This window comes from Xanthomonas sp. BRIP62411, from assembly GCF_003993525.1.
In the GTDB taxonomy this organism is placed as follows: domain Bacteria; phylum Pseudomonadota; class Gammaproteobacteria; order Xanthomonadales; family Xanthomonadaceae; genus Xanthomonas; species Xanthomonas euroxanthea.
On sequence record NZ_QEZI01000011.1, the window covers coordinates 1 to 57,671 of the forward strand.

Annotated in this window: 37 protein-coding genes (1 of these 37 running past the window's edge); 18 read left to right on the forward strand and 19 right to left on the reverse strand. The window is 65.6% G+C overall.

Annotated elements, in window-relative coordinates:
- Positions 1-77: 77 nt before the first annotated feature.
- The 7 genes from dapB to recJ all read left to right on the forward strand — a co-directional run bounded on the left by dapB (position 78) and on the right by recJ (position 9,037).
- Positions 78-794 carry a 4-hydroxy-tetrahydrodipicolinate reductase gene (gene dapB, locus EO139_RS08145; protein WP_126943070.1) on the forward strand — a complete coding sequence of 239 codons (717 nt, stop codon included), beginning with the start codon at positions 78-80 and terminating at the stop codon, positions 792-794.
- Positions 795-1,033: 239 nt separating this feature from the next.
- Complete coding sequence (carA, locus tag EO139_RS08150; protein WP_104585273.1) at positions 1,034-2,167, forward strand: glutamine-hydrolyzing carbamoyl-phosphate synthase small subunit; 1,134 nt, start codon at positions 1,034-1,036, stop codon at positions 2,165-2,167.
- Between the two features lie 11 nt (positions 2,168-2,178).
- Positions 2,179-2,520 carry a hypothetical protein gene (locus EO139_RS08155; RefSeq protein ID WP_232087973.1) on the forward strand — a complete coding sequence of 114 codons (342 nt, stop codon included), beginning with the start codon at positions 2,179-2,181 and terminating at the stop codon, positions 2,518-2,520.
- 114 nt (positions 2,521-2,634) lie between these two features.
- Positions 2,635-5,877, forward strand: coding sequence for a carbamoyl-phosphate synthase large subunit (gene carB, locus EO139_RS08160; RefSeq protein WP_126943067.1), 3,243 nt, complete (start codon positions 2,635-2,637; stop codon positions 5,875-5,877).
- Between the two features lie 8 nt (positions 5,878-5,885).
- Positions 5,886-6,350: a transcription elongation factor GreA gene (greA, locus tag EO139_RS08165; RefSeq protein WP_016903166.1), complete on the forward strand. Its 465-nt coding sequence runs from the start codon at positions 5,886-5,888 to the stop codon at positions 6,348-6,350.
- A gap of 30 nt (positions 6,351-6,380) precedes the next feature.
- On the forward strand, positions 6,381-7,301 hold the full coding sequence (locus EO139_RS08170) for a phosphoglycerate mutase (protein WP_126970176.1): 921 nt from the start codon (positions 6,381-6,383) through the stop codon (positions 7,299-7,301).
- Positions 7,298-9,037, forward strand: coding sequence for a single-stranded-DNA-specific exonuclease RecJ (gene recJ / locus EO139_RS08175; protein ID WP_126970178.1), 1,740 nt, complete (start codon positions 7,298-7,300; stop codon positions 9,035-9,037). The genes EO139_RS08170 and recJ overlap by 4 nt, the downstream gene beginning before the upstream one ends.
- Before the next feature lie 815 nt (positions 9,038-9,852).
- Here recJ and EO139_RS08180 read toward each other — a convergent pair.
- Both EO139_RS08180 and EO139_RS08185 read right to left on the reverse strand, forming a co-directional pair.
- Complete coding sequence (locus tag EO139_RS08180; protein WP_126943058.1) at positions 9,853-10,890, reverse strand: DUF1176 domain-containing protein; 1,038 nt, start codon at positions 10,888-10,890, stop codon at positions 9,853-9,855.
- Between the two features lie 100 nt (positions 10,891-10,990).
- Positions 10,991-12,205, reverse strand: coding sequence for an acyltransferase family protein (locus EO139_RS08185; RefSeq protein ID WP_126970180.1), 1,215 nt, complete (start codon positions 12,203-12,205; stop codon positions 10,991-10,993).
- A gap of 152 nt (positions 12,206-12,357) precedes the next feature.
- Between EO139_RS08185 and EO139_RS08190 the strand changes: the two genes are divergently transcribed.
- From EO139_RS08190 to EO139_RS08210, 5 genes are all read left to right on the forward strand, one after another.
- Positions 12,358-13,278 carry a LytTR family DNA-binding domain-containing protein gene (locus EO139_RS08190; protein ID WP_104585245.1) on the forward strand — a complete coding sequence of 307 codons (921 nt, stop codon included), beginning with the start codon at positions 12,358-12,360 and terminating at the stop codon, positions 13,276-13,278.
- A gap of 234 nt (positions 13,279-13,512) precedes the next feature.
- Positions 13,513-14,638 (forward strand): peptide chain release factor 2 gene (gene prfB / locus EO139_RS08195; RefSeq protein ID WP_104648650.1). Its coding sequence is split into 2 segments (ribosomal slippage): positions 13,513-13,587 and positions 13,589-14,638, totalling 1,125 coding nucleotides; the frame shifts between segments, so codons are not numbered across the junction.
- A 185-nt stretch (positions 14,639-14,823) separates the two neighbouring features.
- Positions 14,824-16,341, forward strand: a complete 1,518-nt coding sequence (lysS, locus tag EO139_RS08200; protein ID WP_126970182.1) for a lysine--tRNA ligase — start codon at positions 14,824-14,826, stop codon at positions 16,339-16,341.
- A 140-nt stretch (positions 16,342-16,481) separates the two neighbouring features.
- Positions 16,482-17,618 carry a two-component system response regulator gene (locus EO139_RS08205; protein WP_026064477.1) on the forward strand — a complete coding sequence of 379 codons (1,137 nt, stop codon included), beginning with the start codon at positions 16,482-16,484 and terminating at the stop codon, positions 17,616-17,618.
- Positions 17,619-17,622: 4 nt separating this feature from the next.
- On the forward strand, positions 17,623-19,800 hold the full coding sequence (locus EO139_RS08210) for an ATP-binding protein (protein ID WP_126942711.1): 2,178 nt from the start codon (positions 17,623-17,625) through the stop codon (positions 19,798-19,800).
- Positions 19,801-19,853: 53 nt separating this feature from the next.
- Here EO139_RS08210 and EO139_RS08215 read toward each other — a convergent pair whose 3' ends face one another.
- Positions 19,854-20,723 (reverse strand): crotonase/enoyl-CoA hydratase family protein, encoded by an 870-nt coding sequence (locus EO139_RS08215; RefSeq protein ID WP_016903176.1) that lies wholly within the window; start codon positions 20,721-20,723, stop codon positions 19,854-19,856.
- A 474-nt stretch (positions 20,724-21,197) separates the two neighbouring features.
- Complete coding sequence (locus EO139_RS08220) at positions 21,198-22,880, reverse strand: long-chain fatty acid--CoA ligase (protein ID WP_126970184.1); 1,683 nt, start codon at positions 22,878-22,880, stop codon at positions 21,198-21,200.
- 97 nt (positions 22,881-22,977) lie between these two features.
- Here EO139_RS08220 and EO139_RS08225 point away from each other — a divergent pair, with 97 nt between their 5' ends.
- Positions 22,978-23,427 carry a nuclear transport factor 2 family protein gene (locus tag EO139_RS08225; RefSeq protein ID WP_126970186.1) on the forward strand — a complete coding sequence of 150 codons (450 nt, stop codon included), beginning with the start codon at positions 22,978-22,980 and terminating at the stop codon, positions 23,425-23,427.
- Between the two features lie 207 nt (positions 23,428-23,634).
- Here the strand turns inward: EO139_RS08225 and acnA are convergent, their stop codons facing one another.
- The gene (gene acnA, locus EO139_RS08230; RefSeq protein ID WP_126970188.1) at positions 23,635-26,403 is read right to left on the reverse strand and encodes an aconitate hydratase AcnA; all 2,769 of its coding nucleotides are present in this window, start codon (positions 26,401-26,403) and stop codon (positions 23,635-23,637) included.
- A gap of 151 nt (positions 26,404-26,554) precedes the next feature.
- Between acnA and EO139_RS08235 the strand changes: the two genes are divergently transcribed.
- The 4 genes from EO139_RS08235 to EO139_RS08250 all read left to right on the forward strand — a co-directional run bounded on the left by EO139_RS08235 (position 26,555) and on the right by EO139_RS08250 (position 30,926).
- On the forward strand, positions 26,555-26,803 hold the full coding sequence (locus EO139_RS08235) for an AbrB/MazE/SpoVT family DNA-binding domain-containing protein (protein ID WP_016903180.1): 249 nt from the start codon (positions 26,555-26,557) through the stop codon (positions 26,801-26,803).
- Positions 26,800-27,210 carry a type II toxin-antitoxin system VapC family toxin gene (locus tag EO139_RS08240; RefSeq protein ID WP_016903181.1) on the forward strand — a complete coding sequence of 137 codons (411 nt, stop codon included), beginning with the start codon at positions 26,800-26,802 and terminating at the stop codon, positions 27,208-27,210. The genes EO139_RS08235 and EO139_RS08240 overlap by 4 nt, the downstream gene beginning before the upstream one ends.
- Positions 27,211-27,258: 48 nt before the next feature.
- Positions 27,259-29,850 (forward strand): bifunctional aconitate hydratase 2/2-methylisocitrate dehydratase, encoded by a 2,592-nt coding sequence (acnB, locus tag EO139_RS08245; RefSeq protein WP_126970190.1) that lies wholly within the window; start codon positions 27,259-27,261, stop codon positions 29,848-29,850.
- Positions 29,851-30,047: 197 nt separating this feature from the next.
- Positions 30,048-30,926: an alpha/beta fold hydrolase gene (locus tag EO139_RS08250; RefSeq protein ID WP_241235934.1), complete on the forward strand. Its 879-nt coding sequence runs from the start codon at positions 30,048-30,050 to the stop codon at positions 30,924-30,926.
- Positions 30,927-31,254: 328 nt separating this feature from the next.
- On the opposite strand, the gene EO139_RS08260 is transcribed toward EO139_RS08250, so the two are convergent.
- The 13 genes from EO139_RS08260 to EO139_RS08335 form a co-directional block, all read right to left on the reverse strand.
- On the reverse strand, positions 31,255-33,480 hold the full coding sequence (locus tag EO139_RS08260) for an EAL domain-containing protein (RefSeq protein WP_241235935.1): 2,226 nt from the start codon (positions 33,478-33,480) through the stop codon (positions 31,255-31,257).
- A gap of 108 nt (positions 33,481-33,588) precedes the next feature.
- Positions 33,589-34,665, reverse strand: coding sequence for a chemotaxis response regulator protein-glutamate methylesterase (locus tag EO139_RS08265; protein ID WP_047125438.1), 1,077 nt, complete (start codon positions 34,663-34,665; stop codon positions 33,589-33,591).
- Positions 34,662-35,258, reverse strand: a complete 597-nt coding sequence (gene cheD / locus EO139_RS08270; RefSeq protein WP_024937701.1) for a chemoreceptor glutamine deamidase CheD — start codon at positions 35,256-35,258, stop codon at positions 34,662-34,664. Before cheD ends, EO139_RS08265 begins: the two co-directional genes overlap by 4 nt.
- Positions 35,255-36,124, reverse strand: a complete 870-nt coding sequence (locus EO139_RS08275) for a CheR family methyltransferase (protein ID WP_126970194.1) — start codon at positions 36,122-36,124, stop codon at positions 35,255-35,257. Before EO139_RS08275 ends, cheD begins: the two co-directional genes overlap by 4 nt.
- 205 nt (positions 36,125-36,329) lie before the next feature.
- Positions 36,330-38,702, reverse strand: coding sequence for a methyl-accepting chemotaxis protein (locus tag EO139_RS08280; RefSeq protein ID WP_164739787.1), 2,373 nt, complete (start codon positions 38,700-38,702; stop codon positions 36,330-36,332).
- Between the two features lie 85 nt (positions 38,703-38,787).
- Positions 38,788-39,171, reverse strand: a complete 384-nt coding sequence (locus tag EO139_RS08285) for a hypothetical protein (RefSeq protein WP_005993867.1) — start codon at positions 39,169-39,171, stop codon at positions 38,788-38,790.
- 171 nt (positions 39,172-39,342) lie between these two features.
- Positions 39,343-39,828, reverse strand: a complete 486-nt coding sequence (locus tag EO139_RS08290) for a chemotaxis protein CheW (RefSeq protein ID WP_016904902.1) — start codon at positions 39,826-39,828, stop codon at positions 39,343-39,345.
- Positions 39,829-39,958: 130 nt separating this feature from the next.
- A complete protein-coding gene (locus EO139_RS08295) occupies positions 39,959-40,741 on the reverse strand; it encodes a flagellar brake protein (protein WP_164739788.1) in 783 nt (260 codons plus the stop codon).
- Positions 40,742-42,253: 1,512 nt separating this feature from the next.
- Positions 42,254-44,926, reverse strand: coding sequence for a Cache 3/Cache 2 fusion domain-containing protein (locus tag EO139_RS08315; protein ID WP_126970206.1), 2,673 nt, complete (start codon positions 44,924-44,926; stop codon positions 42,254-42,256).
- Positions 44,927-45,259: 333 nt separating this feature from the next.
- Positions 45,260-47,524, reverse strand: coding sequence for a methyl-accepting chemotaxis protein (locus EO139_RS08320; protein ID WP_047125433.1), 2,265 nt, complete (start codon positions 47,522-47,524; stop codon positions 45,260-45,262).
- 508 nt (positions 47,525-48,032) lie between these two features.
- A complete protein-coding gene (locus EO139_RS08325) occupies positions 48,033-50,291 on the reverse strand; it encodes a methyl-accepting chemotaxis protein (RefSeq protein WP_126970208.1) in 2,259 nt (752 codons plus the stop codon).
- Between the two features lie 715 nt (positions 50,292-51,006).
- Positions 51,007-53,481: a methyl-accepting chemotaxis protein gene (locus EO139_RS08330; protein ID WP_126970210.1), complete on the reverse strand. Its 2,475-nt coding sequence runs from the start codon at positions 53,479-53,481 to the stop codon at positions 51,007-51,009.
- Between the two features lie 107 nt (positions 53,482-53,588).
- The gene (locus EO139_RS08335; protein WP_126970212.1) at positions 53,589-55,841 is read right to left on the reverse strand and encodes a methyl-accepting chemotaxis protein; all 2,253 of its coding nucleotides are present in this window, start codon (positions 55,839-55,841) and stop codon (positions 53,589-53,591) included.
- Here EO139_RS08335 and EO139_RS08340 point away from each other — a divergent pair.
- Entirely contained in the window at positions 55,840-56,025 is a 186-nt protein-coding gene (locus EO139_RS08340; protein ID WP_126942735.1) for a hypothetical protein, read from the forward strand. The two genes, EO139_RS08335 and EO139_RS08340, sit on opposite strands and share 2 nt — an antisense overlap.
- Before the next feature lie 211 nt (positions 56,026-56,236).
- Here the strand turns inward: EO139_RS08340 and EO139_RS08345 are convergent, their stop codons facing one another.
- Positions 56,237-57,671 carry the 3' portion of a methyl-accepting chemotaxis protein gene (locus EO139_RS08345; RefSeq protein ID WP_126970214.1) on the reverse strand. Its footprint extends 824 nt past the window's final position, so the window shows 1,435 of its 2,259 coding nt (coding positions 825-2,259); its start codon lies off the right edge, out of view — the gene reads right to left on this strand; it ends in the stop codon at positions 56,237-56,239.

Here is a 57,671-nt window from a genome sequence, read left to right on the forward strand (position 1 = left end):
ATCCCAGCTTTTACGATTCCCGATTCCCGATTCCCAGCTATCTTGTACAACCCCATCGCCCAGCTAGGCCTGCCGCCATGACACCGTCTCCTGTGAAAGTTCTGATCCACGGCGCCTCCGGGCGGATGGGCAAGGCATTGCTGCGTCTGGCGGCCGAAGACGAGGCCTTGCACGTCGTCGGTGCGGTGGTGGGGCGCTCGCCTTCGCAGCGCGTGGTGGACGGCGTGCCGTATTTCGCCGCCAGCGAGCTCGGCGGTGCGCCGAGCTTCGACGTGGCGATCGACTTCAGCCTGCCGCAGGGCTTCGCGCCGATCCTGGCGTTGTGCGTGCAGCGCGGCAAACCGCTGGTGTCCGGCACCACCGGTCTGGATGAGGCGCAGCGCGCCGCCTTGCTGGAGGCCGCGCAGCAGATTCCACTGGTGTGGGCGTCCAACTTCAGCCTGGGCGTTGCGGTGCTCACCGAACTGGTGGAGCGTGCCGCCGGCAGCCTGCCGGGCTGGGATTGCGACATCGTCGAAGCCCACCACGTGCACAAGCAGGATGCACCCTCCGGGACCGCGCTGACGCTGGGGGAGGCGGCCACCGGCAGTGGCGCGCAGCCGCGCTTTGCCAGCCTGCGCGCCGGCGACATCGTCGGCGAGCACACGGTGCAGTTCACCGGGCTGGGCGAGCGCGTGGAACTGGTGCACCGCGCCACCAACCGCGACATCTTCGCGCGTGGTGCCCTGCATGCGGCCAAGCGGCTGCTCGGCAAGCCGCCCGGCAGCTATCGCGTGCGCGATCTGGTGCTGTAAGCGGTGCGTCGCCGCGCATGAATGGCAAATGATCGCAGTGGCGCATTCATCCCGCCATTGCGATGCCGGCACGGCAGCCGGTGTTCTTCAGGCTGGCATGCCGGGGCACTTGCCTTTACAATTCTCGCTTGCCCGAACCAGCGTCGGACCGGTCCCCAGCACCGCGTCCGCGCTTTGCTGCAACCGGAATTTGGCCGGAAGCGCATCGGAGTCCCAGGCAGCCAGAGCGAGACCCCCACGTGACCCAACCCGCAATCCTTGTCCTCGAAGACGGCACCGTGTTCGAGGGCGAATCCGTAGGCGCCAACGGGCTTTCCGTCGGCGAAGTGGTGTTCAACACCGCCATGACCGGTTACCAGGAAGTCCTGACCGATCCCTCCTACGCCCGCCAGATGGTCACGCTGACCTATCCGCATATCGGCAATACCGGCTTTACCGATCAGGATGACGAGGCCAGCAAGATCTGGGCCGCCGGCCTGATCGTGCGCGACGTGCCGCGTCGCCCCAGCAGCTGGCGCAGCGAAGTCGCACTGCCGGAGTGGCTGCAGGCCCGCGGTGTGGTGGCCATTTCCGGCATCGATACCCGCAAGCTGACCCGCCTGCTGCGGCAGAAGGGCGCCCAGAACGGCGCGCTGATGGCCGGCGAGATCGATGTCGACAAGGCGCTGGAAGCCGCGCGCAGCTTCCCCGGCCTGAAGGGCATGGACCTGGCCAAGGTGGTTTCCACCGAGACCAGCTACGGCTGGCAGGAAGGCTCGCTGGATCTGAACTCCGACACGTTCGTGCGCACCGAGCTGAAGCACAAGGTCGTGGCCTATGACTACGGCGTCAAGCTCAACATCCTGCGCATGCTGGCCGACCGTGGTTGCGACGTCACCGTGGTGCCGGCACGCACGCCGGTGGCCGAGGTGCTGGCGATGCAGCCCGATGGCGTGTTCCTGTCCAATGGCCCGGGCGACCCGGAGCCCTGCGATTACGCGATCGCCGCGATCAAGGAACTGGTCGCGCAGAAGGTGCCGACCTTCGGCATCTGCCTGGGCCATCAGCTGCTGGCGCTGGCCGCCGGCGCCAGCACGGTCAAGATGACCACCGGCCATCACGGCGCCAACCATCCGGTGCAGGATCTGGACGGCGGGCGGGTGATGATCACCTCGCAGAACCATGGCTTTGCGGTGGATGAAAGCACGCTGCCGGCCAATGTGCGGGTGACCCATCGTTCGCTGTTCGATGGCACCAACCAGGGCATCGCGCTGACCGACGCGCCGGCGTTCTCGTTCCAGGGCCACCCGGAAGCCTCGCCGGGGCCGCGCGATGTGGGGCCGCTGTTCGACCGGTTTGTGGAGCTGATGGCCAAGGATGCCAAGCGCGCATGAGCGCTCGGTTGATGGGTGTGCTGATCCTGCTGGTGGGCGCCGCCGTGGCCTATTGGGGCGTCTGGATGCCGCTGCAGCAGGCGCAGGCGGGCGTGGCGTCGATCACGCTGCCCGGAGGCATCAAACTGGCCTTGCTGGTGCCGATGTGTGTCGTCTTCGGCATCGGCTATGTGGTTGGAGGAGGATCCTTTCACCAGCGCATGCAGAACACCGACCCGGACAAGGTGCGTCGCTGGGGCAAGACCTCCGGGACCGGCTGGCTGTTGCTCCTGGTCAGCTTCGCCGCCGCGTTCGCGCTGCATCAGTGGATGCAGAACACCCTGCGCGCCCTGGGCTATGGATACGCCGGATGACCCCGGCTTTCGGCTCCGTGGAGTCGATGCAACATCATGCCGCGTCGCGATGCGATCGCCGCGGCCACTCTTCCGCACCTGCGGCTCGCCGCATGTTCCTAATCGAGTAAAGAAATGCCAAAGCGCACCGACCTAAAAACCATCCTGATCATCGGCGCCGGCCCGATCGTCATCGGCCAGGCCTGCGAGTTCGATTACTCCGGCGCGCAGGCGTGCAAGGCGCTGCGCGACGAGGGGTATCGCGTGGTGCTGGTCAACAGCAATCCGGCCACGATCATGACCGACCCGGACATGGCCGATGCGGTGTACATCGAGCCGATCAACTGGCAGACGGTCGAGAAGATCATCGCCAAGGAAAAGCCTGATGCCCTGCTGCCGACCATGGGCGGGCAGACCGCGCTGAATTGCGCGCTGGATCTGGCCGACCACGGCGTGCTGGAGAAGTACAACGTCGAGCTGATCGGCGCCAAGCGCGAAGCCATCCGCATGGCCGAAGACCGCGAGCTGTTCCGCGTGGCGATGGGCGAGATCGGCCTGGATTGCCCCCGGGCCGAAGTGGCGCATACGCTGGAAGAGGCGCTGGATATCCAGACCCGCGTCGGCTACCCGACCATCATCCGCCCCAGCTTCACCCTGGGTGGCAGCGGCGGCGGCATCGCCTACAACCGCGAAGAGCTGATCGAGATCGTCGGCCGTGGCCTGGAACTGTCGCCGACCACCGAAGTGCTGGTGGAAGAGTCGGTGCTGGGCTGGAAGGAGTTCGAGATGGAAGTGGTCCGCGACACCGCGGACAACTGCATCATCGTCTGCGCGATCGAGAACCTCGACCCGATGGGCGTGCATACCGGCGACTCGATCACCGTGGCACCGGCGCAGACGCTCACCGACAAGGAATACCAGCGCCTGCGCGATGCCTCGATCGCGGTGCTGCGCAAGATCGGTGTGGATACCGGCGGTTCCAACGTGCAGTTCGGCATCAGCCCGACCACCGGCCGCGTGGTGGTGATCGAGATGAATCCGCGCGTGTCGCGTTCCTCGGCGCTGGCGTCCAAGGCCACCGGCTTTCCGATCGCCAAGGTCGCCGCCAAGCTGGCGGTGGGCTATACGCTGGACGAATTGAAGAACGAGATCACCGGTGGCCTGACCCCGGCCTCGTTCGAGCCATCGATCGACTACGTGGTCACCAAGATCCCGCGCTTTGCGTTCGAGAAATTCCCGCAGGCCGATGCGCGCCTGACCACCCAGATGAAGTCGGTGGGCGAGGTGATGGCGATGGGCCGCACCTTCCAGGAATCGCTGCAGAAGGCGCTGCGTGGGCTGGAAACCGGCAAGATCGGGCTGGATCCGACCGGGCTGGACCTGAGCAGCGAAGACGATATCGCCGCGCTCAAGCGCGAGCTCAAGGCGCCGGGTCCGGAGCGCCTGTTCTATGTCGCCGATGCCTTCCGCGCCGGCATGAGCGTGGCCGATGTCTACGCGCTGTCGTTCATCGACCCCTGGTTCCTGGATCAGATCGAGGAACTGATCAGCCACGAGCAGCAGCTGGCCGATGACGGCATGCAGGCACTGGATGCGGCGCGTCTGCGCACGCTCAAGCGCGCCGGTTTCTCCGATGCGCGCCTGGCCGAGCTGACCGGCACCAACGAAGAATCGGTGCGCACGCTGCGTCGCGCGCTCAAGGTCCGCCCGGTCTACAAGCGCGTGGATTCGTGCGCTGCCGAATTCGCCACCAGCACCGCGTACCTGTATTCGACCTACGAGGACGAGTGCGAGGCGCTGCCGACCGATCGCGACAAGATCATGATCCTCGGCGGTGGCCCCAACCGCATCGGCCAGGGCATCGAGTTCGATTACTGCTGCGTGCACGCGGCGCTGGCGCTGCGCGATGACGGCTTTGAAACCATCATGGTCAACTGCAACCCGGAGACCGTGTCCACCGACTATGACACCTCCGACCGTCTGTACTTCGAGCCGCTGACGCTGGAAGACGTGCTGGAAATCGTCGAGCTGGAAAAACCCAAGGGCGTGATCGTGCAGTACGGCGGCCAGACCCCGCTGAAGCTGGCGCGCGCGCTGGAAGCCAATGGCGTGCCGGTGATCGGCACCTCGCCCGATTCGATCGACCTGGCCGAAGACCGCGAGCGTTTCCAGCAACTGGTCGACAAGCTGGGCCTGAAGCAGCCGCCCAACCGCATTGCCCGTAATGCCGAGGAAGCCCTGGTGCTGGCACGCGAGATCGGCTACCCGCTGGTGGTGCGCCCGAGCTACGTGCTCGGCGGCCGCGCGATGGAAATCGTCTACGGCGAATCCGATCTGGCGCGCTATGTACGCGATGCGGTCAAGGTCTCCAACGATTCGCCGGTGCTGCTGGACCGCTTCCTCGACAACGCGGTGGAAGTGGACGTGGACATCATCGCCGACAAGGACGGCAACGTGCTGATCGGCGGCTTGATGGAACACATCGAGGAAGCCGGGGTGCATTCGGGCGATTCGTCCTGCTCGCTGCCGCCGTATTCGCTCTCGCCCAAGACCCAGGCCGAGCTGCGTCGCCAGGTGGTGATGCTGGCCGAAGGCCTGAACGTGGTCGGCCTGATGAACACCCAGTTCGCGGTGCAGGTCGATGAGGCCGGCGACGACGTGGTGTTCCTGCTGGAAGTGAACCCGCGTGCCTCGCGCACCGTGCCGTTCGTGTCCAAGGCGATCGGCATGCCGCTGGCCAAGATCGCCGCGCGCTGCATGGCCGGCAAGACGCTGGCCGAGCAGGGCGCCACCAAGGAAATCGTGCCGGGCTATTACTCGGTGAAGGAGGCGATCTTCCCGTTCGCCAAGTTCCAGGGCGTGGACCCGATCCTCGGGCCGGAGATGCGCTCCACCGGCGAGGTGATGGGTGTGGGCCGCAGCTTCAGCGCCGCGTTTGCGCGCGCGCAGGAGGCTGGCGGCATCAAGGCACCGCCGGTGGGCAAGGCGTTCGTGTCGGTGCGCGACCCGGACAAGCAGCGCGTGCTGCCGGTGGCGCAGGCCCTGGTGGAGCGCGGCTATACGCTGGTCGCCACGCGCGGTACCGGCGCCTGGCTGCAGCAGAACGGGCTGAACTGCGAGATCGTCAACAAGGTCGCCGAAGGGCGCCCGCATATCGTCGATTCGATCAAGAACGGCGAGATCGTGTATATCGTCAACACCACCGAAGGCCGCGCCGCCATCTCCGATTCGTTCTCGATCCGGCGTGAAGCGTTGCAGCATCGCGTGACCTATTCGACCACCGTTGCCGGCGCCAAGGCGCTGGTGCATTCGCTGGAATTCCGCGGCACCGGCCCTGTCTGGTCGCTGCAGGAACTGCACAAGGAACTGGAAGCATGAGAGCACCCATGACGGCAAAGGGCGCGCAGCGCCTGCGCGAAGAGCTGGACCAGCTGAAGTCGGTCAAGCGTCCGGCGGTGATCAATGCGATCGCCGAAGCACGTGCGCACGGCGATCTGAAGGAAAATGCCGAATATCACGCCGCACGCGAGCAGCAGAGCTTCATCGAAGGCCGCATCAAGCAGCTGGAAGGCGAGCTCTCGCATGCCGAGATCATCGACATCACCAAGCTGTCGGCCGGCAACAAGATCGTGTTCGGCGCCACGGTGACGCTGGCCGACACCGAGACCGACGAAGAGAAGCGCTACCAGATCGTTGGTGATCTGGAAGCGGACATCAAGCTGGGCATGATCGCGATCTCCTCGCCGTTGGCACGCGCGTTGATCGGCAAGCTGGAAGGCGATTCGGTCACCATCGATGCCCCGGCCGGCCAGCGCGAGTACGAAGTGGTCAGCGTTGCCTATCTGGACTGACGGGCCGGGATCGAGCGACGCCACCGACCGATGACCACCGCAACGCTGCTGCTGCCGGAAAGACGCCGCCTGCCCGGTGCGTTGGGCGACACGCCGGTGGCGCGTGCGCTGGCGCGCGCCGACCAGCAAAGCGTCGAGCCCGGCGAGGTGGCGCAGCTGCAGCGCCACTTCACGCTGACGCCTGCGCAGTGGCCGGTGGCCGCATTGACCCGCCAGCTCGATGCCGGCGATGCGGCCGGTGCGACCTGGGTGCGTGCCGATCCGGCCTACGTGGTACCGGACATGCAGGGCGCCCGCTTGATGGGCTACGGCGAGGCGCTCGGCCCTACCGCCGAGGACCTGGCGGTGTTGTTGCCGATCCTCAAACCGATGTTCGGCGATGCCGGCTTCCTGCTGGATGCGCCCACGCCTGCGCGCTGGTATCTGCGGCTGTCGCCGGATGCCAGGCTGCCCGACTTCGCGCCGCCGGATCTGGCGATCGGCGATGACCTGTTCGAGCATCTGCCGGCTGGCGAGATCGGCCGACGCTGGCGTGCCTTGCTGACCGAAGCGCAGGTACTGCTGCATCAGCATCCCTGGAACGAGGGCCGCGTGGCCAGCGGCAAGCCGGCGATCAATTCGCTGTGGTTCTGGGGCGGCGGCGTGCTGCCGCAGGCGGTGAGCTCGCCGCACCGTCAGGTGCGCAGCCGCGAATCGCTGCTGCGTGCGCTGGCGCTGGCGGCTGGCGCCGATGCGCAGGGCGAACAACGCGTGGACGCATTGGTGGACCTGCGGCACCTGCGCTCGCTGCAGCAGTTCAGCGACGACGCGGTGGCGCCGTTGCTGGCGGCAATGGCGCGTGGCGAACTGGATCGGCTGGTGCTGGATTTCCAGGATGGCGACACCGTGTCGCTGACGCATGCGCAACGCTGGCGTTTCTGGCGCAAGCCGCGGGCACAGCTGGCGCAATGACCTCCACCCCGCGGATCGTCCGGCGCCCACCCGGGCAGGCCGGCAGTTGGCCCGATGCCATGTTGCCGCTGCTGCGCCGCATCTATGCTGCGCGCGGCGTGACCGATACGCAGGGCGCGCAGCCGCGTCTGGGGCAGTTGCTGTCGCCGCAGTTGCTGCACAACAGCGACGTCGCGGCCGAGCTGCTGGCCGATGCGATCGCACAGCAGCGTCGCATCCTGGTGGTGGGCGATTTCGACTGCGATGGCGCCACCGCCTGTGCGGTCGGCGTGCGTGGCTTGCGCATGCTCGGCGCGCTGGATGTCCACCACGCCGTGCCCAATCGCATGGTGCATGGCTATGGTCTGTCGCCTGCGCTGGTGGACGAGTTGGCTGCATTGCAGCCGGATCTGCTGGTCACCGTCGATCACGGCATCGCCTGCCACGCCGGCGTGGCCGCGGCCAAGGCGCGTGGCTGGACGGTGCTGGTCACCGATCATCACCTGCCTGGCGAGGTGTTGCCGCCGGCCGATGCGATCGTCGATCCGAACCTGGCCAACGACCGCTTCCCGAGCAAATCCCTGGCCGGGGTCGGGGTGATCTTCTACGTACTGATGGCCTTGCGCGGCGTGCTGCGCGCGCGCGGCGCCTTTGCCGAACGCGCCGAGCCGGATCTGTCGGTATTGCTGGACCTGGTGGCGGTCGGCACGGTCGCCGATCTGGTGCCACTGGACACCAACAACCGTGCGCTGGTGTCGGCCGGCCTGCGCCGCCTGCGCGAGGGCAAGGGGTGCATCGGCCTGCGCGCCCTGATCGAGGCCAGCGGCCGCGACGTGGCGCGCCTGAGCGCCAGCGATATCGGCTTTGCATTGGGGCCACGTCTCAACGCCGCCGGCCGGCTGGAAGACATGGCGCTGGGCATCGAACTGCTGCTCAGCGAAGACTGGAGCCGGGCGCGCGAGATCGCCGGCACCCTGGAGGAGATCAACGCCGAGCGTCGCGCGGTGCAGCAGTTGATGACCGACGATGCCGAGCAGGCGGTCACCAAGGTGGTGCTGGATGCCGATGGCGAATTGCCGATCGCCGCGTGCCTGTTCGACGCCGACTGGCACCCCGGTGTCATCGGCCTGGTCGCCTCCAAGCTCAAGGACCGGCTGCATCGCCCGGTGATTGCATTGGCGCCGGCCGAGCCGGGCAGCAGCCAGCTGCGTGGCTCGGCGCGTTCGATTCCCGGCCTGCATATCCGCGATGTGCTGGCTGCGGTGGACGCGCGCCACCCAGGCCTGATCCAGAAGTTCGGCGGGCATGCGATGGCGGCCGGATTGAGCCTGGAGCAGGCCGCGCTGGCGACCTTCGAGCAGGCATTCCAGCGCCAGGTGCAGACGATGGTGGACGCCTCGTTGCTGCATGCCGAATTGCACAGCGACGGCGAACTGGCCGCGCACGAGCTCGATCACCTGCATGCCGAGGCACTGCGCGTGGCCGGGCCGTGGGGGCAGGGCTTTCCCGAGCCGCTGTTCGATGGCCGGTTCGAAGTGCTGCAATGGCGCCTGCTCAAGGAGCGCCATCTCAAGCTCACGCTGCGCTGTGCCGGCCGCGTCGAACCGCTCAACGCCATCCACTTCAATGGCTGGCGCGGCAGCGAGCCGGCACGCATGGTGCGGCTGGCGTACCGCCTGGTCAGCGACGACTATCGCGGCGGCACCGCGGTGCAGTTGATCGTCGAACATTGCGAGCCGGCGACAGTCACTGGCTGAGCTGCGGGCTCAGCGTTCTCTCTATCTCTTGTAGGCTGCAGCTGGCGTCATCTGGATGATCCAGGCCGCGTTGGTCGAGGGCGCGTGGTGTCCTCGCCGCTCGCCGGATGCGCCGTGAATCCGTCCGTGGAGGGAGCTGAGCGTCGGGGTCTCAGGCGCGCGGCTGCCAGTCGCTGGCTTCGGTAAGGGGCGGCAGCGCGGCCGGGGATCGGCTCCTGGGTTCGGTCAGACATCCTGTCTGACTCGCCGCCGCGGGACATCCTGAGTGCCGCTCTCCGCCAATCCCCGGCCACGCTGCCGCCTCGGCATGTCGTTTCCGCGACCTGGTCAAGGCAGGCCGCTTCACCATCTTGTTTTCAAGCTTCGCGATGACGACGCTGCAGGTGTTTTCTTGAAGGCCCTGTGTTGTTCGGCGTGTGCCGGGAAGCCGATCGGACGCGCCGTGATCCAAGCCACACGCGTCGTGCTCCGCCTGCAACACATACACCGACTATCTGGAGAGGTCCTTGCCCGCCCACCGTCGCGGGACCTTGAGCGGCATGGATGCCGCGCCGGAGCCTACATGGAAGAGCCTGCAGGGACGTACTTGCGGCGTGTCCTGCGATGGTGGGCGGGGCAAGGGCCCTGCAGCCAGGCAGCAGCTCAGCCGCTCTGCACGTGCTCTGCACTGAGCTTCGCACCACAGGCGGCATTTATGCGGGAGTACATGCTCTAAGAGCCGCATGCCTGACGGCTGGTTTGCAGTTCGAAGCGTCCTGCAAGACCGTGCAAGCGCACACTGACGCTCGCACTCGCTCGCACTGTCCTCGCCTCGATCAGGGCGCCTTCTTGACCTCGGTCACCAAGGTCGGCAATTCCCACGCGCCGCCAGCGGCGACCAATCTGCACAGGCCGGAGGTGGATTCGGAGGTCGGCACAAAACGGCGGCCGTCCCAGGTCCAGCTGGCCTCGCTGTAGCAATCGCCCAGGCCGCGGCCCTTCTGCGATTCAAGGATGGTGGAACCGTCGATATCGCTGGCGTGCGTGGTCACCAAGGTCGGCGCGAACGGCGCGCGTGCATTGATCACCCAGAAACCGGTGCCGACGTTGTAGGCGCCCATCCAGCAGTCGGTCGACACCAGCAGTTTGTCGCTGCTGAGCCGGGTGATCGACAGCGGCTCGGCCGTATCGTCGGCCTGCAGTCCCTTGCATTCCTCATCGGCCGGCAAGCTGGCACGCAGTGCTTGATAGAGCGCAGGCAGCGTGCCCAGGCGGGCATCGGCCGCTTGCGGGGCTGCGAGTTTGACCGCGCGCACCTGTGGTGCCGGCACGGCCGGCAGCACCGTGGCCTCGTCGCGATCGCCCTTGCGCACCAGTGCGCCGCGCGTGCCTAGCCGGCCCTGGAACTCGTCCATCTTCAGCAACACCGCCGCCGCCCCGCGATCGGACAGCTGCCAGCGGCGGCCATCGTTGCCCACTGCCACGATCTTGCTGCTGCGGGTCAGTGCGGCCAGCAGTGCGGTCACCTGCGCGCTGGTCAGCGGCGCGGTGCCGCTGTCGCGATTCAATGCCAGCTTGCCCAGGTCGCGCTGGTCGATGCGCAAGCTGAGCGAGGCCGGCATCTTGACCTCGTCGTACTGGCCCAGCATCAACTCGGCGGTGACCGCTTGTCCGGCACCGGCCTTGCGCGTCAGCAGCACCGACACCGGCGTGCTGCCGTCGTCATCCGGCTGATAGCCGGCAGCGCGGCAGGTGCGGGTGTTGTCGCAGGCGATGGTCCAGTCCTGGTGGTCGAAGGCGATGCCGACCGGCGCATCGGCAAGGGCGGCGACAGGCGCGAGCAACAAGGTGGCGGCAAGCAGGGTAGGGCGCATGGTGTCTTCGAAAGAGCGTGTCCGGCGCGCATCTTGCGTTGCTGCCGACGGGCAGTCCAGTGCGTGGCAGGCGAAACAGCGCCACCCCTGCGCCTGGTGTTCATGAGGTCATCGGCATGACGTCGGCCTTCCTCGCCGAACGCGGCGTGCGTGCGCGCAATCCGAACAAGGGACGCAACCAGCGCACCCGGCGGATCGCAAACTCGTGCAACGCCAAGCAGCCGATCACGGTGGCGGCGATCACCAGCGTCGGCTCCAGCCAGGCATTCAGATGCAGGGGCATCAGACAGTACAGCGTCACGATGATCAGGCTCTGGTGCAGGATGTACCACGGGAACACCGCCTCCGTGCAGTACGGCAGCCAGCGGAACGGGCGGTTCAATCGGTGCCTGGCCCAGCCAAGAATCGTCAGCAGCGCCAGCCAGGTGTAGGCGGCACGTGCGCTGTGCTCGATCACCGCCCACGGCAGCGTGGCCAGCGCTGCACCCGGTTGCGTAGTCTGCCCATGGATGCTGGCATAGCGGATGGCCAGTTCGGTGCCGATTGCCGTAAGCGCGGTGCCTAGCGTGAGCCAGCGCAGCTGCACGGCCCACTGCCAGAAGCGCTCGCTGCGCGCCAGCAGGTATCCCAGGACGAACAACGGGAACGACTCGGCGTGCACGAACCAGTCGCCAAACAGCGCGTGGGTGGGCGGATGGCGCGGCATCACCCACAGCACGCAAAACGCCTCCCACAGGATCGGCAACAGCAGCAGTGCCGGCACCGCCAGCGCAGCGGGCAGGCCCGGTAACGCACTCAGCCGCAGCGGGCGTGTCAGCGACACCAGCGCCATCAATGCGACGGTATAGGGCAGCAGATAGGCCAGATACCACAGGTGGTTCCAGGTGATGCCATGCTGCCAGCCATCGAAACTGCCGGCCGGCCACGGCCGCACCTGCCAGTAGCGCAACAGGAAGTTGCCCAAGCCCGGGCTGACCTTGCCGTTGCTCACGCCCTGGCAATAGGCCTGCACCGCGACCACCACGAACATGCCGAACAACAACGGTGGCAGCAATCGCCCGCAGCGCCGCAAGGCAAAGCGCCAGGGCGTGGCCTGCGGCCGCGACAGCCCGATGGCGATGCCGGAGATCATGAACAGCAAGGGCATCCGCCAGCGGTTGAGCACGATCATCGGCCATTGCAGCCACTGCGCGGTGTGCACGCTCTTGAGGTGGAACTCCCAGTCGGCCACGTAGGCCATGCCCGCGTGGTACAGGATCAGCAGTGCGAAGGCGAAGACGCGCAAGGCGTCGATATCGTGGCGGCGCTCGGTCATGGTCGTGTCGGTAGGAGACGTGCCCGCATCCTCGGCAACGCCGGCCCCAGGCAGCTGCGCCAAGGGTGGCAATGTCGTCCCAGAGTGACCAGTTGCGGTCCTGCAGGGACGAACCGGGGGCGGCAAGCGGGCGGTTTGCATAGAATGCGCGGATGAATTCACCTGTGTCCGGGGCGATCGAACGCGAGACCGACAGCGCTGCCAATGCGGGCAGGCGCTGGGTAGCGTTGATCTGGCTGCTGGTTTTCTATGGCAGCGCGCTGGGCAACACCGCCAGCACATGGCTGGCGGCACGGCGCGACGGTCAGCCGCTGCTGCTGTGGCAGGTGCTGACCTGGGAGTTGAGCAGCGCGACCGTCTCACTGCTGCTCTTGCCGCCGCTGATCTGGCTCTGCACGCGTTGGCCATTGCATGCCGATGTCTGGCGGCGGCGCGTTCCTGTCTATATTGCGGCTGCACTTGCCTGGTGGCTGCTGCACGTGAGCGGCATGGTGCTGCTGCGCAAGCTGGTCTATCTGGCGGTCGGTGCGCACTACGATTTCGGCGCCTTGCGGTTGCAGTGGATGTACGAACTGTCCAAGGATCTGCGCACCTTTGCTCTGCTGGTGGCGCTACGCCACACGCTGGCATGGTATGGCCGGCGTCGGCAGGGCGAGGCGCATCTGCTGGCCGCGCCGGACGAAGGCCCGCCGGTCGAGCCACTGGACCGTCCGGAACGCTTTCTGGTGCGCAAGCTGGGGCGCGACTTCCTGGTCGCCACCGCCGACATCGAGTGGATCCAGGCGTCGGGCAACTACGTCAACCTGCATGTACGCGGCCACGATTACCCGCTGCGCAGCACGATGGCCGCGATCGAGGCCAGGCTCGACCCGGCCGTGTTCGTGCGTATCCATCGCAGCTATCTGGTGAAGCTGGCACGCGTGCAGGCGATCGAGCCGCTGGAATCCGGCGACGCCCGCGTACACCTGGCCGACGCCGCCGTGCTGCCGTGCAGCCGCCGTTACCTGGCTGCATTACGGGCGTTGGCGGGGCAGGCGCCCACACCGCAGCGTGTCGAGGCCGCGCCGGGCTGACCGTTCCAGGCGGTCAGCCTTGCGACCGGAGCGAGCGCCAGCCTCGTAGTGGCAGATGAGCCCAGAGGCTCGTCATCTGGACCGCCTGCTGGCTGCCTTGCTCCGGTCTGAGCTTGCAGTGGTCGCCATGACGTCCATGGCCGGCACGAACCTGCGGCCCGTCACGATCGCCACCGCGTTCCGCCGCCGCCGCCCGCTTGCTAAACTACCGGGCTTGTTTGCCGGAAATCCGTCATGATCGAAACCAATCCGATCCGCCAGCGCATCACCGATCTCAACGATCGCGTGCTCTCGCTCAGGGGGTATCTTTGACTACGACGTCAAGAAAGAACGTCTAGAAGAAGTCAGCCGGGAGCTCGAGAGCCCCGACGTGTGGAACGACGCCGAGCGCGCGCAGGCCCTGGGGCGCGAGCGCTCGATGCTGGAAAAGACCGTGATCGGCATCGCCGATGTGCTGGCCGGCCTGGCCGATGCCGCCGATCTGCTGGAACTGGCCGAGAGCGAGCAGGACGAAGACACCGCGGTGGCGGTGATCGCCGATCTGGACAAGTACCAGACCCATGTCGAAAAGCTGGAATTCCAGCGCATGTTCTCCGGGCAGATGGACGGGGCCAATGCCTTCGTCGACATCCAGGCCGGCGCCGGCGGCACCGAGGCGCAGGACTGGGCCGAAATCCTGCTGCGCATGTACCTGCGCTGGGCCGAGTCGCGCGGCTGGAAGACCGAGCTGATGGAAGTGTCCGGCGGCGAAGTGGCGGGCATCAAGTCCGCCACGATCCGCATCGAGGGCGAGTACGCCTATGGCTGGCTGAAGACCGAGATCGGCGTGCATCGGCTGGTGCGCAAGTCGCCGTTCGATTCGGACAACCGCCGGCATACCAGCTTCACCTCGGTGTTCGTGTCGCCGGAAGTGGACGACAACATCGAGATCGACATCAATCCGGCCGATCTGCGTACCGACGTGTACCGCTCCTCCGGTGCCGGTGGCCAGCACGTCAACAAGACCGAATCGGCAGTGCGTATCACGCACATCCCGACCAACACCGTGGTCGCCTGCCAGACCGGCCGCAGCCAGCACCAGAACCGCGACAACGCGATGAAGATGCTGGCCGCCAAGCTGTACGAGCTGGAAGTGCAGAAGCGCAACGTCGAACGCGACGCGCTGGAAGCCACGAAGTCCGACATCGGCTGGGGCAGCCAGATCCGCAACTACGTGCTCGACCAGAGCCGCATCAAGGATCTGCGTACCGGCATCGAACGTAGCGATACGCAGAAAGTGCTGGACGGCGATCTGGACGAATTCGTCGAGGCCAGCCTCAAGGCCGGCCTGGCGGCAGGCTCAAAACGCCTGGATGCCTGATCGCGCGGCGAGGCCGCCGCGCCCGCTGCCACATCGGCGGCGCGGTTGCAATGCGGCACATCGCCACGCAGTCCCGTTGCGCCGCGCAGTTGTCACCGAGACACCGTAAAACGCAGGAACCGGCCCGCCCGGTTCCGCATTCTCCACCGGGCATGCGCCCGACCTATCGCAGACCGATTCCCGCCATGACCGAGCAGACCCCCGCGCCGCAGATCCCCGCCGACGAGAACAGCCTCATCGCCGAGCGTCGCGCGAAACTGGGCGCGTTGCGCGGCCAGGGCATCGCCTATCCCAACGATTTCGTGCGCGAGCACTTCGCCGGCGACCTGCAGGCCGAATTCGCCGACGCCGACACCTGGACTTCCGAAGCGCTGGAAGCAACCGGGCGCACGGTCCGGATGGCCGGCCGCCTGATGGCCAAGCGGGTGATGGGCAAGGCCAGCTTTGCGCAGATCCAGGACGAGTCCGGGCGCGTGCAGCTGTTCCTGCAGGGCAATGTGCTCGGCGATGCCTACACCGCGTTCAAGGGCTGGGATGTCGGCGACATCGTGGCGGTGGAGGGCGGGCTGACCCGCACCAAGACCGGCGAGCTGTCGGTCAAGGCCAGCGCGCTGCGCCTGCTGACCAAGTCGCTGCGTCCGTTGCCGGACAAGTGGCATGGCCTGTCGGACGTGGAGCAGCGCTATCGCCAGCGCTACGTCGACCTGATCGTCACCCCGGAGGCGCGCGAGGTCTTCATCAAGCGCTCCAGGATCATCCGCGCGATCCGCGCCTGGCTGGACGCGCGCCGCTTCCTGGAAGTGGAAACGCCGATGATGCATTACATCCCCGGTGGCGCCACCGCCAAGCCGTTCACCACCCACCACAACGCGCTGGACCTGGACCTGTACCTGCGCGTGGCGCCGGAGCTGTACCTCAAGCGGCTGGTGGTCGGTGGCCTGGAGCGCGTTTACGAGATCAACCGCAACTTCCGCAACGAGGGCGTGTCGACCCGGCACAACCCCGAGTTCACCATGCTCGAGCTCTACGAGGCCTATGCCACGTACCACCAGATCATGGACCTGACCGAACAGGTGATCCGCGACACCGCGCAGTCGGTGCTGGGCACCACCCAGGTGAACTGGGACGGCGCCGCCATCGATCTGGCGCCGGCTTTCCGGCGCTGGCGCATGGATGAGGCCGTTCGTCACCACAATCCTCAGATCAGCGCGGCCGATTGCACCGATCGCGACGCGCTGCTGGGCCATTGCGCGCGGTTGAAGATCAAGGTCAAGCCGTCCTACGGCTGGGGCAAGTTGCTGCTGGAAATCTTCGAGGCCACCGTGGAACACACGCTGGTGCAGCCGACCTTCATCACCGACCACCCGGTCGAGGTGTCGCCGCTGGCGCGCTCCAGCGACACCGAGCCGGGGTATACCGACCGCTTCGAGCTGTTCATCAACGGCAAGGAGCTGGCCAACGGCTTCTCCGAGCTCAATGACCCGGAAGACCAGGCCGCGCGCTTCCAGGCGCAGGTGCAGGCCAAGGACGGTGGCGACGACGAAGCGATGCATTACGACGCCGACTACATCCGTGCGTTGGAGTACGGCATGGCGCCGACCGGCGGCCTGGGTATCGGCATCGATCGCCTGGTGATGCTGCTGACCGGCAGCACCTCGATCCGCGATGTGCTGCTGTTCCCATATATGCGCCCGGAAGCCTGATCTTTTTTGTGCCGTCGGCGTGCCGACGGCACAGATACTGCATATGCTAGAGCGGAGCCCCGAATGGCGTATCGTCGGGGGAGTCGGCCCGGCGGCCGGCGTCATCGCTTTTCCGTTCTCAGGAAAGAGGAGCAACGGCTATGCAGGATGTTTTGGGTAATCTTGCCGGCGTGTCGTCGGCGGATACATCGGGAAGCTGGTCGGAAAAGGCGGATCTGGGATTGAACATCGTCATTGTCGATGACCAGATGTCTGCGCGGACGATGCTGCGCCACGTCATCGAGGACATCGCACCGGAATTGAAGGTCTACGATTTCGGTGATCCGCTCGACGCGTTGGCGTGGTGCGAGGCCGGACGGGTGGATCTGTTGCTGCTCGACTATCGCATGCCGGGCATGGATGGCCTGGAGTTCGCCCGGCGTCTGCGCCGGCTGCCCAGCCATCGCGATATCCCGATCATCCTGATCACCATCGTCGGCGACGAGCCGATCCGCCAGGCCGCGCTGGAGGCGGGCGTGATCGACTTCCTGGTCAAGCCGATCCGTCCGCGCGAACTGCGCGCACGCTGCGCCAATTTGCTGCAGCTGCGTCAGCAGAGCGAAAGCGTCAAGCAACGCGCGCTGTCGCTGGAGCAGCGTCTGCTGGCCAGCATGAACGAGGTCGAAGAGCGCGAACGCGAGACGTTGTCGCGGCTGGCGCGCGCCATCGAGTACCGCGACTCGGGCACCAGCGCCTTCCTGGAGCGCATGTCGCACGTGGCCGGCCTGATCGCCGAGCAGCTCGGGTTGTCCGAGGAAGAAGTGCGCATCATCGAGATGGCCGCGCCGCTGCACGACATGGGCAAGATCGCCATTCCCGACGCGGTGTTGCTCAAGCCGGGCAAGCTCACCGACGACGAGATGAGCATCATGAAGCGGCATCCGCGCATCGGCTACGAGCTGCTCAGCGGCAGCCAGAACCGTTTCATCCAGGTCGGCGCCTTGATCGCGTTGCGTCACCACGAGCGTTACGACGGCACCGGTTACCCGGATGGGCTGGTTGGCGAAGCGATCCCGCTGGAAGCGCGCATCGTGGCGGTGGCCGACGTCTTCGACGCGCTGCTGTCGCCGCGCCCGTACAAGGAGGCATGGACCATGGACGCCGCGCTGGCCTATCTGTATGCACAACGCGGTCGCCTGTTCGACCCGCGCTGCGTGGATGCGCTGCTGCGCGGTCGCGCGCAGCTGGACCAGATATGCGGCGAATTCTCGACCGCATCGGCACGACCCGGGGTGTGAGGCAATGAATCCGTTCGGAAGGATCCGGCAGCGGTTGATGCATCGACCCGACAGCGAACATGGTCAGGCGATCGTCCGCATCGTGCTGATCAGCCTGATCCTGGCGTATGTCCTGCTGCCGGGTGTCCGGCACAGCCTGCCGCCGCACCAGCACACCGGCGTTCTGGTCATTGTGCTGACGGGCCTGAGTCTCGGACTTGCGTTGTTCGGGTGGCTGCTCTGGCGGCCCGGGCGCTCGGATGCGCGTCGCATCCTGGGCATGTTGGCTGATTACGGCTTGATGGCGGCCGGCATGATCCAGATGGGCGAGCCGCTAGCCTGGGTCTATGTCGTGGTGATGTGGGTCACCGTCGGCAACGGCCTGCGCTACGGCAACCGCTATCTGTACCTTGCGGTGGGAATGGCGGTGGTGAGCTTTTCCACGACGCTGTGGATGACCGACTACTGGCAACGCAACCAGCGGCTCGGTATCGGGCTTGCCGTTGGTCTGGCCGCCGTTCCGTTGTATTTCTCCAGTCTTCTGCGGCAGTTGACCCGCGCCACCGCCGAGGCGCGCCGTGCCAGTGAGGCCAAGAGCCGCTTCCTGGCCAACATGAGTCACGAGTTTCGGACACCGCTCAATGGCCTGTCCGGCATGACCGAGGTATTGGCAACGACGCGTCTGGATAGCGAGCAGCGCGAATGCCTGAAGACCATTCAGGCATCGACACGCAGCCTGCTGGCGCTGGTAGAGGAGGTGCTGGACATCTCGGCCATCGAAGCCGGCAAGCTGCGGATCAACACGTCCGACTTTGCATTGCAGGACATCCTGCAGGCAATCGGTCTGATCCTGGAGCCACAGGCCAGGGCCAAGGGGCTGCATTACCAGACAGCCGTGGCTGCAGACGTGCCTTCGCGTGTGCACGGGGACGCGGGACATCTGCGGCAAATCCTGCTCAACCTGGTCGGCAACGCGGTCAAGTTCACCGACCACGGCAGTGTCCAGTTGAAGGTGGCGGCCACCGAGGCCAGCGGCCGTGGCGGTTTGCTGCTCCGTTTTGAGGTGCTCGATACCGGCATCGGTGTGCCGGTCGATATGCGTCCGCGTTTGTTCGAGGCGTTCGAACAGGCAGATACCGGACTGGCGCGCCGGTTCGAAGGCAGCGGCCTGGGAACCACGATCGCCAGGGGGCTGGTCCAGTCGATGGGGGGCGCGATCGGGTTCGAGGAAAATCCCGCGGGCGGCAGCTTGTTCTGGTTTGAACTGCCGTTTGGCCTGGCGGCCGCCAAGCCCGTAGCGACGCCATCGCCTGTGCTGCATGAGGCGGAGTCCACGATACCGGGCAACGTGATTGCGTTTGCCGATCCGTTTCTACGTCACCGTGCCCGCGTGCGCAGCATGCATATCCTGGTGGCGGACGATCATCTGGCAAATCGCCTGGTTCTGCAGCGGTTGCTGCAGAAAGCAGGCCATCGTGTGACCTGCGTTGACGGCGGCGAGGCCGTACTGGACGCATTGGCCGAGGCAGACTTCGACGCGGCCATCGTCGACTTGCACATGCCCGGTGTCAGCGGTCTGGACATGTTGAAGCAGCTCAGGGTGATGCAGGCGGGCGGTATGCCGGGCACCCCGGTCGTGGTGTTGAGCGCCGATGTCACGCCCGAGTCGATTCGCAGCTGCGAGCAGGCGGGCGCCTATGCCTTCCTGGCCAAGCCGGTGGCGGCGATCAAGTTGCTGGATACGCTGGCCGACATCGCCGTCAACCAGAAACTGCGTCAGGCCGATCCTGCCACCGCTACCCGCAGCCCGGCGCCGAGTGGCGCCGTCCTCGACCCTGCCGTGCTCGACGAGCTGGCGGAACTGGGGATGGGGAATGAGTTCGAACGCGAGTTCATTCAACAATGTCTCAGCGATGCTGCGGCTTGCGTTGTCCAGCTCGGCAAGGCGGCGGCGGACCAGGACTGGGCACGTCTGCGCGAGCATGCTCATGCGGTCAAGGGCGTTTCCAGCAATCTCGGGCTGGTGGCGCTGGCCGAACAGGGAGGTGAGTTGATGCGCCTGCCCGAAGCGCAGCTGCGCGCAGAATGGAGCCAGAGGCTGGAGCAGCTGAAGACGGGGTTGACACTCGGGCGCGAGGCGCTTGCTCAACGCGCACAGAACAAGTCCGACGGCGGAGTCAGCGGGAATGGCGACCGCGGCTAAGTGAAGCCCGGCGATAGGCCGGGCCTGATTCCCCCAGTACTGGATCCACCAAATCAGGCGGCACTTGCGCCAGCGCGGCGATTCTGTGCCTTGACCAAACGGTCCATCGTGCGCAGTGATTTCTCGCTCAGTGCCAGGGCAGTGTCGACCCAGACCTCGGTAATGCGCAGCAATTCGTCGTAAGGCACCGCCTGCGCGAGGTTGCGTGCGGCGTTCATTGCCAGATAGGCATGGGAGATGCGCTTTTGCTGGCGAATCAGCGTTTCGGTGGCAACGACTCCCTGGCCCTTCGGTACGAGTACGTCCACGATTCCCATCGCATGCATTTCCTCGCTGCTGTAGATGCGTCCGTCGAGAATGATTTTTTCTGCCAGTTGGGGCGACACGCGACGGCACAGGAACGAATACGCGCCCATGCCCGGAAACAGACCGAACAAGACCTCGGGCAGTCCCATCCCGATGCCTTCTTCGGCCACGATGGTGTGGCAGGCCAGGGCCATCTCCAATCCACCTCCCAATGCATCGCCTTGCAGCAGCGCAATGCTGCGCACGTCCCCGCCAAAGCCGACATGCAGGTGATGGACGCCTTCCACGCAGCGGGTGGCATAGCGCATCAACTGCTCGCGGTTTTGGTCGCGGATCAGGCGTGCAAACAGGTCCAGATCGCCGCCGAGATTGAAGGCGGTGGAGTCGGATGCAAGCACGAAGTGGCGTAGTTCACCACTGCGACGCTCGTGCGGGGCGCGGGTGATGGATCCCATGACATCCCATATGTCGTCCAGCAATTCGGGACTGCAGCAGGGACGGATGCCAAAACGCGCATTGGCATGCATGAACAACCAGTGGGTGCCATCAGCGGCCGACGCATCGACCCGAATGGTGGAGTGGGGGCGGCCGATCGAAATCTTTTCAACGGTATTCATGGGCGTGATCCTGGAAAAGCCCGCGATGGGAGAGTGGACGCCGGCGGGCGCGCGCGATCCACTCCGAATCGATGCTACACCGGCACTATCTCCATGAACGCTGAGGGCTTCCTTTCTACCCGGTGAGCCCTGTGTGCTGAATCTTTCAGCGAATGTCTGCAAACAAATGCAGTTTATTGTGGATTACCCAGTGCTGAAATTATCTGTCTGGTCATTGGCCTGTGGTTTCCTGCAGGACTCCCCTGGCCGGTGTTATCAACCGCAAAGTGCGTGCCTGCATTTGCGGGTGTCAAAAATGCGGATATAACCAGGTGCAAACCGGCCATCATTCCGGCATGCCCGTGGTCGCATACCACTCGTCTGAGACGCGTGAACCGTCCGAAGCGTGCAAAAGCAGACGCCCGCAAGGCCTGGAGGCAGTGCGGGCGTGGGATGGCAGCCGGGTGGCCGTCGATCTGCGGTGGCGCCGGGGAATTATCCCTTGGGCGCATCCCGCAGCTCGCGGCGCAGGATCTTGCCGACATTGGTTTTCGGCAGTTCCTTGCGGAACTCGATCACGCGCGGCTGCTTGTAGCCGGTCAGGTTGGCGCGGCAGTGCGCCTTGACCGCATCGGCGGTCAGCGCAGGGTCCTTCTTCACGATGACGGCCTTGACGATCTCGCCGGACTTCTCGTCCGGTACGCCGACAGCGGCCACTTCCAGCACCCCGGGCATTTCGGCGATCACGTCCTCGATCTCGTTCGGGTAGACGTTGAAGCCGGACACCAGAATCATGTCCTTCTTGCGGTCGACGATGTAGACGAAACCCTGCTCGTCCATCCGTGCGATATCGCCGGTGTGCAGCCAGCCGTCGGCATCCATGACCTTGGCGGTTTCTTCCGGCTTCTTCCAGTAGCCCTTCATCACCTGCGGGCCCTTGATGCACAGCTCGCCGATCTCGCCCAGCGGCAGCATCGCGCCGGCGTCGTCCTTGATGCAGGCATCGGTGGACGGAATCGGCAGGCCGATCGAACCGTTGTAGTCCTTCAGGTCCATCGGGTTGATGCAGGCGGCAGGCGAGGTTTCGGTCAGGCCGTAGGCCTCGACCAGGGTCAGGCCGGTGACTTTTTTCCAGCGTTCGGCGACCGACCGTTGCACCGCCATGCCGCCGCCAAGGGTCATCTTCAACGTGGAGAAATCCACCTGGTCGAAGCCGGGCGTATTGAGCAGGCCGTTGAACAGCGTATTGACGCCGGTGAAGGCGGTGAAGCGGGTCTTCTTCAATTCCTTGACGAAGCCGGGCATGTCGCGCGGATTGCTGATCAGGTGATTGCAGCCGCCGATCTTCATGAAGACCAGGCCGTTGGCCGTCAATGCAAAGATGTGGTACAGCGGCAGCGCGGTGATCACCACCTCGGCGCCTTCTTCCAGCTTGCCGGTGCCGGCAAGCCACTGGTGGGCCTGCTGCATGTTGGCCACCAGATTGCGGTGGGTGAGCATCGCGCCCTTGGCCACGCCGGTGGTGCCGCCGGTGTACTGCAGGAAGGCGATGTCATCGGGCTCGATCTGCAGCGTCGGCACGCTGTGCTTGCGGCCCAGCGCCAGTGCGTCGCGAAACCGGATCGCGCCCTTGATGCGGTAATCGGGCACCAGCTTCTTGACGTACTTGACGACGAAGTTGACCAGCGCCGCTTTCGGGAAGCCGAGCATGTCGCCCAGGCCGGTGGTGATCACCTGCTTGACCGGGGTGTCGGCGATGACCTGCTGCACGGTGGTGCCGAAGTTGTCGATCACCACCAGCACGCTGGCGCCGGCGTCGATCAGCTGATGCTTCAGCTCGCGCGGGGTGTAGAGCGGATTGACGTTGACCACGGTCAGGCCGGCACGCAGGATGCCGAAGGTGGCCACCGGATACTGCAGGCAGTTGGGCATCATCAGGGCGACGCGGTCGCCTTTCTTCAACTGCAGTTCGCCAAGCAGATAGGCGGCGAACTGCTCGACCAGCTGATCAGCTTCGCGATAGGTGATGGTCTTGCCGAAGCTGTGATACGCGGGGCGGTCGGCAAACCGCTTGACCGAGGTGGCGAACACCTCGGCCACGGTACGGAACTGCTCCAGATCGATCTCGGCGGCAACGCCGGCCGGATAACTTTGCAACCAAGGACGTGCCTGATTCATCTGCCCCCCTCCAGGGTGTTCGCTACGTGACGCGGTGTGTTCCACGGCGCTACAACAGCTGGCAGCATACCGTCATGGATGGAAAAGGCGAAGCGTGATGCAGGGCAGCATTCAAGCGCGGTGGCGGGTCGGGTTGGTTGCGATTTGTATCGTGGGCCTGGTCGGTTGCACGCGTGCCGCACCGGAACAACGGCTACGCGCAACGCTGGAGACGATGCACCAGGCGATCGAAGCGCGCGACATCGGCGAGGCGATGGCGCCGGTGGCCGAGGATTTTGTCGGCGACCAAGGACTGGACGCAGCCGGCCTGCGGCGATTGATGCAGCTGCAGATGCTGGGCAATCGCCGCATCGGCGTGACCCTGGGGCCGATGGATGTGCAACTGCACGATGACACCGCACGCGTGCGTTTCACCGCGCTGCTGACCGGCGGCAGCGGGCGCTGGCTGCCCGAACAGGCACAGACCTACCAGGTGACCACCGGCTGGCGCTTGCAGGACGGCGACTGGCAGCTGTACCACGCGCAGTGGGAGCCGACCGGGCACTGATGCCGCGATCTGGAGCGCGCATCGCCAGGTGGGCGCGGTGGGTGTCGGGTGGCAAGGTATTTCCCCGCTGCGCTGCGTTTGCGTGCAGCGCCCGTCCGCCTCCGATGACTGCTCACCTGTCCCGCAATACGAGGTTCCAGTTGCCCAAAACACCACTCCCGCCGGGTGGCGGGAGTGGGGTCATGCTTACAGGGCAGCGCGCTGCGCTCAGGCCGCCTTGCGGGCAGCCAGTTGACGCAGCACGTACTGCAGCAGGCCACCGTGCTTGAAGTACTCCACTTCCTTGGGCGTCAGCAGCAGCACCTTGACCTGGAACTGCTTGACGCTGCCGTCGGACTTCTTCGCATCCACCGTGGCACGACGGCTGGCGCCGTCCTGCAGGCCGGTGATGTCCAGCACCTCCGAACCATCCAGGCCCAGGGTCTGGGCGTTTTCGTTCTCCAGGAACTGCAGCGGCAGCACGCCCATGCCGACCAGGTTGGAGCGATGGATGCGCTCGAAGCTCTCGGCGATCACTGCCTTGACGCCGAGCAGGTTGGTGCCCTTGGCCGCCCAGTCGCGTGAGGAACCGGTGCCGTATTCCTTGCCGGCCAGTACCACCAGCGGCACGCCGTCGGCCTTGTACTTCACTGCCGCATCGTAGATGGCCAGTTTTTCGGGCGCCGCGCCGTCCTTGCCGTAGTACAGCGTGTTGCCGCCTTCTTCGCCGCCGAACATCAGGTTCTTGATGCGGATGTTGGCGAAGGTGCCACGCACCATCACGTCGTCGTTGCCGCGGCGGCTGCCGTAGCTGTTGAAGTCGGCCGGCTGCACGCCGCGCTCCTGCAGGAAGCGGCCCGCCGGCGAATCCTTCTTGATGTTGCCGGCCGGCGAGATGTGGTCGGTGGTGATCGAGTCGCCGAACAGGCCCATGACGCGTGCACCGTGCACGTCCTCGACATGGCCGACCTGCATGGTCATGCCGTCGAAGTAGGGCGGGTTCTTGATGTAGGTCGAGGCCGCGTCCCATTCGTACAGCGCACCATCCGGGGAAGCGATGGTGTTCCAGCGGCTGTCGCCCTTGAACACGTCGGCATAGTTCTGCTTGAACATCTCCGGGCCGACAGTGGCGGCGATGGTGTCGCCGATTTCCTTGTTGCTCGGCCAGATGTCGCGCAGATACACCGGCTGCCCGTCGCTGCCGGTGCCCAGCGGGTCGGTGGTGAGGTTGATGTCGGTGGTGCCGGCGATCGCATACGCCACCACCAGCGGCGGCGAGGCGAGGTAGTTCATCTTCACTTCGGGATGCACGCGGCCTTCGAAGTTGCGGTTGCCCGACAACACCGAAGACACCACCAGATCGTCCTTGGCAATCGCCGCAGACACATCGTCCGGCAGCGGGCCGGAGTTGCCGATGCAGGTGGTGCAGCCGTAGCCGACCACGTAGAACCCGAGCTTTTCCAGATCGGCGAGCACGCCGGCCTTGCTCAGGTAATCGGTGACCACGCGCGAGCCCGGCCCGAGCGAGGTCTTCACCCACGGCTGCGCCTTCAGCCCCTTGGCCGCCGCGTTACGCGCGAGCAGGCCGGCACCCAGCATCACTGCCGGATTGGAGGTGTTGGTGCAGGAGGTGATTGCGGCGATCACCACCGAGCCGTCGCGCAGCTGCCAGCCGGCGCCGCTGTCGGTGGAACTCTCGGCTTGCGCGGCCTTGGCGCCGACCGCAGTGCCGCCACCACCCTCGTTCTTCAGGCGGTCTTCCTGCTTGACGTCGGTCAGGCGCTTGCTGCGCGCGTCCACGAACGGCTTGAGGCTCTCGCGGAAGTTGGACTGCATGTCTTCCAGCAGTACGCGGTCCTGCGGGCGCTTGGGGCCGGCCAGCGACGGCTTGACCTCGCCCATGTCCAGCTCCAGCGTGGCGCTGTACTGGGCCGGCGGGGTGTTGGCGTCGTGCCACAGGCCCTGCGCCTTGGCATAGGCTTCGACCAGGGCGATCTGCTCCTCGCTGCGGCCGGACAGGCGCAGATAGGTCAGCGATTCTTCGTCGACCGGGAAGATGCCGCAGGTGGCGCCGTATTCCGGTGCCATGTTGCCGATGGTGGCGCGGTCGGCCAGCGGCAGGTGCTGCAGGCCGTCGCCGTAGAACTCGACGAACTTGCCGACCACGCCGGCCTTGCGCAGCATCTGGGTGACGGTGAGCACCAGGTCAGTGGCGGTGGCGCCTTCGGGCAGCTTGCCGCTGAGCTTGAAGCCGACCACCTGCGGAATCAGCATGGACGAGGGCTGGCCCAGCATCGCGGCCTCGGCCTCGATACCGCCCACGCCCCAGCCCAGCACGCCGATGCCGTTGATCATGGTGGTGTGGCTGTCGGTGCCGAACACGGTGTCCGGGTAGGCGATCTGTGTTCCGTCCTTGTCCGCGCTCATCACCACGCGTGCCAGGTTTTCCAGGTTCACCTGGTGGACGATGCCGGTATTGGGCGGCACCACCTTAAAGTTCTCGAATGCCTTCTGGCCCCAGCGCAGGAAGCCGTAGCGCTCCTGGTTGCGCTGGAATTCGATCTTGCCGTTGAGGTCGAGCGCGTCAGCCGAGCCGAACACATCCACCTGCACCGAATGGTCGATGACCAGCTCGGAGGGAATCTGCGGGTTGATCTGGTCGGCCTTGCCGCCGAGCTTGACCACGGCATCGCGCATCGCGGCCAGGTCGACCACGCACGGCACGCCGGTGAAGTCCTGCAGCACCACGCGGGCCGGCATGAAGGCGATTTCGATATCGGGCTCTGCCTTGGGGTCCCACTTGGCGACCGCTTCGATGTGGTCCTTGCCGACGGTGACGCCGCCGTCCTCGTGCCGGAGCAGGTTCTCCAGCAGGATCTTCATCGAATAGGGCAGGTGGCCGATCTCGAAGCGCTCGCCCAGCTTGGGCAGGCTGTAGTACTCGTAGCGCTGGCCGTGGACCTCGAACGAGGTGCGGGTGGAAAAGGAATCGCTCATGCATCACTCCTATGGCAGCAGGCTTTAGGTCTGTTTGGGACAGTGTGACCAATTCAGTGTGTACGTTCGGTTGCAGCACAGGGTATGTGGCCTTGAGTACGACAAGTCAAGTATGTAAAATCACTGCATACTTTCTGCCGGGGCCACCTCCATGGAAGCCACAGTTGCCGAACGCGGGCAGATCACGCTGCCCAAGGCCGTGCGCGATGCCCTGGGCCTGACCAAGGGCACCACGCTCAAGATCGAGCTCGACGGCGGGCGCATCATCCTGCGCAAGGACGTCAGCGAGGCGCTGCGCAAGGTGCGCGGCAAGTTCAAGCTGGTCGACGGGCTGACCAGTACCGACGAGGCGATGCGCGCCATCCGTGGCCGCGCCCCCGGGGATCCGTTCGACCCATGATCGCCCTGGATTCCTCGGTGCTGCTCGACATCCTGGTCGGTGATGCGGTCTACGGCGAGGTGTCGGAGATCTGCATCGGCGATGCGCTGGCGCGCGACGAGGTGGTGGTCTGCGATGCGGTGGTGGCCGAGGTGCTGGCCATGCTCGACACCCAGGTCGACCTGATGGAAACCCTTGCCTCGATCGGTGTGCGTTACGAAGCCACCCAGGAAGCGGCGGCGGTGCGCGCCGGCCATATGAACAAGCGCTTCCGCGCGCGCGGCGGCAAGCGCGAGCGGGTGGTGGCCGATTTCCTGATCGGCGCCCACGCGATGCTCCAGTGCGACGGGTTGATCACCCGCGACGAGGGCTTTTTCCGCGACTACTTCAAGGGTTTGAAGATCGTTGTCCCCAAACCCGCACGCTGATCCACGTTTCGCGTTTACACATTCACTATTGTCTTTCGGAGAATCCGCATGTTGGAAGCCTATCGCCACCACGTTGCAGAGCGCGCCGCGCTCGGTATCCCGCCGCTGCCGCTGACCGCGCAGCAGACCGCCGAGGTCATCGAGCTGCTGAAGGCTCCGCCGGCGGGCGAAGAACAATTCCTGGTCGAGCTGCTCAGCCAGCGCGTGCCGGCCGGTGTCGATGACGCCGCCAAGGTCAAGGCCTCGTACCTGGCCGCGGTGGCGTTCGGCACCGAAAAGACCGCGCTGATCAGCCCCACGCGTGCGACCGAGCTGCTCGGCACCATGCTGGGCGGCTACAACATCCAGCCGCTGATCGATCTGCTCGACAACCCCGAGCTGGGCGCCACTGCTGCCGAGGCGCTCAAGCACACCTTGCTGGTGTTCGACGCCTTCCACGACGTGCAGGAAAAGGCCGAAGCCGGTAACGCGCACGCCAAGGCCGTGCTGCAGAGCTGGGCCGAGGCCGAGTGGTTCACCAGCAAGCCGGAAGTGCCGCAGAGCATGACCGTCACCGTGTTCAAGGTGCCCGGCGAGACCAACACCGACGACCTGTCGCCGGCCCCGGATGCGACCACGCGCCCGGACATCCCGCTGCACGCGCTGGCGATGCTGAAGAACGCCCGCGACGGCGCGGCCTTCGTGCCGGAAGAAGACGGCAAGCGTGGCCCGATCCAGGCCATCGCCGACCTCAAGGCCAAGGGCCATCTGGTCGCCTACGTGGGCGATGTGGTCGGTACCGGTTCCTCGCGCAAGTCGGCGACCAACTCGGTGCTGTGGTGGACCGGCGAGGACATTCCGTTCATCCCGAACAAGCGCTTCGGCGGCGTGTGCCTGGGCAGCAAGATCGCCCCGATCTTCTACAACACGATGGAAGACGCCGGTGCATTGCCGATCGAGCTGGACGTGTCGCAGATGGAGCACGGCGATGTGGTCGAGCTGCGTCCGTACGACGGCAAGGCACTGAAGAACGGACAGGTGATCGCCGAGTTCGCGATGAAGTCGGACGTGCTGTTCGACGAAGTGCGCGCCGGTGGCCGCATTCCGCTGATCGTCGGCCGCGGCCTCACCGCCAAGGCACGCGAATTCCTGGGCCTGCCGGCCTCGGACCTGTTCCGCCTGCCGATGGACCCGCCGGACACCGGCAAGGGCTTCTCGCTGGCGCAGAAGATGGTCGGCCGCGCCTGCGGTCTGCCGGAAGGCCAGGGCATGCGCCCGGGCACCTATTGCGAGCCGAAGATGACCTCGGTGGGCTCGCAGGACACCACCGGCCCGATGACCCGCGACGAGCTCAAGGACCTGGCCTGCCTGGGCTTCTCGGCCGACCTGGTGATGCAGTCGTTCTGCCACACCGCCGCTTACCCGAAGCCGGTGGACGTCAAGACCCATCACACCTTGCCGGAGTTCATCTCCACCCGTGGCGGCGTGTCGCTGCGTCCGGGCGATGGCGTGATCCATAGCTGGCTCAATCGCATGCTGCTGCCCGACACGGTCGGCACCGGCGGCGACTCGCATACGCGTTTCCCGATCGGCATCTCGTTCCCGGCCGGCTCCGGCCTGGTGGCGTTCGCCGCTGCCACCGGCGTGATGCCGCTGGACATGCCCGAGAGCGTGCTGGTGCGCTTCAAGGGTGAGATGCAGCCGGGCGTGACCCTGCGCGATCTGGTCAACGCGATCCCGCTGTACGCAATTAAGGACGGCCTGCTGACCGTGGCCAAGCAGGGCAAGAAGAACATCTTCTCCGGCCGCATCCTGGAAATCGAAGGGCTGCCGAACCTGAAGGTGGAGCAGGCGTTCGAGCTGTCCGACGCCTCGGCCGAGCGCTCGGCGGCCGGTTGCACCGTGCACCTGGACAAGGCGCCGATCATCGAATACCTGACCAGCAACATCACGCTGCTGCGCTGGATGATTGCCGAAGGCTATGCCGATGCGCGCACGCTGGGCCGCCGCATCAAGAAGATGGAAGAGTGGCTGGCCGACCCGCAGCTGCTGCAGCCCGATGCCGACGCCGAATACGCGGCCGTCATCGAGATCGACCTGGCCGACATCGTTGAACCGATCGTGGCGTGCCCGAACGACCCGGACGACGTCAAGACACTGTCCGACGTGGCCGGCGCGGCGATCGACGAGGTGTTCATCGGTTCGTGCATGACCAACATCGGTCACTTCCGTGCCGCCGCCAAGTTGCTGGAAGGCAAGCGCGACATCCCGACCCGCCTGTGGGTTGCGCCGCCGACCAAGATGGATGCCTCCGAGCTGACCAAGGAAGGCCATTACGGCACCTTCGGCGCGGCCGGTGCGCGTATGGAAATGCCGGGCTGCTCGCTGTGCATGGGCAACCAGGCCCAGGCACGCGAGGGCGCCACGGTGTTCTCCACCTCCACGCGTAACTTCCCCAACCGTCTCGGCCGCAACACCAACGTGTACCTGGGTTCGGCAGAACTGGCCGCGATCTGCTCGCGCCTGGGTCGCATCCCGACCAAGGACGAGTACATGGCCGATGTGGGCGTGATCAAGACCAGTGGCGACCAGATCTACCGCTACATGAACTTCGATCAGATCCAGGAATATCAGGACGTGGCCGACACCGTCGCTGCCTGATCCAGGGGTTGGATCACACGTTCGAGAACGCCCGGCAATGCCGGGCGTTTTTCGTTATTCGGGCGATGGCTTCGTCTTGGCCGCGCAATGCCGGAAGTTAAAGGCAATCGCAGTTAACTCACCTGCCGCATTGCAACAAAAATCTGAAGTCAGGAGGCCTAGAGTGGCGCCGCTTCCACTCGCTGTGATGATCTCCAATGCCTACTTGCACGATCGCTGGTCAAACGCTGCACTACGCACACTACGGTCACGGGTTTCCGGTTCTGCTCGGCCACAGTTATCTCTGGGATGCGGCCATGTGGGAGCCGCAGATCCAGGCGCTGTCGCAGCACTATCGGGTCATCGTCCCCGAGTTGTGGGGACACGGACAGTCGGCAGCATTGCCGGCAGGCACGCAGACGGTTGGCGATCTTGCCAGGCAGATGCTGCAATTGCTGGACGCGTTGGAGCTGCCGCAGTGCGCGGTGGTCGGCTTGTCGGTCGGTGGCATGTGGGCCGCCGAGCTGGCGCTGCTGGCACCGGAGCGCGTGCGCAGCCTGGTGTTGATGGATACCTTCCTGGGGGCCGAGCCGCAGGCCACGCAAACGCGTTATTTCGGGTTGCTCGATGCAATGGAAGCCGCGGGGCAGGTGACGCCTGCGTTGATCGAGGCGATCGTGCCGATCTTTTTCCGTCCCGGCATCGATCTGAATTCCGCGCTGCCGGCTGCGTTTGCACAGCGCCTGGCGGCGCTGTCGGCCGAGCAGGTGCGCGCCTCCATCGTGCCGTTGGGCCGGCTGATCTTCGGGCGCGCCGATCGCCTGGAGGCGATGTCTGCGCTGAATCCGGCCAGCACGTTCTTGCTCGGCGGCGCGGACGATATTCCGCGCCCGCCCGAAGAATTGTGGCTGATGGCCGAGGTGATCGGTTGCGACTACGAGCTGATTCCCGATGCCGGGCATATCGCATCGCTGGAGAATCCGGCGTTCGTCACCGCGCAGTTGCTGGGGTGGTTGAAGCGCACGGTGGCATCGGATTCGACGCTGATGGAAAGGCGCGCGCTTGAAGGCAGCGCTCAGGCACAGGCACCGCTCTGACTGGGGTGCTGCTGATCTGGTGAATCAGAGCGACACCATGCGTTGCTTGCAACCATGCGCAACGACCATCTCGATTGGCGCTGCTTGCAACCATGAGCGCCGATCACCTCACTTGGTCCTTGCCCGCTCACCGTCGCGGGACCTTGAGCGGCATGGATGCCGCGCCAGAGCCTACAGGGACGTCCTTGCGGCGTGTCCCGCGATGGTGGGCGGGCAAGGGCCCTGCGCAGAAGCACCAGATCAGATGCTTTGCGTTCGCTGTTCGACATTCTCCAGCCTGAGCTGAAGAACACCTTCTTTTGAGCTCTGCCACGACACCGAAGCCGTGCTAAGGCTGCGCGCCCAACCAGGCTTCCAGTGCCGCCGCCGGCAAGGGCCGCGAAAACAGATAGCCCTGCAGCACTTCGCAGCCGAGATCGGCGAGGAACAGGCGCTGTGCTTCGTTTTCCACGCCTTCGGCAACCACGTGCTTGCGCAGATGCTCGCCGATGCGCAGCACCGAGGTGGTGAGGGCGCGGGCGTCTTCGCTGTGTTCGATGTCGCGCACGAAGCTCATGTCCAGCTTGAGTTCGTCGATCGGCAGGCGATGCAGGTGGCTCAGGCTGGAATAGCCGGTGCCGAAGTCGTCCAGCGACAACGAGATGCCGGCTTCGCGGATGGCATGCAGGTTTTCCAGGACGCCCGGTTGCCCGGAGAGCATCACGCTCTCGGTCATTTCCAGCGTGAGGTCGGAGGGCTGCGCGCCCGTCTCGGCGATCAGGCGCAGCAGGTCGCTGAGCATGCGCGGGCTTTCGAAGCTGCTCGCCGACAGATTCACCGACACCCGCGTCACCGGCACGCCACGCGTGCGCCAATCGGCGATCTGCCGGCAGGCGCTGCGCAATACCCAATCGTTGAGCTGCGGCATCATGCCTTGCTCTTCGGCCACGGGCAGGAAACGCGCCGGCGAAATGGCGCCCAGTTGCGGATGGTTCCAGCGCAACAATGCTTCCACGCCGTACAGCGCGTGCGGCGCGGCGCTGTGCAATTGCGGTTGATAGTGCAGCTGCAGCTGATCGCGGCCGATGGCCTGGCGCAGCTCCGCTTCCAGCGCAACGCGCTCCTGCGCCATGCGGTTCATGTCGGAACTGAAGAAGCGGAAGCGTCCGCCGCCTTCCTGCTTGGCGCGGTTCATGGCTAGATCGGCATGCCGCAGCAGGATGTTGATGTCGCGCCCGTCCTCGGGAAACATCGCCACGCCGATGCTGGCGGACGGATGCACGGTCATGTGCCCGACCGGCAGCGGCCTGGCAATGGTGCCCAGCACCCGTTCTGCGGCGGCACTGGGCTGCTCGGCACTGCATTGCGGCAGCGCAAGTGCGAATTCGTCGCCTGCCAGGCGCGCCAGCATGGCGGTGGCGGGCAGCTGTTCGCCGATGCGCAGGGCGATGTCGCGCAACAGGCCGTCGCCGGCGGCATGGCCCTGGCTGTCGTTGATCAATTTGAAGCGGTCGATGTTGATGAACATCAACGTGGCCGGTTCGCCGGCATATTCGGCCTGCGTCAGGGCCTGCTCGGCGCGTGCGCTGAACATGATGCGGTTGGGCAGGCCGGTCAGCGCATCGTAGAACGCGAGTTGGTGCACGCGTTGGCGGGTCTGCTCGCGCTCCAGTGCCAGCGTGCACAGCTGCTGGCACAGATCGGTGAGGCGTACGTGCCAGGCATCGGCCCGCTGGGCCTTGCGGTAGTACAGCGCGAAGGTCCCGAGCACGCGTGCGCTGTTGGAGCGGATCGGCGTGCTCCAGCAGGCGCGCAGGCCCATCGGCAACAATACTTCGCGAAATTGCGCGAACAGCGGGTCGGTGGCGATGTCTTCCACCATCACCGCACGGCCGCGCCAGGCGGCCGTGCCGCAGGCGCCTGCGCCCGGCGCGATCTTCAAGCCGTTGACCGCATCGGCATACTCCGGCGGCAGGCTGGGGGCCGCCAGCGAATGCAGGCAGCCTTGATTGTCCGCGCTCATGACCGTGGCCAGCACGTCCGGCGCGATGCGCTCGACCTCGGTGCAGATCAGCGTCATCACCTCGATCAGCGGCCGCTCCTGCACCAGCGCCTCGAGCACGCGGTGCTGCAGCACCTCATGCATCTTGGTGTCGGTGATGTCGGTCAGCACCGCCACGTAATGCGAGGGAAGATGCCTGGCGTCGTAGATCGGATTGAAGTTGAGCGAGATCCACAGCGGCGTGCCGTCCTTGCGATACACCAGCAGGTCGGCCTGGGTCTGCTGCAGGGCGTCAGCGCGGTCGCGGATGCGTGCCACCTCGTCCTGGTCGCTTTGCGCGCGGGTGAGCACGTCCGAGGGGCGCTTGCCGACCAGTTCGGCCTCGGTATAGCCGAACATGCGCTGGAAGCCGTCATTGGCATAGAGCAGGCGCGATTGCAGATCGCAGATCAGGATCGCACTGCTGCTGCCGTCCAGCGCTTCGGCCAGCAGGCGCGAGCGCGTGGCGTCGGGATGTTCGTCGGGCCTGGTCATGCCGGCGGTGATCGGGCCGGCCTTGATCGTCCCGGGCATGAGCGGGTGATCTGCTCGCGCATCCTCCGTCACCGGCGACGCTGCGTCCGCGACGCCGGGAGCCGCCGCCTGTTCGGTCGGGTGCGGGGGGCGGGACTTCATGCCGGATCAGCGCGCCTGCGCCGACAGCGCGATCAGGCGCTCGGCCACGCGGTCCAGCGGTACCACTTCCTGCGCGGCGCCGAGTTTATAGGCGGCACCGGGCATGCCCCAGACCACGCTGCTGGCTTCGTCCTGCACCAGCGTGGGCGCGCCGGCCTGCAGCATTTCCAGCAGGCCGCGTGCGCCGTCGTCGCCCATGCCGGTGAGGATGGCGCCGACCGCATTCGGGCCGGCGTTGGCAGCGACGGAGCGGAACAGCACGTCCACCGCCGGCTTGTGGCGATTGACCGGTGGGCCGTCGTCGATGCGGCAGCGCCAGCGCGCACCGTCGCGGATGATGCGCAGATGCTGGCCGCCGGGCGGCAGGTAGGCATGGCCGGGCAGGATCGCCTCGCCATCGCTGGCCTCGCGCACCGACATCGCCGAATGGCGATTGAGGCGCTCGGCGAAGGCGGTGCTGAAGCTGGCCGGCAGATGCTGGGTCATCACCACCGCCGGTGCATCGGCGGGCATGTGCTCGAGCACCACGCGCAGGGCTTCGGTACCGCCTGCCGAAGCGCCAATGGCGATCAGGCGGTCGGTGGTGCGAAAGCGCAGCGCGCTGCCCGGCACCGGCGCCGACTGCATGTCCAGGGTGACCTTGGGCGCGCTGGGACGATTGAGCGCGCTGACCTTGGCCTTGGAGGCCATCTTGACCTTGCTGACGATCTCCTCGGCATAGCCTTCCAGCCCGCGTGCGACGTCGATCTTGGGCTTGGAGACGAAATCCACCGCGCCCAGCGACAATGCCTGCAAGGTGGTGTCGGCGCCACGCTCGGTCAGCGATGAGATCATCACCACCGGGGTGGGGCGCAGGCGCATGAGGTTTTCCAGGAACACCAGGCCGTCCATGCGCGGCATTTCCACATCCAGCGTGATCACGTCCGGATTGAGGCGTTTGATCTTTTCGCGCGCCAGGATCGGGTCGGCGGCCGAGCCGATCACCTCGATGCCGGCATCGCGCGAGAGGATTTCGGTCAGCATCTGGCGTACGACCGCCGAGTCGTCGACGATCAGTACACGCACAGGGGTTTCCAGCGTCATTCGAACAACTCCACTCCACCGGTGACCGGTGCTTTGGACAGACGGGCGCGCACGGCCGATTCGGCGGCGGCGACTTCGGCTTCGTGTGCATGCGGCAAACGCTGCACGACCACGCGTCCGGTCGTCGGGAAGAACCACACCTTGCGCGGATGGATGCCGCACAGATCCTCGGCAATGATGGGAATGTGCTCGGCCTGCAGGTACTGGCGCACGAACTCGGCATTGCGGGTGCCGACCGGATTGCTGGTGAAGCCCTTGAGCACGTTGGCGCCACCGAACACCTTGGCTTCGATGCGTTTGCGATGCGCGCCGCGCTTGAGCATGTCGTTGATCAGCAACTCCATCGCATAACTGCCGTAGCGCGCGGGTGCGCCGTCACCGACCTGGCCTTCCGGCAACAGGAAGTGATTCATGCCGCCGATCTTCAGGACCGGGTCGCGCAGGCAGGCGGCAACGCACGATCCCAAGGTGGTCGTCAACGCGGTGTCGTCGTCCACCACCAGGTATTGGGTGGGCAGCAGTTTGGCGGTGATGGTCTGGAACCGCGAGTCGCGGTAGCGCATGACATCGTCGACCTGCACGGCGGTGCTCATGTGGCGGCTCCGGCGCGCGGCGCACGCCGATACAGCGTGCGCCCGCACGGCTGGATCAGGTCGGCTGCGTGCAGGTAATTCTCCGAGTGCCCGGTGTAGAGCAGGCCGTCATCGCCCATGTGGCTGACCAGACGCGACAGGATGCCGCGCTGGGTCGGCTTGTCGAAATAGATCATCACGTTGCGACAGAACAGCGCCGCGTACGGGCCGCCGACGTCGTAACGCGGTGCCAGCAGATTCAGCTGGCGGTATTCGATGAGTTGGCGCAACGCAGGGATGACCCGGCACTTGCCCTCGTTGGGGCCGCTGCCGCGCTGGAAATATTTGCGCTTGATCGATGGGTCCAGCGAGGCGACGCGGTCGATGGCGTAGACGCCGCGCGAGGCGGTTTCCAGCACCTGGGTGTCGACGTCGGTGGCCACGATGCTGACCGGCGGGGTCAGAGTGCCGAAGGCTTCGCAGGCGGTGATGGCGATGGAGTAGGGCTCCTCACCGGTGGAGGCCGCGCACGACCAGATCTTCAAGGGCGCCTGCGAGGCACGCTTTTGCAGTTCTTCGCGCAATTTGTCGAAGTGGTGCGGCTCGCGGAAGAACGAGGTCAGATTGGTGGTCAGCGCGTTGGTGAACGCCTGCCATTCCTCTTCGTCGGTGCCTGCTTCCAGCTGGTCCAGATAGTCGCGGAAGGAGCGCAGACCGAGCACGCGAAGACGACGCGACAGCCGGCCATACACCATGTCGCGCTTGGCCGGAGCCAGGGCGATGCCGACACGCTGATAGATCAGGTCGCAGACGCGCTTGAAATCGCGGTCGCCAAAATCAAATTCGCGTGTGTCTGAAGCGGGAGTCGAGGTGGTCGTCATATCCATAAGCGTCGTGAGCTATGACTGGATATCGGCCACGTGGTCATGCAACTGAAGCACTAATCGGTGTCTTGCGGGGGCAGGTCGCATCTGGCGCCTGCAACCGCGTTGGCGGGGCAGCGGGCGAGGCCAATGCGCGGCGCTGCGCACTGCGCTGGCTGCAGATGCGCAAAGCCCCGGCAGTGCCGGGGCTTTGCGGGACAGCCTTGGATCAGAACTCTTGCCAGTTGCCGTCGGCCAGGGCGGCCTGCGGCTTGGCCGGCCGCGATGGCGTGGCCGCCGCACGCGCGGCCGGCTTGGTTGCGGGCGTCACCGCAACCGGGCGCGAGGCGACCGGGCGGGCGCGTGCGGCCGGCGCAGCCGGCTCGTCCAGCTTGAACACCGACACCGCTTCGGCCAGGTGGCCGGCCTGCTCTTCCATCGAGCGTGCGGCCGCAGTGGCTTCTTCCACCAGGGCGGCGTTCTGCTGGGTGGTTTCGTCCATCTGGGTGATGGTCTGGTTGACCTGCTCGATGCCGGCCGACTGTTCCTGCGAGGCGGCGGAGATCTCGCCCATGATGTCGGTGACCCGCTGCACGCTGGCCACGATCTCGGCCATGGTGGCACCGGCCTTGCGCACCAGTGCCGAGCCCTCGGCCACCTTGTGCACGGAGTCGTCGATCAGGCCCTTGATCTCCTTGGCCGCGCCGGCCGAACGCTGCGCCAGCGTACGCACTTCCGAGGCGACCACGGCAAAGCCGCGGCCCTGTTCGCCGGCACGGGCGGCTTCCACCGCCGCGTTCAAGGCCAGGATGTTGGTCTGGAAGGCGATGCCGTCGATGACCGAGATGATGTCGGCGATCTTCTTGGACGAGGCCTCGATGCCGGACATGGTGGTGACCACCTGCGAGACCACGTCGCCGCCCTGCGAGGCCACGCCGGTGGCGCCGATGGCGAGCTGGTTGGCCTGGCGGGCGCTTTCGGCGTTCTGCCTGACCGTGGAGGTGAGCTCCTCCATCGATGCGGCGGTTTCTTCCAGGTTGGCTGCCTGCTGCTCGGTACGATGCGACAGGTCGCTGTTGCCAGAGGCAATCTCGCCGGCAGCCGAGTTGATCGCGGTGGACGAGACCTTGATGCGCCCGACGATGTCGGAAAGCTGCTCGGCGGTGGCATTGGCATCGTCACGCATCTGCGCGAACACGCCACTGAATTCGCCGCGCATGCGCACGGTCAGGTCGCCGCGCGACAGCGCCGACAGCAATGCGGAGATCTGCTCCAGGCTGGCGGCGTTGGCATCCAGCAGGCCGTTGAGCTGCTGGGCCAGCTGCAGGAAGAAGCCCTGCTTGCCATCGGTTTCCACCCGGCCGCTCATGTCGCCGCTGGCGGCGGCACGCACGATGCGGGCGACTTCTTCTTCGACCTGGACCTCGATGGTGCGATCGCGCCATTCACAGACATCGCCGGTGCTCTCGCCCTGCTCGTTCTTGATGACGGTGACGGTCTGCATCATCACAAACTCGCCGTAACGCTCCTCGAAGCTGGTGATGCCGTCGCGTTCCAGCGCTGCGATGGCCTTGTGCACGGTCGCTTCGGGCAGGCCGAGATAGCTGATGTGCTGACCGATGATCTTGCTGGCCTCAAACTCGGGCGAGGACAGACGGATGCTGCCTTCGTAATGCGTGACCAGCTTCTGGAACGCCTCGTTGGCGTAGATCATGATCCGATCGGTGTCGGTGATGAAGGTGCTGGTGGAGGATTTGTCCAGTGCGGTACGGATACGCAGGTTTTCGTCGGCGATCTTCTTGTCGCGTTCGATGCGTTCCTTCAGGTCGCGCTGCATCCTGTGCATGGAGCGCATCAGTTCGCCCACTTCGTCCTGGCCCTGCACATTGATCTGGCCATCGAGCTTGCCGCTGGCGATTTCGGTGGCAGTGGACACCGCGCCGCGCATGCTCTTGACGATGGACCGTGCGAACAGGAATGCCAGGCCCAGGCCACCGGCGATACCGATCAGCAGCACCAGCACGGTCAACGAGACCGAGGTGGCATGGACCTTTTCGGCCTTGCTCTTGGCAGCCTGCGCCAACTTGTTGTCTTCGGCGATCAATGCGGCCAACGATGCCTGTGCCTTGGCATGCAGTGCGCTGGTTTCGCCAACGAAGGTATCGACGGCGTCGTCAGGCAGGTTCAGTTCCAGCATTTCGTCGACGCTTTCGTAGGAGGCCGAGGCCTTCTTCCAATCCGCAACGAAGGTGGCAAACAGCTGCTTTTGCTGCGGGCTCTCGATCAGGCGGGGATAGCCCTTGATCGTGGCCTCGATTTCGCCATTGAGCCGCTTGGCGCGGACCTTGGCTTCCTGCTTGACCGAGTCGCTGGCGCGCACCAGATTTTGATAGGACGCATTTCGATATTCGCCGAGCATGCCGCGCAGATCGCCTGCTTCGCGCACGCTGGACATGGTATTGCCGGCCAGGTCGCGGGTGACATTATTGAGCGAGGCCAGGCCCGCGTAGGCGATGATTCCCTGCACCAGCATGATCAGCAGCACGATGCCGAACGCCAGCATCAGCTTGGGCATCAATTTGAGATTGTTGATCCATTGCATTGACACGATTCCCCGGTAGAAGTCAGTGCGCATAACCGCAAACAGCAGATCGCCACGCGCGAGGGCGTGGCGATCTGCTAGGCGATTACTTGATGGTGGCCAACTTCAGGCTGGCCGGCGAGCTGACTTCGATTTCGGCACGCGAGCTGTCGCGCTGGATCTTGCCGAGCACACAGACGTCCTTGCCTTCCAGGGATTCCGGAGCAAAACTGAACTTGCCGCGGTTGGCGCCGTCGATGCGGGCCGAGAAGGTGTGACGCGGGAACATGCCGCCCATGTACAGGAAGGTAGGTTCACCTTCCGAGCTCTGGGCGTACTTGGCCTTTTCGACCTTGCCGCACACCATGCCGTCCTTGCCGACGAAACGGGTCGCCATTTCCGGCGGAATCATTTCCTGCGACTGAGCCGACAGCGTGGGAGCAACGATCACGAGAGCAGCGACGGGGAGGAGCGAGAGCAGGAACTTCATTGGGATTCTCCAGAATCAAAAGTCGAACGGTGACCCGTTTATGTGCGCGGGCTTCTATTCAGCTATCGGCTAGCCGCCGTTCAACTTGAATCCGAAAAACGTGATTTCTATCTCACTTCAACTTCGTTGTGCGTCTCGTGTCGGGAAGCTCCCGACACCAGATGGTCTGAATCAGGCCGCTTCTTCGGCCAGCTGCTGCTGACCGAGCTCGGTGCTGTCCAGCAGGGTCTCGATATCCAGCAGGATCAGCATGCGATCGTCCTGGGTGCCGATGCCCGAGATGAAGCGGGTATCGACCGAGGCGCCGAATTCGGGGGTGGGGCGGATCTGATCGTCGTTGAGCGGGATCACGTCCGAGACGCTGTCCACCACGATGCCGACGACGCGGTCTTCGACATTGAGCACGATCATTACGGTGAAGGCGTCGTAGCGCGCTTCTTTCAGGCGCAGCTTCAGGCGCAGGTCGATCACCGGCACGATGGTGCCGCGCAGGTTGATCACACCCTTGATGTAGTCCGGTGCGTCGGGCAGACGGGTGACCGAGTCGTAGCCGCGGATTTCCTGCACTTTCAGGATGTCCACGCCGTAGTGTTCTTCGCCAAGGGCGAAGCTGAGGAATTCACCACCGGTGCCGGTGGTCGTGCTTTTGTCGTTCATGGAAACTCCGGGCGTTGCGGCTGAGTGTCGGATTGCAGCTATAAAAAAGCATGCGGATGAGGATTGCCCTAGCAACATCGGCGCAGTGCAGGGCAACTTTAGCCGTGCGCCGTGGCTGGTGCGGGTGGGTTCAGAACACGCCGCTCTTGCGCGCATTGCGCTGGCGGTCGACCCGGAAGATGTAGCGCTGGATGGTCTCGTCGGCGCCGCGTGGCAGGTCGCTGAACTGCATGCCGACCCGGAAGCCTTCGCTGCCGTTGGGCAGGGTCTGCTTGTACTGGCTGCATACCGTCAGCGGCAGGGTGATCGGCGCGGTGTCGGGCAGTTGCAGCGTGCAGTTGCGATAGGTGCGCTGCGGTTCGAGCAGGGGCATGCCGTCGGTGAGCGAGACCGCCAGGCCGCCGCTGCTGATGTCGATCACGCGCAGCTGCAGATTGAGATTGCCGCCCTGTGCGTCGTCCTGGCGAATGATGCAGATGGGCGAGTCGGTGATCGGCGTTTCCAGCCGGTACGACTCGCGGCGCTGCATGTGGTACATCGCCTCGGGCAGGTCGGCGCGGAAGGCGACATGGATGTCGCGTTCCAGCCGGTCGGGCGTTTCCAGCCGGAAGCGGATGTTGACCCGTTCCAGTTGTGCGTAGCACAGCAGGTACTTGGCCTCCTGGATGGCGCGGTTGGAGGCCTCGTTGTGGCTGCCGTCCAGAATCACGCAGTCCTCGTCTTCGTCCACTTCGAGCACGGCGGTGGGCACGGCCATGTCGCGCCCGGCCACATGCATGGTCACGATGGCACGCTGGTCGAGCAACTGGCGCAGCAGGCCACGGATCTGCCGTTTGTTGCGTAGCAGATAGCGCTCGTCACCTTCGGCAAGGTGATCGTCGTGGTCCAGCTCTGAGGTATCGCCTTGGGACATGGGCACAAGCACAGTAGATGCGGGAAGACGCCGGAACGGTTGTCCTGGCGTCGCCTTGATATCGGCGGCAAAGCGAAATCTTTAAGAGCGGCTGACAAAAAACCACTGCGTGACGTCTTGGTTGCTTTCGGCGCTATGTTCCTGGCGCTGGATGGTGCGGATGGATCAGTTGCGGAGCGGGCGGGATCTGCGGGTTTGCTGCAGGGCCCTTGCCCGCCCACCATCGCAGGACACGCCGCAAGTACGTCCATGTAGGCTCCGGCGCGGCATCCATGCCGCTCAAGGTCCCGCGACGGTGAGCGGACAAGGACCTATCGAGATGGTCGGTGTGCACGGTAAGAGCGGTGCTGGATGCGTCGTTCGCTCATGACGTATCGGCTCCATGTTTGATGGGCACCGCGCGCTCGACGCTGCGGGTTTGCTGCAGTGTCCTTGCCCGCCCACCATCGCAGGACACGCCGCAAGTACGTCCATGTAGGCTCTGGCGCGGCATCCATGCCGCTCAAGGTCCCGCGACGGTGAGCGGACAAGGACCTATCGAGATGGTCGGTGTGCACGGTAAGAGCGGTGCTGGATGGGTCGTTCGCTCATAACCTATCGGCTCCATGTTTGATGGGCACCGTGCGCTCGACGCTGCGGGTTTGCTGCAGGGTCCTTGCCCGCCCACCATCGCAGGACACGCCGCAAGTACGTCCATGTAGGCTCTGGCGCGGCATCCATGCCGCTCAGGGTCCGCGACGGTGGGCGGGCGGACCTATCGAGATGGTCGGTGTGCACGGTAAGAGCGGTGCTGGATGCGTCGTTCGCTCATAACGTATCGGCTTCATGTCTGATGCGCACCGCGCGCTCGACGCTGCGGGTTTGCTGCAGGGTCCTTGCCCGCCCACCATCACAGGACACGCCGCAAGTACGTCCATGTAGGCTCCGGCGCGGCATCCATGCCGCTCGGGGTCCCGCGACGGTGGGCGGGCAAGGACCAGTCGAGAGGGTCGGTGTGCATGGTAAGAGCAGTCCTGGATGCCTCGTCCGAGCGTGAAGCATCGACTTCACGTCAATGCAAGTCGCCCGACAAACTGCTTTTCAGATGAGCGCCAACCAACTCCCTGGTGCGGTGTCCTTGCCGGTTGCGGGACCGTGTGGCGGCATGGATGCCGCCACAGAGCCCCAGGGATGGGTTCACGGCGTGTCCCGCGAGCGGTGAGGGCGCCGCACCCTCGACGCTGCGAGTTGGCTGCAGGGTCCTTGCCCGCCCACCATCGCAGGACACGCCGCAAGTACGTCCATGTAGGCTCCGGCGCGGCATCCATGCCGCTCAGCGTCCCGCGACGGTGAGCGGACAAGGACCAGTTGAGATGGTCGGTGTGCATGGGAAGAGCAGCGCTGGATGCGCCTCGTTGGATCATGGAGCAACGGCTCCACGTCTTAATGCACACCGCACGAGAGACTGCTTTTCAGTGAGCGCCGACCAACTGTCTGGTGCAGTGTCCTTGCCGGTTGCGGGACCGTGTGGCATCAGCTATAGGCGTGCCGTGCGTTGGCCAGCAAGGTGTTCAGTTGGTCCTGCTGTTCCAGGCGGAACACCGCCACTGCATCCACCAGCTGCGCGGCCTGGTCTTCCATCGCGCGGGCAGCTGCGGTGGCTTCTTCCACCAGCGCGGCGTTCTGCTGGGTGGTTTCGTCCATCTGGGTGATGGTCTGGTTGACCTGGGTGATGCCGGCGGCCTGCTCGCGCGAGGCGCTGGTGATCTCGCCCATGATGTCGGTGACGCGCTGCACCGAGCTGACCACCTGTTGCATGGTGCTGCCGGCCTCGGAGGCCAGCGCGGCGCCGTTGCCGATGCGGGTCACCGAGTCGTCGATCAGGTGTTTGATCTGCTTGGCTGCACCGGCCGAACGCTGCGCCAGCATCCGCACTTCCGAGGCGACCACGGCGAAGCCGCGCCCCTGTTCGCCGGCGCGCGCCGCTTCCACCGCCGCGTTCAAGGCCAGGATATTGGTCTGGAAGGCGATGCCGTCGATGACGGAGATGATCTCGGCGATCTTCTTGGACGAGGTGTCGATGTCGGCCATGGTGGTGACCACGCGGCCCACCACATCGCCGCCCTTGACTGCCACTCCGGCGGCATCCAGCACCAGCCGATTGGCCTGGTCGGCGTTGTCGGCGTTCTGCCTGACGGTGGCGGTGAGCTCTTCCATCGAGGCGGCGGTTTCTTCCAGTGCCGCGGCCTGCTGTTCGGTGCGACGCGACAGGTCGCCATTGCCGGTGGCGATCTCGGTGGCGGCCGCGTTGATCGCCAGCGACGAGTCCTTGATCCGGCGCACGATGCCGGCCAGCTGGTCGGCAGTGGCATTGGCATCGTCGCGGATGGTGGCGAACACGCCTTGCAGGTCGCCATCCATGCGTGCGGTCAGATCGCCCTGCGACAGCGCAGAGAGCAGCGCGGACACCCGCGACAATCCGTCTGCATTGTTGTCCAGCAGCACGTTGAGTTGCTGGGCGAGCAGCAGCAGGAAGCCCTGCTTGCCTTCCAGGCCGACACGCCCGCTCAGGTCGCCGGCAGCGGCGGCCTGCACGATGCGTGCGACCTCCTGTTCCACCTGGACTTCCTGGGTGCGGTCGGCCCACTCGACCACAAAGCCCATGCGCTCGCCGGCTGCGCCCAGCACCGGGTTGACCACCAGTCGCATGGTGCGGCCACCGACATGGATCTGCGCGGTGTGGGTGCCGGTGAGCTGATCGAGCATGCGTGCCTGATGCTCGGGCCTGCGATGGAACTGGTCGATGCTGCCGTCGATCAGCGCATCGGCATCGAAGTTGGGCAGGTCGCGGCGCAGCTCGTCCTGCACGCTCTTGAGCATGCGCTGCAGCGGGCGGTTGACATAGATGATGCGGCGATCCGCATCGGCGATCATCACGTTGGTGCTGACATCGTCCAGCGCGGTGCGCACGCGCAACGCTTCGCTGGCGATCAGGTGGTCGCGCTGCAGGCGCGCGCGCAGGTCGTCGCGCATGGTGCGCGCGTTGCGCAGCAGGCGGCCGAGTTCGTCGTGGCGGTCGATCTCGATCGGGTTGTCCAGGCGGCCGGCAGCGACATCGCCGAGCACGCGTTCCACCGCCAGCAGCGGGCGGGTGACCATCTTGCGCGCGGCGATGAACACCACTGCGATGCACAGGCCCAGCACCACCAGCGAGAGCAGCAGCATGCTGCCCATCAGCTCGTCCAGCGGGCCGTCGATGGCGCTGCGCGGCTGGGTGCCGATCACCGCCCACTGCCATGGCGCATAGCGCTGGGCGGTGACCTCGAAGGCCTGGCTGTTGCCCCTGGCATCGCGCAACTGCAGGTTGGCGCTGGGCTGCCTGCCGTCCAGTACCGACTGCAACAGTGCCTGCTGCCCGGCCGGCACCAGGGCCGCCAAGGTGGCCGGCGTGCCCGACGGGGCGGCGATGACCTGGCCCTGATGCTCGCCCGGCGCCATGTCGACGATGACGAAATAGCCGTCCTGGCCCAGCCGGGTGGTGCCGACCTGCGCCTTGAGTGCGGCCAGGCCCTGGGTGTAGTTGCGACCGACGAACAGCGCGCCGATCACGTCGCCGGCGGCATTGCGCAGCGGCTGGTAGTGGGTCATGTATTGCTCGCCGAACAGCTGCGCCTGGCCGGTGAAGGGCTTGCCTTCGGACAATGCGGCGTAGGCCTTGCCCTTGCGGTCGAGCAGGGTGCCGATCACGCGTTCGTTCTGCTTGTTGCGTAGCGAGGTGGTGATGCGCACGAAGTCCTCGCCGGTGCGCGCGAAGATGGTCGCAACGCCGCCGGTGGCCTGCGCAAAGCGATCCACCGCATCGAAATTGAGATTCTGTACCTGTGTGCCGGAGCGCAGCGTAGGCGTGTTCTGCGCGCCGATGGTCACGGTGCTGGCGGTATCCAGCTCGCGTGCGCCGCGCGGCAGCATGTCGTCGAACACGCTGCCCAGGCGCTGGGTGCCCTCGGTCAGGGTGACGTCGTACATCGCGACCGACTGCTGCATCAGCCGGGTACTGGAGTGCAGCTCGGCCTTGACCTGGGATGCGATGTCCGCGGCGGACTGGCGGTAGATGGTCAGGGCCAGCAGGCCGAGGGAAAGCGCGATCACCAATGTCAGCAGCGCGGACAGCCGGGTACCGACAGACAGCCGGTGGAAGGAGTGCATGAGGAATCGACCTTGCCCGGGGGAGGGCGTTACGGATGCGTGAAATCGATAGCGGCCGTTTATGCGATTAATTGATGATTTGCGTCGAAAACAGCACAATTGTCCAGTTCGCTTGCCCACTGGAGCGAACGTGGCGGAGTGGCACTTGTTATTTTTGGGTGAAGAATAGCGTTCCGCGCAGTGCCCGCCCGCTGCCGTCCGACGGGTCCCCAGGGACAAAAAAAGGGCCGCTTCCCTCGCTAGGAAGCGGCCCTCAAGATTCGTGGATCACGAATCAAACTGCGCTCGAATGCTGTTTGTGGAGACTGCGGGTGTGACGCGTTGCGGTGGGGCTTAGAACTCCTGCCAGTCGCTGGAACCGGCGGTGGCTGCCGCCGTCGCCGTGCCGGTGGTGCTGCGGCGCGGGGCTGCGTTACCGACCGCACGTGCGGCCGGGCGGGTGGCAAAGCGTGCGTTGACCGGCGCGGCGACCATCGACGAGGGCCGGGGGGCTGCAGGGCCCTGCTCGACGATCTTGAATACGGCAACCGCCTCGGTGAGCTGCTGGGCCTGCTCTTCCATGGCACGTGCGGCGGCGGTGGCTTCTTCCACCAGCGCGGCGTTCTGCTGGGTGGCTTCGTCCATGTGGGTGACGGTCTGGTTGACCTGCTCGATGCCGGCCGACTGTTCCTGCGAGGCGGCGGAGATCTCGCCCATGATGTTGGTGACGCGCTGCACGCTGGCCACGATCTCGGCCATGGTCTTGCCGGCCTGGTCCACCAGTTGCGAGCCGTCGGCCACACGCTGCACCGAGTCGTCGATCAGGCTCTTGATCTCCTTGGCTGCTGCGGACGAGCGCTGTGCCAGGGTGCGCACCTCGGAGGCAACCACGGCAAAACCACGGCCCTGGTCGCCGGCACGCGCCGCTTCCACCGCCGCGTTCAATGCCAGGATGTTGGTCTGGAACGAGATGCCGTCGATGACGCTGATGATGTCGGCAATGCGCTTGGACGAGGCTTCGATGCCGCTCATGGTGTCGACCACCTTGCTGACCACCTCGCCGCCCTGCGAGGCCACGCTGGCGGCGCCGATGGCAAGCTGGTTGGCCTGGCGAGCGCTTTCGGCGTTCTGGCGCACGGTGGAGGTGAGCTCTTCCATCGAGGCGGCGGTTTCCTCCAGGTTGGCGGCCTGCTGCTCGGTGCGCTGGGACAGGTCCTGGTTGCCGGCGGCGATCTCGCTGGCGGCGGCGTTGATGGACGTGGCCGAGTGCTGGATGTGCCCGACGATGCCGGACAACTGGGTCGCGGTGGCGTTGGCGTCGTCGCGCATCTGTGCGAACACGCCCTTGAACTCGCCGTCCATGCGCGCGGTCAGGTCACCCGCCGCAATCGCCCGCAGGATGCCCGACAGCGACTGCAGGCTGCCATCGGCGGTGGCCATCAACTGGTTGAGGCTCTCGACCATGACGCGGAAATCGAACTGGAACTGCGCCGCATCGCCGCGTGCGCCGAAGTCGCCGTCGGCGGCGGACTGGGCCAGCTGCTTGATCTGCTGATTCATCGAGGACAGGTTGGTCTTCACCTGCGCCATGGTGTCGGTCAGCCTGGCTTTTTCGCCCGGCAGCGCGTCCATGTCTTCGCTGAGGTCGCCGATCGCGTAGCGGCCCATGATCTGTGCCAGACGCAGCGTGACCTGGACGTGGCTGTCGACCAGCGCGTTGGTATCGCCGGCCATGCGGCCGTAGTCGCCCGGGAACGCGTCGGCATCCATGCGGAAGCTGATCTGGCCGCTGTCGTGGCGCTTGGCCATGTCCAGCTGCGCGGTGATCAGGTTGCGCACCTGCGACTGCATCTTGTCCATCGCCTGCAGCAGACGGCCGGTCTCGTCGCTGGCCTCGCTGTGCACGGCGTTATCGAGCTTGCCGTCGGCGATCGCCTCGGCGGCGCGGGTGGCGCGGTTCAACGGGCCGGTGAGGCTGCGGGTAATCGTCCAGGCCAGCAGGGCGCTCAGCAGCACCACCGCAAGGCCGCCGCCGATCAGCATGCTGCGGCCACGCGCCATCGAAGCATTGGCCTGGTCGTAGGCCAGCTGGCTGCTCTTGCGCTGCGCGTCCGAGTAGGTACGGATCGCATCCTGCCAGCGCTGGGTGGCCGGCGCGGCGCGTTCGAGCAGGATCGGCATGGCCTGGTCGACCTTGCCGGCGGTGCCCAGTTCGCGCACCTGCTGGTTATGCGCCAGTGCCTGCTCGCGCGTCGAATCCAGCGCGTTGCGCAATTCCTGGTCGTGCGCGTCGGCGGGAAATGCGTAGAGCTTGTCGCGCAGCTCCTTGTAGCGGATGCGCTGGGCGTCGATCACTTCACCGAACTGGCGATTCTGCTCGGCAGTGGTCGGCAGCACGATGTTGCGCAGATTCAACGAGATGGTGGCATTGGCGTCCAGCATGTCGGTGGCGTACTGGATCATCGCCATGTTGCGGTTGACGATGGTGTCCAGGCGTTCGCGCGCTTGGCTGAGCGTGTACAGACCGGCGGCCACCAGCGCGCAGGAGAGAAGGATCAAGACGCCGAAGGCCAGGGAAAGGCGCTTGCCGACGTTGAAGCGGTGCAGGAAGGAGTTCATGGAGTGACCTGAGCGAATGTGCCGTTGGATGGAGTGGCATGCAGCGCAGTGCTGGAGCAGTGCGTTGCACGTCATCCCTTGTGTGATGCGTCGGTCAGATAACGGCGTTAGCGCTGCTGCATTGAGGCAGGCTGGATCGGTTGGTAAAGCCGGGTCTCAGGCACGTGACTGCCATGTGTATGCGGGGTAGGGGATCGGTGGGGGTGTGTGGGGAATATCCCTAGAAAACCCTGCTTGAATGCGGTTTTGGAGGTGCGCCGGCGCAGGCCGGCCCGGACGATGTGAAGTGCGATTTCACGCTGGCCACGGTGCATAGCGGGCGTGCGGACAGCTGCCTGGTCGTGCACAACGCAAAACGGCACCGCGTGTGCGGTGCCGTGATAAAGATGCTGCTGATGCGGATTACATGGCCGCGTGCCTGGGCGTGGTGTTTCCCTCGCGCACAGACACGCGCGTTGCAGAACCGGCATGTACGCCCTGCGGACGTGCCGACAGCGGTCAGTGCCGCTTAGAACTCCTGCCAGTCGCCCACGTCGGTTGCCGTCGCGGATGCACCTGCGGCGCTGCGCCGCAACGGCGCGGCACTGCTGGTTCGGGCGACCGGACGCGGTGTGCCGCGGGCATTGGCGGGCGCATTGGCAATGGCCGACAACTGGCGCGCCACCGGTGCGTGCTCTGCGACCTTGAACACGGCGACCGCTTCGGTGAGCTGCTGGGCCTGTTCTTCCATCGCACGTGCGGCGGCGGTGGCTTCTTCCACCAGCGCGGCGTTCTGCTGGGTGGTTTCGTCCATCTGGGTAACGGTCTGGTTGACCTGCTCGATGCCGGAGTACTGCTCCTGCGACGCGGAGGAAATCTCGCCCATGATGTTGGTGACGCGCTGCACGCTGGCCACGATCTCGGCCATGGTGGTGCCGGCCTGATCGACCAGGGTGGCGCCCTGGGTGACCTTGTCGACCGAGTCGTCGATCAGCTGCTTGATTTCCTTCGCCGCACTGGCCGAACGCTGCGCCAGGGTGCGTACCTCGGAGGCAACCACCGCGAAGCCACGGCCTTGCTCACCGGCGCGCGCCGCTTCCACCGCTGCGTTCAGTGCCAGGATATTGGTCTGGAAGGCGATGCCGTCGATGACGCTGATGATCTCGGCGATCTTCTTCGACGAGCCCTGGATGTCGGACATCGTGGTGACCACCTTGGCCACCACGTCGCCGCCTTGCGATGCCACGGCCGCCGCGCCGATGGCGAGCTGGTTGGCCTGGCTGGCGTGCTCGGCATTCTGCTTGACGGTGGAGGTGAGCTCTTCCATCGAGGCGGCGGTTTCCTCCAGATTGGCGGCCTGCTGCTCGGTGCGCTGCGACAGGTCCTGGTTGCCGGAGGCGATTTCGCCCGAGGCCAGGCCGATCGCGTCGGCAGCGCTCTGGATGCGGCCCACGATGCCTGCCAGCTGTGCGGCGGTGGCGTTGGCGTCGTCGCGCATCTGCGCAAACACACCCTGGTACTGGCCGCTCATGCGTGCGGTGAGGTCGCCGGCGGCGATCGACTGCAACAGGCCGGACAGCGACTGCAGATTGCCGTCGGCGGTCGCCATCAGGTTGTTGAGGCTTTCCACCATCACGCGGAAGTCGTACTGGAAGCGCTCGGCATCGCCGCGGGCGCTGAAGTCGCCGTTGGCCGCCGACACCGCCAGGTGCTTGATCTCGGTATTCATTGCGCTCAGATTGACCTTGACCTGCGCCATGGTGTCGCTGAGCAAGGCCTTTTCGCCGGGCAGCTTTTCCATGTCCTCGGACAGGTCGCCGATCGCATAGCGGCCCATGATATGCGCCAGGCGCATCTTCACCGCCAGATGCGAGCCGACCAGGGCATTGGTGTCCTTGGCCATGCGGCCGAAGTCGCCGGGGAAGGCACCGGCATCCATGCGGAAGCTGATCTGGCCCTCGTCGTGGCGCTTGGCCATGTCCAGCTGGGCGGTGATGAGGTTGCGTACCTGGCCCTGCATGCGATCCATGGCCTGCAACAGACGGCCGGTTTCGTCGTTGGACTGCGTGCGCACATCGTTGTCGAGATTGCCGTTGGCGATCGCTTCGGCGGCGCGGGTGGCCTGGGTCAGCGGGCGTACCAGGCTGCGGGTGATCAGGAAGCCGAGCAGGGCGCTGAACAGCACCACCGCCAGCCCGCCGCCGATCAACATCGCACGGCCACGTGCCATTTCCTCCGTGGTGGCGACATAGGCTTCGCGGGTGCGCTGGCGCTGCAGGTCCGAATACTCCGTCAACGCGTTCTGCCAATGCTGCGTACCCGGTGCGGCCTTCTCCAGCAGCAGTTTGAGTGCTTCGTCAGGCTTGCCGGTCAGGCCCAGCTGAGCGACCGCGTCGTTGGTCTTGCGGGCCTGGTCGCTGGCCAGGTCGATGCGGTCGCGGATCTGGGTGGCCTGGGGCGAGGCAGAAAACGCGTACAGCTTGCGGCGGGTCTCCTCGTAGTCCTTCAGCTGGTCCTTGATGACGGCGTAGAAGCGCAGATTGTCTTCTTGCGAGGTGGGCAACACGATATTGCGCAGCTGCACGGCGATGACCGAAGTGGCGTTGGTCATGTCCTGTGCGTATTGCATGATCGTGATGTTGCGGTTGACCACCGTGTCCATGCGGTCGCGGGCCTGCGCCAGCGTGTAGAGGCCGGCAGCGACCAGTGCGCACGACAACAGGATCAGCGTGCCGAAGGCGAAGCTCAGGCGCTTGCCGACGTTGTACCGTTGAAGAAGAGCGATCATTTGGGGGTCTCGAGGCAGTGGGGCAAGAAAGGACAAAACGCGTCGGCGCGGACGCGTGGGTCTGATGCAGGTACGGCAAGGCAGGCATCCAGCCGATCCCTCGCGCGGGCAACAGCGGGAGACCCCGGCGATGACAAGGCTGGTAAGCGTGCCGTGGAAGGTAACGGCCAGTGGTTGAGCGACTGAACTGGTCAGCCGCGCTGCGTATGGGCGGCCGTCACCGAAGTGACGCGCATGTGCAGAAATGGACCGGAAACGTCGATGTGCGTGCCATCGACGCAGTTGCATCGACCGGCCGATTCACATCTGGCTCACTCGTTCGAGCGTGATGCGGCGTTGCGGTTGCAAGGACAGACGGGCGGACGGCACCGGCTGCTGGAGCGATGCAGCAGCCTGGTGAGCCTGGCGCCGTATGCGCAGGCGGGGCTATTGGCTGCGGCAGTATTGCCTGCGGCAGGAATCGAACCTGCGCTGGGCAGTTGAAGCGAGTCCGCAACGGCGGGGTGGCGCCACTGCCTCGGTTGCGACCCGGGTGCAATGCGCGATCGCAGGCGCAGGCGGGGTGGCTCAGCCAGTCTCGGTCAAGACACCGCGGCCGGCGACCACGTAGCAGACACCGCGGCCAGTGACCGCGCAGCACGAGTGCACGGTGTGACTGCCCCCATGCGCGCGGCGTCGCCCACCGCGCGCGTACCCAACTCCGCACGCAGGGGCGTCAGGCGGCACGCACGCGTCGGGCCGGCACCACGGCGGCGTGCAGCTGGAACACCGACACCGCATCGCGCAACTGCTGCGCCTGCTGTTCCATCGCCCGTGCGGCGGCGCTGGCTTCTTCCACCAGCGCGGCGTTCTGCTGGGTGGCCTGGTCCATCTGTGCGACGGTCTGGCCGACCTGTTCGATGCCCTGCGACTGCTGCTGCGAGGCGTCGCTGATCTCGTGCATGATCTCGGTGACGCTGTGCACCGAGTCGACGATGTCCTGCATGGTGCGACCTGCCTGGCTGACCAGCACATTGCCTTGCTCGACCCGGCACACCGAATCGTCGATCAGCTGCTTGATCTGCTTGGCCGCGCCGGCCGAGCGCTGCGCCAGCGTGCGCACTTCCGAGGCGACAACCGCAAAGCCGCGCCCCTGTTCGCCGGCGCGGGCCGCTTCCACTGCCGCGTTCAAGGCCAGGATATTGGTCTGGAACGCGATGCCGTCGATGACCGAGATGATGTCGGCGATCTTCCGGGACGCGGCCTGGATGCCGGCCATGGTGCCGACCACGTCGCCCACCACCGTGCCACCTTGCGAAGCCACCGCGGCGGCGCCGACCACCAGCTCGCTGGCGCGCCGCGCGTGCGCGGCGTTGCTGCGCACGGTGGAGGTGAGCTCTTCCATCGCAGCGGCGGTTTCCTCCAGGTTGGCGGCCTGCTGCTCGGTACGCTGCGACAGCTCCTGGTTGCCGGAGGCGATCTCGCTGGCCGCAGCGTTGATGGCGTCAGTGGAGCGCTGGATGCGTCCGACGATATCGGCCAGCTGCGCCACGGTGGCATTGGCATCGTCACGCATCTGCGCGAACACGCCGTGGAAGTCGCCCTGCATGCGGGTGGTGAGGTCGCCTGCCGCGATGGCCTGCAGCACGCTGGACAGTGCGCCCAGATTGCCGTCGGCGGTGGCCATCAGCTGGTTGAGGCTGTCGACCATGGCCAGGAAGTCGTGCTGGAAGCGCTGCGTATCGCCACGCACGCTGAAATCGCCGTTGGCAGCGGCCTGCGCCAGCAGCTTGATCTCGCTGTTCATTGCCGACAGGTTGGCCTTGACCGCATCCATGGTGTCGCTGAACACGGCTTTCTCGCCGGGCAGTCGGTCCATGTCCTGGCTCAGGTCGCCGATTGCATAGCGCGACATGATCTGGGCGAGTTTCATCTTCACTGCGATATGCGAGCCAATCAGGGCGTTGGTGTCGTGCACCATGCTGGCGTAGGCGCCCGGAAAGGCATCGGCGTCCATGCGGTAACTGATCTGGCCGGCATCGTGGCGTTGCGCCATCTCGCTCTGCGCGGCCAGCACGCGCTGCAGCTGCTCCTGCATCCGGCGCATGTTGTCGAGCAGCTGGCCGGTTTCATCGCGGCTGGGCGCGGCGATAGGCTCGCCGAGCTGGCCTTGGGCGATATTGGCCGCCACCGCAGCGGCGCGGCGCACATTGCGGGTCAGCCTGGACAGGGTGGACCAGCCCAGCGCCGCGATCAGCGCGGCCAGCAGCGACAGTCCGGCAATGGCCTGCCACATCGCGTTGCGGGCATCGGCCAGGTGACGTTCGGACTGGCGCTGCAAGGCCTGCAGCGAGACGCTGCTGAGCGCTTGCATGGCCTGGCCGAGCGCGTCCAGCGCAGCGTTCCACTGGAGATCTGCGCTGGCGTCGTTGCCGTCCAGCGCGGTGCCGAGTGCGGCCAGCGCCGCGTTCGCATGCGCGGTTTCGGCCTTGGCGGCATCGGCCAGCGCGGGGTCGGGCTGTTCCAGCAGGCCGATCGCCTTGTCCAGCTCGTGGCGGAAACGCCGGTGGCTGCGCGCCAGCTGGTTGAGCTGTTCGCGCAGCATGGCGCGGCTGCCGGTCGCCTGCGACGGGTCGCTGGCCGCATCCAGCCGGGTCAGCGACTCGGTGGCATCGGGGCTGTAGATCAGCGTGGCCACCACCAGGTGGTAGCTCTCGATATACGGGGTGTAGACCAGCTGGCTGTCGTCGCGCAGGGCATCGAGTGCGGCAAACGCCTGTTCGCTGACGGCGGCGTAGCCGTTTGCAGCGGCAGCGGCGACGTGGCGTTGCTGCAGGCCCAGCAGGGCCTTCTGGCTGCGTTCGAAGCCCGGCATGGTTGCCGTGGTGGCCAGCAGGCGCTGCAGATCGCGCTCGGCGCGCGCGGCCGCGGCGCGGGCGGTGCTGCCGCTGTCCACGTGGGCCGCGTGCAGATCGGTGATCAGCCCCAGCATCTGTTCGAGCGGCGCGTAGCTGCGCAACTCGTTGCTGCTGATGGCCACACTTTCATTGAGCTTGCCGCTGTACAGCAGCACCGGAATGACCAGGCCGGCCAGCGCCAGCATCCCGATCACACCAAGCTTCCTGGCGATTGCCAGATCATCCCAGCGGCTGCTCCAGCGATGCGCAGAACGTGGGGCGGTCGGTGGCGACGGCACGGGCGAGGTGATCATGGATGCGTCTCATAGGCGTACGCAGCCTATCGGCCGATCACCGTTGTGCCTTGAGCCGGCCGGTGTCGCGCCGGCCGGCTCCATTCAGACTGTTGTGCCCGCTTGGCTCAGAACTCCTGCCAGCTGGTGTCGTTGCTGGGCGCGGTGACGACCATGCGCGGCCTGGCCGCGGCGGTGCGTCCGGCCGCTGCCACCTTGGCCTTCAGCGCGGGAGTCACCACCGGGCGCGGCGGCACGGTGCGCACCGGTGCCTTGGCATAGGCATGGGCATCGGTCTTGAACACCGCAACGGCGTCGGTGAGCTGGGTGGCCTGGTCTTCCAGCGCCCGTGCGGCGGCAGTGGCTTCTTCCACCAGCGCGGCGTTCTGCTGGGTGGTCTCGTCCATCTGGGTGACGGTCTGGTTGACCTGCTCGATGCCCGAGGATTGCTCCTGCGAGGCGGCGGAGATCTCGCCCATGATGTCGGTGACCCGCTGCACGCTGGACACGATCTCGCCCATGGTCTTGCCGGCGCTGTGCACCAGCACCGACCCCTCGGAGACACGCTGCACCGAGTCGTCGATCAGCCCCTTGATCTCCCTGGCGGCCGCCGACGAGCGTTGCGCCAGCGTCCGCACTTCCGAGGCAACCACGGCAAACCCGCGCCCCTGTTCGCCGGCACGCGCCGCTTCCACCGCCGCGTTCAAGGCCAGGATGTTGGTCTGGAACGAGATGCCGTCGATGACCGAGATGATGTCGGCGATCTTCTTGGAGGAGGCTTCGATCCCGCTCATGGTCTCGACCACCCTGCTGACGATCTCGCCGCCCTGCGAGGCCACACCGGCCGCGCCGATGGCGAGCTGATTGGCCTGACGTGCGCTCTCGGCGTTCTGCTTGACGGTGGAGGTGAGCTCTTCCATCGAGGCAGCGGTTTCCTCCAGGTTGGCGGCCTGCTGTTCGGTGCGCTGCGACAGATCCTGGTTGCCGGCCGCGATCTCGCTGGCGGCGCCCTTGATCGACACCGCCGAGGCCTTGATGCCGCTGACGATCTCGGCCAGCTGCGTGGCCGTGGCGTTGGCATCGTCGCGCATCTGCGCGAACACGCCGCGGAAGTCGCCGCTCATGCGCGCGGTGAGGTCGCCGGCGGCGATGGACTGCAGCAGGCTGGACAGCGACTGCAGATTGCCGTCGGCGGTGGACATCAGGTTGTTGAGGCTTTCCACCATCAGGCGGAAGTCGTACTGGAAGCGCTCGGCATCGCCGCGGGCACTGAAGTCGCCGTTGGCCGCCGACACGGCCAGGTGCTTGATCTCGGTATTCATCGCGCCGAGATTGACCTTGACCTGCGCCATGGTCTCGCTGAGCACGGCCTTTTCGCCGGGCAGTTTCTCCATGTCCTCGGACAGGTCGCCGATCGCGTAGCGGCCCATGATCTGCGCCAGACGCAGCTTCACCGCGATGTGCGAGCCCACCAACGTATTGGTGTCATGCGCCATGCGGCCGTACTCGCCGGGGAAGGCGTCGGCATCGATGCGGAAGCTGATCTGGCCATCGTCGTGGCGCTTGGCCATGTCGGTCTGGGCGGCGAGCAGGTTGCGCAACTGCAGCTGCATCTTGCTCATCGCCTTGAGCAGGCGGCCGCTTTCGTCGTTGAACTGGGTGTCGACGTCGTTGTCCAGCTTGCCGCCGGCAATCGATTCGGCCGCGCGGGTGGCCCGGCTCAGCGGCTGGGTCAGGCTGCGGGTGATCAGCAGGCCCAGCACGCCGCTCAGCAGCACCACCAGCAGCGAGCCGGCGATCAGCAGCTTGCGCGAGTCGTCCATGGATTGCAGCGCAACGGCGGAGGCCTCGGCCGACAGCGTGTTCTGCAGCGCGATGTTCTCGGCGATTTTGTCCTGCCACTGCTGCATCGCCGGTGCGGCCTTGGTCAGCAGCAAGGGCAGGGCCTCATCGCTATGGCCGGTCTGGACCAGGTCCATGACCTGGTCGTTGAGTACCTTGACCACGGCGCGGCGGCGATCGATTTCTGCGCGGATCTCCCGGCCCTGGTCAGACGGCGGAATCGCATACAGTGCTTCGCGTGCCTTGGAATAGTCGGCGCGCGCAGCCTGGATGGTCTCGATAAACTTGAGATTATCTTCGCTGCTGGTTGGCAAAACCACATTGCGGATCTGCATCGCAATAATGTAGTTGGCATTCATCATGTCGTTGGACAGGCGAATCTTCACCATGTTCTGGTGCACGAGATCGTCGACCAGGGTGCGTGCCGAGCTCAGCCCGCGATAGCCGATAATGGCAATGAGGGCGGAGAGAACGATCAGCACGGCAAATGCCGCCGCCAGTCGGGGGCCGACGTTATAGCGTTGAAGAAATGCAGTCATGATCAATTCCCGGCAGGCGGTGCGCAATGGATGGGAGCGATCAGGTGACGCCGAACAGTGTCTGCGTCACATGTCGCTATGCGCAGTAACGGCGCACGACAGCATCGCTGAATACCTCGATATCAAAAAAATATATAACGCGGTCAGGCTTGTGAAAAATAATAAATCGCGAGAATGGAATTGATCGGTTTGTGTAATCGTTATCGGCGGGGGATGACGGCGGACTCGACAATAATCGTATTGCTACATAAATAAAAAGTTATTCGAATGCTGCTTTATTTGTTATCGGGTTGATGCGCCTTTTAAAAAGCGTGGCGCGGCATAAAAAAAGCCGCGCTCTGGAGAGCGCGGCTTGCGTTTGACGGCGGCCAGTGCAGCGGCCGCTGCGGCGTGGCCTAGAACTCGGCCCAGTCCGATTCGTTGGACGGAGCCAATGCCACGGCAGCACGTGCCGCCGGCCTGGCGACCTGCGGCCTAGGCGCCGGTGCACTGGCGGCGGCTGGCCGCTTGGCAGCGAGTTGGCGCACCACCGGCGTGGCGCGGGTCACCGCTTCGAGCTCGGCTGACAGGCGGAACAGGGCGACCGCCTCGGTGAGCTGTTGCGCCTGTTCTTCCATCGACCGTGCGGCGGCGGTGGCTTCTTCCACCAGTGCGGCGTTCTGCTGGGTCGCCTCGTCCATCTGGGTGACGGTCTGGTTGACCTGCTCGATGCCGGCCGACTGTTCCTGCGAGGCGGCGGAGATCTCGCTCATGATGTCGGTGACGCGCTGCACCGAGGAGACGATCTCGCTCATGGTGCTGCCGGCCTGGTTCACCAGCGCCGAGCCTTCGGCCACCTTGCTGACCGAATCGTCGATCAGGCTCTTGATTTCCTTGGCGGCGCCGGCCGAACGCTGTGCCAACGTGCGCACCTCGGAGGCGACCACGGCAAAGCCGCGGCCCTGTTCGCCGGCCCGCGCCGCTTCCACCGCCGCGTTCAAGGCCAGGATATTGGTCTGGAAGGCGATGCCGTCGATGACCGAGATGATCTCGGCGATCTTCCTGGACGAGGTCTGGATGCCGGACATGGTGTCCACCACCTGGCTGACCACGGCGCCGCCGTGCGAGGCCACGTCGGCCGCACCAATGGCGAGCTGGTTGGCCTGGCGCGCATGCTCGGCGTTCTGCTTCACCGTGGAGGTGAGCTCTTCCATCGAGGCGGCGGTTTCTTCCAGGTTGGCGGCCTGCTGCTCGGTGCGCTGCGACAAGTCGTTGTTGCCGGCGGCGATTTCGCCGGCAGCGGTGTTGATGGCCAGCGTGGAGTGCTTGATGCGGCCGACGATATCGGTCAGGCGCTGGGTGGTGGCATTGGCATCGTCACGCAGGCGCGCGAACACGCCGTGGAACTGCCCGTCCATGCGTGCGGTCAGGTCGCCTTCGGCCACCGCGCCGAGCAGCTGCGACAGCTTGCCCAGATTGCGGTCGCTGACCTCCATCATCGAGTTCAGATCCGCCACCATCACCGCGAAGTCGTACTTGAAGCGCGCCGCATCGCCACGTGCGCTGAAGTCGCCGGCGGCTGCGGCCTGCGCCAGCTGCTTGATCTCGGTATTGATCGACAACAGGCTGGCCTTGGCCGCATCCATCGCTTCATGCAGGATCGCGCGGCTGGCCGGCAGGCGGCGTGCGTCCTGGGTCAGGTCGCCCTGTGCGTACTGGTTGAGGATGCGCACCGCGTCGGTGATGGCATCCAGATGCTCGAAGATCATCGTGTTGATGCCGCCGGCCAGCGTGCCGTACACGCCGGGGAAATCCTCCGGCATGCGGTGGGTGATGTCTTCGGCCGCATGC

What these genes read in the sequence shown, in the direction of transcription:
- dapB (WP_126943070.1), top strand. Translation starts at nt 78, where the DNA reads ATGACACCGTCTCCTGTGAAAGTTCTGATCCACGGCGCCTCCGGGCGG.
- EO139_RS08155 (WP_232087973.1), top strand. Translation starts at nt 2,179, where the DNA reads ATGGGTGTGCTGATCCTGCTGGTGGGCGCCGCCGTGGCCTATTGGGGC.
- carB (WP_126943067.1), top strand. Translation starts at nt 2,635, where the DNA reads ATGCCAAAGCGCACCGACCTAAAAACCATCCTGATCATCGGCGCCGGC.
- greA (WP_016903166.1), top strand. Translation starts at nt 5,886, where the DNA reads ATGACGGCAAAGGGCGCGCAGCGCCTGCGCGAAGAGCTGGACCAGCTG.
- EO139_RS08170 (WP_126970176.1), top strand. Translation starts at nt 6,381, where the DNA reads ATGACCACCGCAACGCTGCTGCTGCCGGAAAGACGCCGCCTGCCCGGT.
- recJ (WP_126970178.1), top strand. Translation starts at nt 7,298, where the DNA reads ATGACCTCCACCCCGCGGATCGTCCGGCGCCCACCCGGGCAGGCCGGC.
- EO139_RS08180 (WP_126943058.1), bottom strand. Translation starts at nt 10,890, where the DNA reads ATGCGCCCTACCCTGCTTGCCGCCACCTTGTTGCTCGCGCCTGTCGCC.
- EO139_RS08185 (WP_126970180.1), bottom strand. Translation starts at nt 12,205, where the DNA reads ATGACCGAGCGCCGCCACGATATCGACGCCTTGCGCGTCTTCGCCTTC.
- EO139_RS08190 (WP_104585245.1), top strand. Translation starts at nt 12,358, where the DNA reads ATGAATTCACCTGTGTCCGGGGCGATCGAACGCGAGACCGACAGCGCT.
- lysS (WP_126970182.1), top strand. Translation starts at nt 14,824, where the DNA reads ATGACCGAGCAGACCCCCGCGCCGCAGATCCCCGCCGACGAGAACAGC.
- EO139_RS08205 (WP_026064477.1), top strand. Translation starts at nt 16,482, where the DNA reads ATGCAGGATGTTTTGGGTAATCTTGCCGGCGTGTCGTCGGCGGATACA.
- EO139_RS08210 (WP_126942711.1), top strand. Translation starts at nt 17,623, where the DNA reads ATGAATCCGTTCGGAAGGATCCGGCAGCGGTTGATGCATCGACCCGAC.
- EO139_RS08215 (WP_016903176.1), bottom strand. Translation starts at nt 20,723, where the DNA reads ATGAATACCGTTGAAAAGATTTCGATCGGCCGCCCCCACTCCACCATT.
- EO139_RS08220 (WP_126970184.1), bottom strand. Translation starts at nt 22,880, where the DNA reads ATGAATCAGGCACGTCCTTGGTTGCAAAGTTATCCGGCCGGCGTTGCC.
- EO139_RS08225 (WP_126970186.1), top strand. Translation starts at nt 22,978, where the DNA reads ATGCAGGGCAGCATTCAAGCGCGGTGGCGGGTCGGGTTGGTTGCGATT.
- acnA (WP_126970188.1), bottom strand. Translation starts at nt 26,403, where the DNA reads ATGAGCGATTCCTTTTCCACCCGCACCTCGTTCGAGGTCCACGGCCAG.
- EO139_RS08235 (WP_016903180.1), top strand. Translation starts at nt 26,555, where the DNA reads ATGGAAGCCACAGTTGCCGAACGCGGGCAGATCACGCTGCCCAAGGCC.
- EO139_RS08240 (WP_016903181.1), top strand. Translation starts at nt 26,800, where the DNA reads ATGATCGCCCTGGATTCCTCGGTGCTGCTCGACATCCTGGTCGGTGAT.
- acnB (WP_126970190.1), top strand. Translation starts at nt 27,259, where the DNA reads ATGTTGGAAGCCTATCGCCACCACGTTGCAGAGCGCGCCGCGCTCGGT.
- EO139_RS08250 (WP_241235934.1), top strand. Translation starts at nt 30,048, where the DNA reads ATGCCTACTTGCACGATCGCTGGTCAAACGCTGCACTACGCACACTAC.
- EO139_RS08260 (WP_241235935.1), bottom strand. Translation starts at nt 33,480, where the DNA reads ATGCCCGGGACGATCAAGGCCGGCCCGATCACCGCCGGCATGACCAGG.
- EO139_RS08265 (WP_047125438.1), bottom strand. Translation starts at nt 34,665, where the DNA reads ATGACGCTGGAAACCCCTGTGCGTGTACTGATCGTCGACGACTCGGCG.
- cheD (WP_024937701.1), bottom strand. Translation starts at nt 35,258, where the DNA reads ATGAGCACCGCCGTGCAGGTCGACGATGTCATGCGCTACCGCGACTCG.
- EO139_RS08275 (WP_126970194.1), bottom strand. Translation starts at nt 36,124, where the DNA reads ATGGATATGACGACCACCTCGACTCCCGCTTCAGACACACGCGAATTT.
- EO139_RS08280 (WP_164739787.1), bottom strand. Translation starts at nt 38,702, where the DNA reads ATGCAATGGATCAACAATCTCAAATTGATGCCCAAGCTGATGCTGGCG.
- EO139_RS08285 (WP_005993867.1), bottom strand. Translation starts at nt 39,171, where the DNA reads ATGAAGTTCCTGCTCTCGCTCCTCCCCGTCGCTGCTCTCGTGATCGTT.
- EO139_RS08290 (WP_016904902.1), bottom strand. Translation starts at nt 39,828, where the DNA reads ATGAACGACAAAAGCACGACCACCGGCACCGGTGGTGAATTCCTCAGC.
- EO139_RS08295 (WP_164739788.1), bottom strand. Translation starts at nt 40,741, where the DNA reads ATGTCCCAAGGCGATACCTCAGAGCTGGACCACGACGATCACCTTGCC.
- EO139_RS08315 (WP_126970206.1), bottom strand. Translation starts at nt 44,926, where the DNA reads ATGCACTCCTTCCACCGGCTGTCTGTCGGTACCCGGCTGTCCGCGCTG.
- EO139_RS08320 (WP_047125433.1), bottom strand. Translation starts at nt 47,524, where the DNA reads ATGAACTCCTTCCTGCACCGCTTCAACGTCGGCAAGCGCCTTTCCCTG.
- EO139_RS08325 (WP_126970208.1), bottom strand. Translation starts at nt 50,291, where the DNA reads ATGATCGCTCTTCTTCAACGGTACAACGTCGGCAAGCGCCTGAGCTTC.
- EO139_RS08330 (WP_126970210.1), bottom strand. Translation starts at nt 53,481, where the DNA reads ATGATCACCTCGCCCGTGCCGTCGCCACCGACCGCCCCACGTTCTGCG.
- EO139_RS08340 (WP_126942735.1), top strand. Translation starts at nt 55,840, where the DNA reads ATGATCAATTCCCGGCAGGCGGTGCGCAATGGATGGGAGCGATCAGGT.
- EO139_RS08335 (WP_126970212.1), bottom strand. Translation starts at nt 55,841, where the DNA reads ATGACTGCATTTCTTCAACGCTATAACGTCGGCCCCCGACTGGCGGCG.